A 57,671-nucleotide genomic window follows, 5' to 3' on the forward strand; every position below is an offset into this window, starting at 1 on the left:
GTGGCAATTTATTAAGAGTGTTAAAACAAGCTGAAAAGTACGCTAAGAAACACTAGCGTGTCAGTTGTCAAAGAGTTTAATGAATAGCACGGCTTGAAGTCGTGCTTTTTTATGCCTTAATTATATTTAAATTACTTAAACTTAAACACAAACGTAGCCCTTTAAATTTAACTCCGAGCTACTGAAAGCTGATAGTTGATAGCTGAAAACTAAACGCTTTTCTTCAGACATTAAAAAACCCGAGGCTAAGCTCGGGTTTTTTAGTATTAATTAACTTAAAAGTTAACTATTACTCTACGATAGTTGCTACAACACCAGCACCTACAGTACGGCCACCTTCACGGATAGCGAAACGAAGACCTTCATCCATCGCGATTGGCGCGATTAGAGTTACTGTCATCTTAACGTTATCACCAGGCATTACCATTTCTACGCCATCTGGTAACTGTACGTCACCTGTTACGTCAGTTGTACGGAAGTAGAACTGTGGACGGTAACCTTTGAAGAATGGAGTATGACGACCACCTTCATCTTTAGAAAGTACGTATACTTCTGAAGTGAATGTAGTGTGTGGCTTGATTGAACCAGGCTTAGCTAGTACTTGACCACGTTCAACGTCTTCACGCTTAGTACCACGTAATAGTGCACCAATGTTCTCACCAGCACGACCTTCGTCAAGTAGTTTACGGAACATTTCAACACCAGTACAAGTAGACTTAGTAGTCTCTTTGATACCAACGATTTCAACTTCGTCATTCACGTTGATGATACCCGCTTCAACACGGCCAGTTACAACTGTACCACGACCTTGAATTGAGAAAACATCTTCGATAGGCATGATGAATGGCTTATCGATGTCACGCTCTGGCTCTGGAATGTAAGAATCTAGTGCTTCTGCAAGCTCTACGATTTTAGCTTCCCATTGCTCTTCGCCTTCAAGTGCTTTAAGTGCAGAACCTTGAATTAGTGGTAAATCATCACCTGGGAAGTCGTACTCAGAAAGAAGTTCACGAACTTCCATTTCTACTAGCTCAAGTAGCTCTTCGTCATCAACCATGTCACATTTGTTCATGAATACGATGATGTAAGGTACGCCAACTTGGCGAGAAAGTAGGATGTGCTCACGCGTTTGTGGCATAGGGCCGTCAGTCGCCGCTACTACTAAGATAGCGCCGTCCATTTGAGCAGCACCAGTGATCATGTTTTTAACATAATCGGCGTGACCAGGACAATCTACGTGTGCGTAGTGACGTGTAGGCGTATCGTACTCAACGTGAGAAGTTGAGATTGTGATACCACGCTCGCGCTCTTCTGGAGCGTTATCGATTGATGCGAAATCTTTAGCAACACCGCCGTATACTTTTGCAAGTACGTTAGTGATTGCTGCAGTTAGTGTAGTTTTACCGTGGTCAACGTGGCCGATTGTACCAACGTTTACGTGCGGTTTTACGCGTTCAAACTTTTCTTTTGCCATGACGGAACCTATCAGTTTTGTGTATCTAAATTACATATGAAAATAATCCACCAAAGGTAGATTAAGTAAATTTTTTCAAATAGTATTTTCTGACAGATAAAGGAAGTAATCAAGGAGATTCTTAGGACTGGTGCTGATAGGCAGAGTCGAACTGCCGACCTCACCCTTACCAAGGGTGCGCTCTACCAACTGAGCTATATCAGCAACACAAGAACTGGAGCGGGCAGCGGGAATCGAACCCGCATCATCAGCTTGGAAGGCTGAGGTAATAGCCATTATACGATGCCCGCATAAAAATCTGTTCTTAAACTACCTCTAACCGTCAAGAATAAAGTGGTGGAGGGAGCTGGATTCGAACCAGCGAAGGCTGAGCCGTCAGATTTACAGTCTGATCCCTTTGGCCGCTCGGGAACCCCTCCACGATAATTCTCTACTAATTCACTTCCGGTAAAAGGAAAGTGGTGCCGACTAACCGAGTCGAACGGTTGACCTACTGATTACAAGTCAGTTGCTCTACCAGCTGAGCTAAGTCGGCACTGCTTTAGTACGGGGCGAGATATTAGAGTAAGGTTTATTGGGATGCAACAATAAAATTAAAAAAAATGTAATTTTTTACCTCAAATGCTCACAATTCATGCAAAACAGTGGTTTTTTATACTTTTTGGACGTGTTTACTCAGGTCGTGCCAATAATTTAAGCCTTTCATTACAAGTAGTGAATCAAAAATACTAGCTATAAATTGCTGCTGTAATAACGCGCCATAACCACCAGCAAAGATTATTTTAGGCAATTGACTACAATTATGCTGCGCTAAGTGACGTTTTGCTTGCTCAATTGCTCCAACTGTTGCTGCTAAAGCACCATTTTTTAATCCGTTAGGAGTGTTTTTCCCTAGCTTATCTTCAAATGGTGTAGTGCCATCATCAAATACGCGTTGAGTATTTTGCGTTAAAGAGGTGGTCATCAAATCAAGGCCCGGTAAAATCCACCCGCCTAAGTGAACACCATTATCAGCAAGCACATCAATAGTGGTGGCGGTACCTGCATCAACAATAATGCACGGCGTATCTGGGTAAAGTGTAAAGCCTGCTATAAGTGCAAGCCATCTATCTATACCTAAATTGCCAACTTGATCGTATGCACAGCTAAGCTTGCCTAATTGTTTTGTTACGTTGGCTTCAAAACTAGGAACGCCATGTGTGCTTGCTTGTGCAAGTAACTCTGCCATTAATTCGCTTTTGCCTACGCAGGCATAAACAACTTCAGTTATGTGCTGCCAAGGTAAATTGTTTATATTTGCAGGCTGTGCTTCCTGGTTTTGCCAAAGCACTGTTTTTAATGACGTATTGCCTACGTCGATGAGTAATCTCATGGTTGTGCCTTTCTTAGCGAAACTTCTCCGCCGTAGTAACTTTTTACTTCGCCGTCTTGGCGAATACGAATACCACCTTGTGGGTCTATGCCTTCACAGATACCACGCCAACTTCTATGACCTGTGTTGAGCTCTACCTGCTCTCCTGCAAAAGCATTTAATGCATTCCATTGTTCGTACATTTCTTGTAAACCACTTTGGCTGTACTGTAATAAACGCTTTTCTAAATAATACGTTAGTGAAGCCACCAGCTCATTTTTATCTAGCTGTTGAGTGTGCTGATTTAAATCTGTCCATGCCTGATCTATATGTTGGCTAAAGCTTTCAGGCATTTGTAGGTTTATGCCTATACCAATAACTAGCTGGCAAGGTCCTTGTGGTTGCCCGTCTAGTTCAACCAATACGCCAGCAAGCTTTTGCTTATTTATATATATATCGTTTGGCCATTTCAGCTCTACGTCAATTTGGTATAACGCTTTAATTGCATCATAAACAGCAAGACCTACCGCAATTGATACACCCATAGCAGCTTGAAGCCCGTCATCTAAACGCCAAAAGTAACTGTAATACAAATTAGCACCGAATGGCGATTGCCAAACACGGCCACGTCGGCCACGCCCTGCTTGCTGCATTTCAGCCACAATGACCTTGCCCGATTCAAGCTCCGCTTTACTTTGTATGCGGCGCATAAGTTCGCTATTGGTCGAATCGATAATAGGGTGCACTTCAACATTGGCCGAGCTCGCACCTAGTGCTTTGTAATGCTGATCAATTTGTTTTTTATTTAAAAGGCCCACTTGGCTATTCAAGCAATAGCCTTTGCCGGTTACTTTAAAAATGTCCAAACCCATTTCTTGTAACGTTTTAATATGTTTACTAACCGCAGCTCGACTAATTCCAAGCTCTTCACCTAGCGCTTGCCCAGATACAAAACCACCTAGGTTGAGTGCATTTAAAATAGCGAGCTTGTTTCCATCTGGCGCTTTCATTGTATGGGCTCCATTTTAATATGGCATTCGCTGTGTGTATCTATTAAACGCACTTCATGCTCTAGCATAATGTTATAACGGGCATTTACCGCTTGCTGAATATGTTTAATCATCGTTATGAGGTCGCTTCCTTCACTATTTCCATGATTAACTAATACCAAGGCCTGCTGCTTATGCACTTCAATACCCGCGACTCTATGTCCTTTTAAACCTACTTGATCAATTAGCCAGCCAGCCGCCACTTTATGGTGGCTTTGTCCATATTCATAATGAGGTAAATCCGCAAATTGCGTTAATAGCTCAGCTAAGTGCTGATTGGTGATAATAGGATTTTTAAAAAAGCTCCCAGCATTAGGCAATGTATATGGGTTAGGTAATTTACTATTACGCGTTTGTATAACTTGCTCAAACACAGCCGTTGGCGTAACACGACTAAGGTGCTGTAATGGTCCATAACTTAATACGGGTTGCCACTTTTTAGGCAATGCCAAATAAACGCGAGTGATCACCGCTTTATTTTTAAGTGAATGCTTAAATATGGAGTCTCTGTAGGCAAATTCACATTGTTCATTATTAAGTGTGTGCATAGCCTTGGTGGTTATATCAAAGTACTCTACCGACTCTACAAACTTTGCAATTTCAACACCATAAGCACCAATATTTTGTACAGGTGATGCGCCAACAGTACCTGGTATAAGTGCTAGGTTTTCAAGCCCTGGGATGTCTCTATCAAGCAAATAACTTACTAATGCGTGCCAATTTTCGCCTGCGGCAACACTTATTAAAAAGTCATCTTTTCGTTCAGTAACTTTAATGCCTTTGGTAGCCATTTTTATTACTGTACCTGTGTAATCATTTAAAAAAACGGTATTGCTGCCCTCACCTAATAAGCAAAATGGGGGGCTAAAGCTTTGTGCTTTAAGTTGCTCAAGCTGAGTAATTTCAACAAAATGCTGGCATTGGCTGTTTAATGCAAATGTATGTAAGGAGTGTAATGAATACGCCACAAAGCTCTCTAAAGTTACCGGTAACTAATCGCAATAGTTTACCTCATCGTCGCAAATGTGGCACTAGATTGTAAAAATCACTCAACCCACTGTGGCAATCGTGATATAAAACCAGCACTTTTTTATTTGTGTTCAGGGTAATTATGAAAATTAAACCTCTTTTTTTAAGCCTCGCTATGGCAGGTATGTGTTCGCAAGCAATGGCTAGCGCGATAGACCAAAACTCGTATGCTAACCTCGATGATGTTGTGACTACTCACTTAAGCCTTGATTTAGATGTCGATTTTGCCGACAAGCAGTTAGAAGGTTTTGTTGAGCACACGCTAAAGTGGAATAATTCTAAAAGTAAAACACTAGTACTTGATACCCGCGATTTAGACATTGATAAAGTAATGTATCAAGACGACGATGGTAGCTGGCATAAAGCAGACTACACACTTGCTAAGCGTGACGATGTAAAAGGCTCTAAATTAACAATTAAGTTTAAAGATCAAGCTGCCAAAGCCCGTATTTACTACAACAGCCGCCCAGAAGCATCAGGTTTACAATGGCTAACACCCGAGCAAACAGCCAGCAAAACACATCCTTTTATGTATAGCCAATCGCAAGCTATTCATGCTCGTAGCTGGATCCCAGTGCAAGATACCCCTGCAATGCGTGTAACGTATTCTGCGCGTATTCATACACCAAAAGATATACGTGCGGTTATGAGCGCCGACAATAAAGACGCACTTTATAAAGATGGCGACTACATCTTTGACATGCCACAAGCTATTTCACCTTACCTAATTGCTATTGGTGCGGGTAACTTAGAATTCAAAGCCATGTCGCGCCAAACAGGTATTTTTGCTGAACCTGAAATTTTAGATGCGTCGGTTGCTGAGTTTAACGACACACAAGCCATGATCGACAAAACCAACGAAATGTATGGTGAGTACGCATGGGGCCGTTACGACTTACTCATGCTACCGCCTAGCTTCCCATTTGGTGGAATGGAAAATCCGCGCCTATCGTTCATTACACCTACTGTAGTGGCAGGCGATAAAAGCTTAGTTAACCTAATCGCACATGAGCTTGCTCATTCTTGGTCTGGAAACTTAGTGACTAACGCAACGTGGGAAGATTTATGGTTAAACGAAGGTTTTACCTCGTACGTTGAAAACCGCATTATGGAAGAAGTGTTTGGCCGTGACCGCGCTGTTATGGAACAAGCATTAGATTCTGCAGGCTTACGTGCTCAGCTGAAAACGATTGATGCGCCAGATACCCGCCTTAACTTAAAACTTAATGGCCGCGACCCAGATGATGCATTTAGCTCAGTGCCATACACTAAAGGTCAGCTATTTTTAATTTACCTAGAAGAAAAATATGGCCGTGATAAGTTTGACCCGTTTGTAAAAGCGTACTTTAAAGAGTTTTCGTTTAAATCGCTGACCACTGCGCAATTTGTGACTTATTTAAAAGCTAACTTAATTGAAAAATACCCAGGCGTTGTAAGCATGGATAAAGTAAATGAGTGGATTTTTGAACCCGGTTTACCTAGTGATGCGCCAAACCCAACATCAGATGCGTTTGATAAAGTAGATACAGTAAGCGCAGCTTGGTTAAAAGGCGAGACTACAGCAGCACAATTACCAACAACCCAATGGACTGTTCACGAATGGCTGCATTTTTTAAATAATCTGCCACGTGATTTAAGCCTAGATAAAATGAGCGAGCTAGATAATCAATTTAACTTAACGCAATCAACTAACGCTGAGCGAGCTTTTGCGTGGTTTATGCTTGCGGTAGGGAATGGTTATCAGCCAATTTACCCTGCGCTTGATAAGCACTTATCAGGTATTGGTCGCCGTAAATTAATTGTTCCGTTATATAAATCACTCATCACTAACGGCAAAAAAGAGTGGGCACAAAGCGTGTACTTAAAAGCACGTCCGGGTTACCACCCGCTTGCACAAGGTACTATTGACGCATTATTTGAATAAATAATAGCGTTAACTAAAAAGGGCCAAATTGAATTTGGCCCTTTTTTGTACTATTTTACTTTGTTACTTTTTCTAAAAATGCTTTTCGCTCTGATGTCGTGGCTTGCTGCCACCAAAAGTCGAGCATCTGGGGTGCACTTGGCATTCCTTTTCCATTTATAGGCGCAATAGGCTTTATTGGCTGACTAGGACGTGAAGGTCCGGCTGGAACTGTGTTTTGCATAGCAGGTTTATTACTTGCAAGCTGAGTATTAGAAATAACACTTAAAGGTTTCGCCACCGCGCTACTTTTTGCTTTTAAACTCACTTGTGGTGCTTCAGCGAACACTTTTGCAGACACTGCATTTTCAGCACGATTAAACACTAAGGTATAATCTTTACCTGCTTCAATGGTTACATTCACCCAAAACGGTTCTGACTCTACCACTTCGTGTGTATCGTAATCATCTTCGTATAAGTCTGTATATTTGAGTTTTAGTTGATAAGTACCCGGTGCAAGCTCTACATCATCAATACGGCTAAACAAAGAGCTTTCTAGCATACGATCACCCACTTGCAGTGGTACAAACTCTTCAGGAAAGTGAATATTTTCAGCATTGGCAGAAAAACTAAGTAGTAATGCAACAGCACTACCTATTAAAATTGGTTTAAGCATATTAAAACTCCTTTATTTGATTTCAGTTTGACACCGCTTTGAAAGTTTGTCATTAGTGAGCTTAAATTTCGTACCACTTAATTAGGGACACAGCATGAGCCAAGAAACCATTTTTACTAAAATAATTAATAAAGAAATCCCAGCAGATATTATTTATGAGGACGAAGACACACTTGCATTTAAAGATATAAACCCGCAAGCCCCTTTTCACGCTCTTATTATCCCAAAAAAGGCAATTTCAACAATTAATGATATCACGCCTGAAAACTCTCATTTAGTGGGTAATCTATATGTTGTTGCCGCTAAACTGGCAAAGCAATATAACTTTAGTGATGATGGCTACCGCGTAGTAATGAACTGTAATGAACATGGTGGGCAAACTGTTTATCACATACATTTACACATGCTTGGCGGCAAAGAAATGGGTTGGCCACCGTATCAGAGCACTAAAAAAGTAAATTAATTAAAAATTTTTGTAAAATTATCCGGCTCAAATATTTAGTTACAAATGTTATGGTTTTTCATGATTATAAAGTGAAAAATAGTTACTTATTTGCAACATTTTATGTTTAAATAATCGTAAAATCGTATTTGTTCTTGAGTACATCGGCGACTTTCTAATACAAAAGGTGTGGAAGTCGTGGTAAACTTAATCAGTCAGCTTTATAAAAGAGTAAAAAAACATGAGCAGTTCAGCCTTTTTGTTATTAGATCAAGAGCCAATTAACACTATTGGTATTAACGTTTTAGAACCTTTGTTAAAAACGCAAGGCCTTGACGTAACCACTGGTACAAACATTTTAGATGTACCTGAAGGGACTCGACTTCTGTTTATTGAAACATCAAGTAAAGATGCATGGGGAAAGCTAAAAGAACAATTAGTAAACCTACGTACTAAATGCGATATCATATTATTTAATCTAGACGAAAACCCAGAGCTCGCTAACCGCGCGCTTTTAAGCGGTATTCGTGGTGTGTTTTACACAACAGATAACGCCGATGTATTAATGAAAGGTATTCGCTTACTACTTGAGGATCAACTTTGGTATCGCCGCGACATAATGTGTAATGCATTAAATCGTATGCTTCAGTTTAATAAAGATGCACTACATAAACTAACCGAAGGTGATATAGAACCAGTTAAACTTACTAAGCGAGAAAAAGCAATAATCTCACTAATGAGTAAAGGTTCTAAAAATAAAGAGATTGCAGAAGATTTAAGTATTAGCCCGCACACAGTTAAAACTCACTTATACAGCGCATTTAGAAAAACTAAATGTCGTAACCGTATTGAGCTACTCTCGTGGGCACAACAAAATATTCCAGATGAAATCCGTTAATCTAAATATTTGTTGATAACTTTAAAAACAGACACTTAAGTGTCTGTTTTTGTATGTGTAGTAAACTTGTTTAATATCATACTTTTTATTATTCTCAATTAAACCCCCTTTGCTGGAATATTAATGCTCGACTCTTTTACTCTGTTTTTTGCCAGCATTGCGATTATGATCGTCATGACTTTTCTTAACTTTTTAACATGGCGAACAAATAAAAACACTCCCGGCACGCTGCTTTATATTTTTTACCCCGTTTTATTGTTGGGCGCTGCAATAGGCTTTACCACAGTAGTAGAAAGCCACAACCTTGTTATTATTAGTATTGCTACTTTAATGATGTTTTCAGCGTCACTTGTACATTGCTTATCGTTGAGCCAATTTTTAAATTTCCGAGGCTTAAGCTTTAAATTGCTGTGTTCATTTACTCTTTTTAGCGCTGTAATGCTCATTTACTACTCATTTATAAACCCTTCCTTAGAAGAGCGAATATTAGCCTCAGATTTACAACACATAGCCGAAGCAATATTTTTACTTTATATTTTTATAAAGTATGCACGTAAGCCCTACCCCAATGGCAGTATTGTTTATATAACCATTTTAACTTTGGTTGCCTTTAGCTTTATTGGTCGCTCGTTTTTTATGGGCACTATTAACCAAGCAACGTTATCAGAAAGCGGTTGGTTTAGTTTATTACTCTTTTTGAATGGTGTTATTGCTCCTATGTTTTATGCCGCGGGCATGGCACTTTTATGTAATGAACGCAGAGAGCAAAACCTAAATCAATTAGCCGACAAAGCACAAAAAGATTTAGAAATTCGCGGCTTATTTTTATCAACTATTAGCCACGAAATACGCACTCCACTTAATGGCATACTAGGCAGTGCGCAACTGGTCATGAACCAAACAAGTGACACACGTAATAAAGCCTACTGCGAAGCAATTATAAACTCCACCGAGTCACTCAATTTGTTAGTCGATAAAGTACTCGATTATGCAAGCCTTGATCAAAGCGATGAAGCCCTTTACGAAGAGGATATAGAATTTAAGACATGGCTTAATAACTTATGCTTGTTATTGAGCCCGCTTGCAGAGCAAAAACAGCTTAAATTTGAGCTTATTTGTAATATTCCTGAGCAAGCATGTTATTACTGCGACCAGCAAAAACTTAGGCAAATAATTATTAACTTAGTGGGTAACGCCATTAAGTTTACTGATTACGGAAGTGTTAAAATTCAGGTCGACTTAGTCCTCGAAAAGCAGCTTGAGCACACCATAAAAATTAGTGTAAAAGACTCTGGTCCCGGCATCGAAAACGACGAAATTGCCTATCTCACAGAGCCTTATGTGCAAAGTAGTGCCGGCAAAGAAAAAGGCGGTACAGGCCTTGGCCTCGCTATTACTAGTCGACTTTTAGAAAAGCTAGGCAGCCGCTTAGAAATAGCCAGCCAATTAGGCACAGGCAGTGTATTTAGCTTTTCTGTAACCTTTGCCATAGGCGAATTAAGCCTTGTAGAGCAGCGCCACCAAACAAAGGATTATCTGACAGGTTTGGATGTTTTACTTGTTGAAGATTTAGATTTAAACCAAAAAATTGCCATTGAATTTATGGCCGATGATGAGCATAAAATTAAGCTTGCCACCGATGGTAAAAGCGCTATTGAGCTGATGCAAGCTCATCATTTTGATGTTGTATTACTTGATATGAACTTACCTGACTTCACAGGGCAAGAAGTACTAAAGCAGCTAAAACGCATAGATCATAAAAACCAGCGAACCCCTGTACTTGCTTTTACAGCAAGCCTTAGCCCTGATGAAGTAAAGGAATATTTATCTTTAGGGATAAAAGACATTGTAGGTAAGCCAATAAAACACGAAAAACTAAGACAAGCACTTAGTGATTCTCAATCAAATCAGACAGCAAATATTGCTGTAGAACTTGTTGATACCTTATATGATGAAACGGCCGCAGAAACGCTAACCAGTTCGTTTAGTGAAGACGAAGTGTCGTCTATTTATAATGAGTTTGTCCTCTCTGCGCGTAACAAGCTAATACGTTGCCAAGGTTTAATAGACCATCAACCCGAGCAATGCATTAAATTATTGCACCGCCAAGCAAGCACCGCTTTGCAACTCGGGTTTAACCGCTACGGTATTGAACTGAAAAAGATAGAGCGACGATTGCTTGATAATAAATCTCACAACAACCTGCTTGATGAAGCGTTAGATCTTTGGCAGCGCAGCTTAGAGCAATACTTAAAGTTTGTACGTGGGCAGTTAGAGTGAATTCTAGTCAAAAAACCAGCTACGACCTTTGCTTTTCTTTGATTACTGAGAGCAATGGGGCTGATACGCGGAAATCTAACCTTGAAAGCAAGCCATACATCAAATCATTCGTACCTTCATGATCGAAATAATATTGTTCGAATAAATATAAGTTAGTAAAGCTATTTATTAACTCCTTAGCCGCGCTCATATTATTAAATATATTTTTTGTATACATATACTCTCTTAATACTTTAGGCTCTGACTTTACTGAATCATCAAAACGAGCATTAAAGAATGAATAGCTATCATGCTTTTTATCTAAGTTTAAGTTATCGAAAAGTAGGTCTATAGTAAGACTACAAAGTGCCCTTGATAAATGATTATAATGCATATCCTGCCAACGCATTCGTACCATTGCCTTATGTAAATCGTCAGTTAGTTCATCATATAATGTTTTGAAGTCACAACCGAAGTTGGACATTATACTTATAAATTCATTCACCTCTCGATCGGTAAATTTTGTATTTGAAGCCAACTTATCCGACTCATGAGACATTCTATCTATCAGTAGTTTTGCCTCATTAGCAATAATGATTTGTCTCTCCTTTTCACCATTTTTTCGATATTGATAAACAGCAAAGAAAAATGCAAAAGCAGTCGCAATTTGAGCTATTGTATTAAACACTTCGGTTATTTTAATTTTTTCGACTGTTAAACTTTGAATTGCTAATAATCCACAAGTTGTATAAGTAAGTGATAACAGCACTATGCATAAAACTATAACAAACTGTAAAAAGTAAGATATTTTCTTCTTGTACTTTTTTTCATATAGCATTTTTATTACTCTCCATTTTTAAACATAGAAATATCGGGCATAACCAATGCCATTAGAGAAAAATCACTTAGTTTTAATTGGTAATTTAAAACTACTTTCCACGTCCATATTTATCATCAAATCGCTCTATGTCGCTTTCATCTAATACAGCACCTGTTTGCACTTCAATGACTATTAACGACTCTTTTTGATTGTTAGCTAAACTGTGTATTTGCTTGGCGGCAATGTAGCAAGATTGGTCGTGGTTTAGTGTAAGCAACTGCTCATCAATACGAACATCGGCAATACCCGATACCACTACCCAATGCTCTGCACGATGCTGATGGCGCTGCGTCGAAAGTTTAGCACCGCTATTAACGGTTATTTTTTTAACTTTAAAACCACTACCTTCAACCAAAGTGCGGTAGTTACCCCATGGACGATACACAACCTGATGGTGATTAAGTTTATCGCTTTGCCCCATTGCTAATTGTTTAAGTAATAAAGGTAAGCCATCGAGCTTATTTTTATCGGCAACCAGTGTGGCGTCGTGGGTGTGAATAATGGCTAAGTCACTTACCCCAAGCGTTGCGATACTATGGTCGTGTTCGCTAATAACAAAATTATTAGTACTGTTTTGCGCTGTATGGTTATGGTTTTCATTATTACCGTGCGCATCTTGCTTAGTAAGGCTTGCAAGAGCACTAAAGCTACCTACATCACTCCATTTAAGCGCTACAGGTATAACAGCTACATTATTGCTGCGCTCTAAAATAGCGTAATCAATAGAGTCACTTGGGCAGTTTTTAAGTGGCTCTATGTTTGGCCTTGTAAAGCCTAAGTCGTGTGAAAACTGAGATGCCGCTTTTACACTGTGCGCTATTTTTGGCGCAAAACGTTCTAGCTCATTTAAATAAGCACGTGGCGTAAATAAAAACATGCCGCTATTCCAACTATAACCGCCTTCAGCTAAGTATTTTTGCGCCGTAGCTAGATTTGGCTTTTCTTTAAATTCAGCGACTTCAAAGCAGTTTGAGCCTGATATTTTACTGCCTTGTTTTATATAGCCAAACCCGGTGTGCGCCTTGGTAGGTGTGATTGAAAATGTAACTAGCATGCCTTGCTCAGCTAACTTAACAGCATCATTTAACTGAAGTGTTAGCTCAGCAAAATTTTCAATATGATGATCGGCTGGCATCACTAACATTGGCCCTTCAATACCCTGTTGTAGTGCGTAATGCGCAGCTAACGCAATGGCAGGCGCCGTATTTTTACCCTGCGGCTCTAGTAAAAGCCCTTGCGGGTTAGCAGTTGTGCTTTGCTCGGCGGCAATAAAACGGTGTTGTTCGTTACAAACAAGTATTGGCTTTGCAAATTGACTATCTGATACACGCGCTAAAGTGCTTTGTAATAACGAGTGTGTGTTATCAAGCAAGGGTAAAAATTGCTTAGGCATAGCTTGGCGAGAAAGCGGCCATAACCGAGTGCCAATGCCGCCTGCTAAAATTACCGGTGTAATAAGGGTTGTATTCATAAAGCCGCCAATAAAAATATCAGCGGCTATTTTAGCACTTAATATTTTTAGTGCTACGTGAAGATAATTTAAGTTAGCGTAAACGGATCGGCATCTAAATAAGCGGGAAACGCGGTTTTAAAATCTTCCAGCGGTGCTTTTTCAAGCGTTACAGTGAGTAACTCTTGCGTATTATCTTTTGCTTTAGCGAGCGTATCGCCCTTAAAGTCGTATACGGCCGTACCGCCATTGTGCGCTACGCAGTTACCGTCATCGCCAACACGGTTTACAGCCACTACGTAACATAAGTTTTCCATTGCGCGCGCCATTAATAACGTATCCCAAATGTGGCGACGAACTGCAGGCCAATTGGCTACGTTTATCATTACATCGTAGTCGTTGTTATTACGTTGAAAAACCGGAAAGCGAAGGTCGTAACACACCTGTGGAAGTAGCTTAAAGCCATTAATTTCAAATGTTTTACGCGCTTGCCCTGCTACAACATAGTCGCCCTCACTTCCTAAACGAAATAAATGACGTTTATCGTAATAATCCACTTCACCTTTAGGGGTTACCCAATAAAACCTATTGGCTTTTTTATCGCCTTGTGCAACTAATACTGACCCTGCGATAACTGCGTTATGTTTATGTGCTTGCGTTTTTAGCCAACTAAGTACTTTGCCGTTTTCAGGCTCTGCACAATCAAGGTTAATTGCAAAACCAGTGGCAAAGGTTTCGGGTAATAAAATTAAATCGGGGTTAGCGGTTATCTCTGCTAATTTTTTATCGAACATGGCTAAATTGGCGTCTTTATCGAGCCAGTGCAGCTCACTTTGCACTAAGGTAAGCGTTAAAGTTGACATAATATTTGCGCAGCCTTTATTAAGGTTTCATCGTTTTTAGCAAAACATAGCCGAATCACTTTATCATTTGAGGGCTGCTTATAAAACACACTAAGCGGAATTGCCGCAACACCTGCCTGCTCTACAAGCCAGTGACAAAAATCAACATCGTTTAAGTCAGACACATCACTATAATCGAGTAATAAAAAGTAAGTGCCTTGGCTTGGTAAAATGTTAAAGCGGCTATCACTCAAGTGCTTTATTAATAAATCGCGTTTTTGCTGATAAAAATCACTTAACTCATCTACATGCTCACCTTGTTGCTCTAGCATATCGGCGAGTGCATGCTGCGCTGGAGTAAAGCTTGAAAATGTAACGTATTGATGGATTTTTCTAAATTCAGTAGCTAGGTGTGTAGGTGCAATACAGTAACCCATTTTCCAACCTGTACTATGAAATGTTTTACCAAAGCTTGATATAACAAAGCTTTTTTCTCTGAGCTGCTCATCACGCAGCATACTTAAATGTTGCTGGCCGTCAAAAGTGATGTGCTCATAAACCTCATCGCTAATTACAAAGATGTTGTGAGCACTTACCAACTCTTTAAGCTCTTTTATGTCTTGCGGCTGTAGTATTTTACCACTTGGGTTATGTGGCGTATTAACAATAATAGCGCGGGTATTTTTAGTAATTGCTTGGCTCACTATTTGCCAATCAATTGTATAATTTGGCACATTTAACGCAACATGTACTGCCTTACCGCCTGCTAACTCAATAGCGGGTTGGTAAGAGTCATAAGCGGGGTCGAATACGATGACTTCATCATCAGGGCGTACTATAGTTTGAATAGCAACAAATAGCGCCTCAGTAGCACCCGATGTAACCGTAACTTGCTCTGCCGCATTAATTTTTGCAGCGTATTTTCGCTCAACTAAATTGGCTATTTGCTGCTGTAATCGTGGTACACCGCTTGAGGGCGAATACTGATTTACACCTTGCTGAACATAGTAATTTAGCTGTGTTTTTAAAAGCGCGGGAGCGTCGAATTCAGGAAAGCCCTGCGATAAGTTAATTGCTGAAAACTGATTAGCTAAGCCACTCATTTGGCTAAATATACTAACACCTAAATTTGGTAATTTACTTTCAAACACGTGATGCCCTTAATGATGGTTTTGCGCTCAAAGCGATGCTATCATTGCTTAAAACAGAAGTATAGCCGTCTAAAATAACAAGCTTAATGCTCATTAGTGAGGAACGTATGCAAAACAATACCGCTATTTCACAACTTATTGAAGCTGGAAAGTGGGTAAGCCAAAAAGGCTGGGTACCTGCAACTGGTGGCAATTTTTCATCGCGCACTGCATCAGGGTTTGTAGTTACCGCTAGCGGCTTTGATAAAGGCCAACTGGGTACACACACCTTCATTGAGCTTGACCATGAAGGAAACCGCATTAAAGGTGCTGGCAACCCATCGGCCGAAACGCAACTGCATTTAGGTATGTACAAACTTATACCGCACGCTAACGTAGTGCTGCATACGCACTCGGTTGCAGCAACCGTATTATCGCGAGTTATAAAAAGCCATACGTTAAATTTATCAGGTTACGAAATGCAAAAGTCGCTCAGTGGTGTTACCTCACACTTAGATACCCTAAGCATTCCTATTTTTGAAAACGACCAAGATATAGAGCGCTTAGGTTTGCTGTTAAGCGATCATCACCTACATACCCCTATTGAGCATGCTGTATTAATACGTGGGCATGGCGTGTACGTAGTTGGGCGCAATTACAAAGAAGCACTTCGCCACTTAGAAGGCCTAGAGTTTTTATTTAGCTGTGAACTAGAGCGCATAAAAATAGAAGGCATTGAGGCAAACCTATAATGATAAAAGCAATTTTAACCGACATTGAAGGCACCATTACACGCATCTCTTTTGTAAAAGACGTGCTATTTCCGTATGCAGCAAAGCAATTGGCCACCTTTTTACGATTAAACGCTAAAAAAGCCCATGTTGCAGAGCAAATAGCGGCTGTAAAAACGATTATTGATGAGCCCAACGCCGATTTAGAGCGAGTCATTAGCGTTTTACTCACTTGGATTGAAGAAGATAAAAAAATAACGCCTTTAAAGCAATTACAGGGGCTTATTTGGCAAACTGGTTACGAACATGGTGATTTTAAAGGTCACTTATACCCAGATGCATTCGACTTTTTACAAGCTCAACATGCAAAAAATATTGCGCTTTATGTGTACTCGTCAGGATCAGTTAGAGCGCAGCAGTTACTATTTAAATACAGCGACTACGGTGATATTCGCGCTCTTTTTAACGACTTTTTTGATACAAAAGTAGGCGCAAAGCAAGAGCAAGCAGCATATAACACCATTATTGAACAGCTGCCATTTGATGCAAGCGAAGTATTATTTTTAAGTGATGTAGCCGCAGAACTAGATGCCGCAAAAGCTGCAGGCCTTAAAACACTTCATTTAATACGTGATGGACAAGCGCAAAGCGAGCATCCTTATGTGCATGATTTTACTAATGTTAAATTAGAGCAATTTATATGAGCCAATTAACAATTTATGCTGACAACAACCCTAAAAATGTACTTACCAGTACAGAAAATGCAGATGAAATTGCAGCGCAATTAGCTTTAGTAAATGTGCGCTTTGAGCAGTGGCAAGCAAATGCTCAAATTAACGAAAGCACTACAAATGAGCAGATCATTGATGCGTATAAAAATGATATAGCACGCTTAAAAGAACAAAACGGTTACCAAACTGTAGATGTTATTTCGCTTGCTAAAGGGAACTCAGCAGCGCCACAAATGCGTGAAAAGTTTTTATTTGAGCACACTCACAGTGAAGACGAAGTACGCTTTTTTGTAAAAGGCCAAGGATTATTTTGTCTACATATTGGCACTAAAATTTACCACGTGTTATGCCAAAAAGGCGATTTGATCTCAGTACCAACCCTTACCCCGCATTGGTTTGATATGGGTAGCGACCCAGAATTTACCGCTATTAGACTATTTAATAACACCGAGGGCTGGGTTGCAAAAAGCACTGAATCTGAGATTGCGAAGCAATTTCCGTTGCTTCCATAGGTAAGGTAATACGCTCCACAAAGGGGAAAGTGGAGCGGTATTTAAAACTATTTAAGCGCCGCTAATGCCCCACTTTCTACATCACTGTTATCGTAAACACCGGTATCTAATACCCAACCTGTTACCAATTCTGCAGGTGTTACATCAAACGCGGGGTTGTAAACATTGGCATTAGTTGGCGCCCATAACGCTTCACCAAAACTGCCACTTACACCACGTACTTCTGCGCTATTTCGCTGCTCTATTTCTATATCACTTCCGCAAATGGTGTGTGTATCAAGTGTGGTCACGGGGGCTACAACATAAAAAGGAATATTATGAAAATGCGCTAACACAGCTAAATTATACGTTCCCACTTTATTAGCAAAGTCGCCATTAGCGGCAATACGATCAGCCCCAACTACTATTTTATCTACCTTGCCTGCAGCCATTAAACTTGCCGCCATATTATCGCAAATGAGTGTGTAAGGTACTTTCCAGCGCTCAAGCTCAAACGCAGTTAAACGCCCGCCTTGTAATAATGGACGGGTTTCATCAACCCATACATGTACGTTGCCATGTTTTTGCTGCGCTTTATAAATAACACCCAGTGCCGTACCAATACCCGCGGTTGCAAGCGCCCCAGTATTACAATGGGTTAATATGTTGTCGCCGCTATTTATTAGTTCAGCGCCACGGTTTGCCATTCGCTCGCACAGCGCTATATCTTCTAAAAACAACTGCTCAGCAGTGGTAACAATACCGGTAACATAATCGCTTTGTGTTAAAGCTTTACGTAGTGCCGCCATACAATGCATTAAATTAACCGCCGTTGGCCGTGTGGCTTCCAGTTCATTAATTGCATCACCAAGTGCCGCTTTTGTAGTGCCTTGCTCTGCTAAATGAGCAACGAGTAAACTAGCACCTAAACCAATTAAGGGCGCACCACGAATTTTTAGGCTGATAATCAGCTCTTTCATGGCTTCAACACTGTTGCACTCGTACCACACTTGCTGATGCGGGAGTAAATATTGGTTTAGCACACTCAATGTACCGTTTTCATATTTTAAACTGCTTGCTACTAAGTTTTGCATGGTGACTTTGCTTAATTTAAATGCGTAAAGGTATTTTACATCAGTTTGAATAACTCTCAAGTTAGACTTGTAGACATCTAAACATTTAAAGGTATAGAATGCCTGAAAATGTAATGTGAGATTTGACCATGGCTAACTATGTCGCTTTTAATGCGCAGCGCGCAATCGAATACGTAAATTCGTTAATTGATTCTAAGCAATGTGATTTTTTTATCGCAGGGCAAAACTTATCTGCGTATGAGTTTGGTGACGGCAACCTTAATTTAGTTTTTAGAGTTAGTGATGAGCAAAACAACAGCATTATTTTAAAGCAGGCACTACCTTATGCCCGCTGCGTGGGTGAGTCGTGGCCATTAACGCTTGATAGAGCCCGCATTGAAGCGCAAGTATTACTTAATCATGGTGCTATTTGCCCCAAATACACGGCAAAAGTGCTGCATTACAATCATGACTATGCACTCACTATTTTAGAAGATTTAGGCAGCTTACAAATATTGCGCTCTGCACAAAATAACGCGCAGCAATTCCCTAAATTAGCCCAGCATGTGGCTACTTACTTAAGCCACACAGGTTTTTACAACTCAGATTTTTACTTAGCCGCTCAACACAAAAAAGCATTAGTTAAGCAATTCACTAACCCTGAGCTTTGCCAAATAACCGAAGATTTATTTTTTTGCGATCCGTACATAGATCACGAGCGCAATAACTTTCCTGCGCAGCTAGCCCCGCAAGTGAAAGCTCTTCGCGATAACCCAGTACTTAAGTTAGAAATAGCCAAATTAAAAGCTAATTTTTTATCTAACCCACAAACATTACTACACGGCGACATGCACAGCGGCAGTATTTTTGTTGATACAAACACAACTAAGATGATTGACCCTGAGTTTGGCTTTTTTGGCCCTATAGGATTTGATATTGGCTCTTTTATTGGCAACTTACTACTAAACTACTGCGCACAAGCAGGGCATATAGAAGAGTTTGTTACTCGTCGTAACTATCAAACACATTTACTTAGCTGTATTGTCGAAACCTACACTTTGTTTGAACAGCACTGGCTTAATTTAATCAATACCAAAACAGTAGATGAGACACTTAATAGCGACGCTTATGGGCAATACTTTATAAAAAACGCATTGCAAGATGCCATTGGTTACTGTGGCGCTGAGCTTATTAGACGCACCATAGGGTTAGCACATGTAGTTGATATTGATAGCATTAGCGATGAGAACACACGCCTTGACGTACAAAAGCAAACTCTTGCTCTGGGTGAGCAACTTATTATTAACGCCTGCAGTTGCGATACTAAAGATGCTTTTTTTAGCTTGTTAATAAGCCAACTGAATTAAAAGGCACTTTTGCGCCTTTTAATTCAAGCTTTTGTTGATAGTGCTTAATGATGTTTTTTATTGATAGTTCTCATAAATTTTATCTAACGGCTCAGAAAGCCCGCTCTCTTGCACTATTCGCACATGTTTACGCCCTAATTCGCGTGCACTTGTTACACCACATGAGTGAGCAATTAATCCAGCGCCATAATGAATATACCTATTATAGTTAGCAACCCGCTGCGCTTTATCTGCAACATTTAAGCCCTTTTGCAATCGTTCATTATGAGTGGTAATTCCCGTTGGGCAGGTATCTTTATTACATTGCATTGCCTGAATGCACCCTAGTGCAAACATATGTCCGCGAGCAGACACAACAAAATCGGCGCCAAGCGCAAGTGCCCACGCCACTTTTGAAGGAACAATAAGTTTACCCGATGCAATAACTTTAATACGCTCTCTAAGACCATGCTTTTCAAGCATATTAACTACAAGCGGTAAGCTTTCGCGCAGTGGCAAACCAACCGAATCTAATAGCGGCTGTGGCGCAGCGCCCGTGCCACCATCGGCACTATCAATAGTAATAAAATCAGGAGCTGACTCCATACCACGATGATTTATTTCAGCAAAGAGTGTTTCAAGCCAAGTGTAATCACCAATTACGGCTTTAAAGCCAGTCGGCTTACCTGTCACGTTTCGTACCGTGGCAATCATATCTAAAATATCGCTAGGCTTTTTAATTTCAGGGTGACCATTTGGACTAATTGAATCTTGCCCCTCGGGTATTCCTCTAATTTTTGCTATTTCAGCATTTACTTTGCGCCCAGGTAGCATGCCCCCTTTACCTGGCTTTGCACCTTGGCTCATTTTAAGCTCAAACATTTTAACTTGATCATGAGCTGCAATTTCTTTTAGCTTATCGGTACTTAAGTTTCCATGCTCATCACGCACGCCATATTTTGCTGTCCCAATTTGAAATACCAAATCGGCCCCACCTTCTAAATGGTAAGGGCTCAAGCCCCCTTCACCCGTGTTCATCCAACATCCAGCAAGCTTTGCCCCTTTTGATAAAGCACGTACCGCCGGTTTTGAAAGTGCACCAAAGCTCATACCTGACACATTAAATAATGAATTTGTGGTGTAAGGTGTTTTGCAATGCGGCCCAAGGGTAACATTACTTGGGTCGAGTGCTTCTTCATCTAAAGTAGGAAAAGCACAGTTCATAAACATGACCGTACCAGTTACTTCCAGACTTTGCGTTGAACCAAATGCCGCTGTGCGATCTACATCTTTTGCCGCACGATAAACCCAACTTCGCTCTGCGCGGTTAAATGGCATTTCTTCTCTGTCTTGGGCAAAAAAGTATTGCCTAAAAAATTCACCTTGGCGTTCAAAAAAATACCTAAAGCGGCCAATAACCGGGTAGTTACGCCTAATTGCATGTTTTGTTTGTGTAATATCACGAAAATAAAAAATAATAACAGTAAGAACAATTAACCCAAGTGCGACAATAAAAATACTCGCAAATACATCAATGCTAAAAATTATAAAATTGCTCATCCAAGGCCCCTTGATGGCTGTTTTAAAAAATAAAAAAGGTGTTGCGCCAAAATGACACAACACCTTTATTTGTTCAAGGTTTATACGCCTTGAGCGTTAATTTTGCGATTTTTCTAGCTCATTTTTAATGTATAAACGAACCTGTGTTTCTAGCACCGATAATGGCACAGAGCCATGTCGCAATACTTGATGATGGAACTCACGTATATCAAAGTTTTGCCCTAGTGCTTGCTCGGCTTCAGTGCGTAAACGTTTAATTGTTAGCTCACCAATTTTGTATGAAAGTGCCTGCGCAGGCCACGATATATAACGGTCGGTTTCGGTTTTTACATTATGAAGTGAAAGCGCCGTGTTCTCGCTCATAAAGTTCATAGCACGCTCACGAGTCCAGCCATACATATGCATGCCAGTATCAACCACTAAGCGAGCAGCTCGCCACATTTCATACGTTAAACGTCCAAAGCGGCTATATGGGTCTTGATAAAAGCCAGCTTCTATTCCTAAGTATTCAGAATAAAGCCCCCACCCTTCACCAAAGGCAGAAAGGTACGCATTTCGACGATAGCTCGGTAAATCTTCAAGCTCAGCATTTAGTGATATTTGTAAATGATGCCCAGGTACAGCCTCATGTAACGTAAGCGCTTCTAAAACATAAAGCGGCCTTTTATCAAGCGCGTACGTGTTTACCCAATAAAAGCCAGCCTGATCGTCACGGCTTGAGCCTGAATAGCGCCCCGTTGTGTATTTTGGCGCTATAGCTGCAGGCACCGGCGCTACACCATAAGGCATACGCGGTAATGTATGAAATAACTTAGGTAGCTGCGCATCCATTTTTTTTGCTATATAAGCCGCTTCCTTTAAAAGCTGCTCTGGTGTTGTTGCATAAAATTGTGGATCGGTTCGTAAAAAATGAACAAATTCAGCAAACGTGCCCTCAAACCCCACCTCTGCTATGACCGTTTCCATTTCACTACGAATACGAGCCACCTCCTTTAAGCCTAACTCGTGGATCTCTTTAGGTGTCATATCCGTGGTGGTGTAGTATTTAGCTCTATTTTTATAAAATGCCTCGCCATTAGGCGTATCTGAAATACCAATACTTGTACGAGCCCCAGGTTGGTATTGCTGGGTGAAGAACGTTAAATAATCTTTATAAGCAGGGATAACTTTATTTTTTAAAACTGCCTTAGCTTGTTGCTGAACAGCATAAAAGTCGCTATCACTCAAACCTGCAGTATTAGTTAAAAATGGTTTATAGAATTCTGACTTAGTTACATCGTCAACAATATAAGTTGTTATAGAATCTTCGTAACCTTTAAGTACCGCCTTTGGCTGAGTGAGCCCTGTTTCAAGGCCTTTTTTCATCCAATAAATATTTTGCTCAAAAAATCGTGGAACTTGTGACAAACGTGCTAGATATACCTCTAAATCTTGCTCTTTTTTATATTGAGAGCTATTTACCATGTAAGATAATCCAGAATGAAAGCCATATTCAGAAGTAAGCGGCATGTAGTGCGCATGAAATACATATTCATCAACACTGTTTTGTACCTGTGCACGAATAATACTAAAGTTAATCTGATTTTCATCACTCAATTTAGCGATATCAACTGCATCTAAATCAGCTAAGAGTTGTATTTTATTTTTATATTCTTGCTCTAAATATTCAGGCGACAAGTTAGCTAACAAATAACCATCAACACCTTGAGGGCTACCATAAGGGCTTGTACTTTCTCTATATTGAACAATAGATTGTGCAACTTTAGAAAATTGCTCATTTGCATTTGGCGTTGTTATTTGACATGCACTTAATGAACATAAAACAGCCATACTAAAAAGAGACTGACGAAATGTTTTGGGGAATAAATAATTCATTATAATTTAGCTTCGTAATACAACAGATTGCTTTAAGCTATCGTAGGGTAAATAAATAGCAAGTAAATGAGATAAGCTTAGGGCGTGTTGATCTTTGATGGTTGAATTTACAGCAGTATGTTTGGTTTTTAGGCAAGGCAGAGCCTATGAAGTGTGGTTATTCCACATAAATAGGCGATAACGCAGCATAAATGCTAAACATGCGCTGCCCTTCGGGTTCTTCCTAGGGGCGATCAACACGCCCTAATCGCATTAACCTTACTAATAACAAGGTTTAATACGTTAAAATATGTAAAAACAAGCTTAATTGATGAGAAAAACAGCTATTGAGCCGTTAAAGTTAAATTTATGTTCCCTAACCCTCATTTTTGCTTTTAAATAGCCGATATAACGATTACTGTAGTAAAAAACAATAAAAAGCTGGGACGCATAACCGCCTCATGGAATGAGATATTTCAAATTTGCACTTATGCGTACTTAGTTGGTATTAAATAATGATGTTCCATGATTCCATGGCTATTGCTCAAGAAAAAATGACTAAAGTGTGTATTTTTTTAGAGCGCTTTTCGCTTCCTCCTACACCGCTGAACTATCAAGTTATTTACACTTATACTAGCCAAGTAAATAACAAGCTTAATACCGCTTTAGACCGTGCAATTTCTGCAAATGATAATATTGATAGTGTTTTAATAGAACAGCTCTATAGCGAGTTTTTAAATACAGGCCATACAACGCAAGTGAGCATGATTCAAAATGTGGATGGTGTTATAAACTCGCTTTCAAATAATGCGCAAAATACAGAAAAACAAATAATCCGTTTTGCGGGTCAAGTAAGTGAATGCGTGCATACACTTGACGAAAAGAATATAGAGCAAAGCCGCCAAGCGCTTAAAGTGCTCAACAACCAAACAGCAGAACTGTTAAATCAGCATAAGCTATTTAAACAAGAATTAAGTAAAGCTAAACAGCTGCATCAAAGAACACAAAAACAACTAACCCAACTTAGAAAGCAACATATAGTCGATACCCAAACAGGGCTCTATAAGCGCCATTATTTAACGCAGCAAGCCCAAATTTGGAGCAATCAACAAAAGTCTATTTGTGCCATAGCAATTCAAATAGATAACCTTGATCACTTTACACATAATTATGGAGACATTATTGGTGAGGTAATATTGAACAAGGTCGCAAAGCAAGTGCAAAAATATGTTTTTCAAAGTGGATTACCTGGGCGCACAGCTAAAGATCAATTTACTGTTTTACTTGCTAATATTGACCCTGAAACAGCGAATGTCATTGCTGAAAAGGTACGTAATGGTGTGGAAAAACTTCGCTTTGTCAGCTCAAAAACTGGAGTTAAATTGCCTAGTATTGACCTATCATTAGGAATTGCTCAGCATCAACACGAAGATGATTTTAATAAGTTAGCAAAAAAAGCCTCTCATGCGGCATTTAAAGCTCGCTCTTTAGGGTTAAGCAGCTACACCGCTGGACAATAAATTACCTGATAAATCATATTCAAATTGCACCTACCGCGTACAATCAAGTACACTAACCTCTATTGTCACGATAGAGATTAATCATGAACGAAACCGAACAAAAGACCACGCATTTTGGATATAAAACCGTAGCCGAGAACGACAAAGCTTCGATGGTTGCTGATGTATTTCACTCAGTTGCTGCAAAATACGATGTAATGAATGATTTAATGTCTTTTGGTGTGCATCGTTTATGGAAGCGTCAAACCATTGCAAGTTCAGGTGTTCGAAAAGGTCACCACGTTCTTGATTTAGCCGGTGGTACTGGCGATTTAACGGCAAAATTTAGTCAATTGGTTGGCGAAACTGGTCAAGTGGTATTGGGCGACATTAACTCATCTATGCTTAAAGTTGGCCGCGAAAAACTGCATAACCTTGGCTTAGTAGGCAATATTGATTACGTTCAAATGAACGCCGAGATGCTACCATTCCCAGATAATAGCTTTGATGTGATCACCATTGCCTTTGGGTTACGTAATGTAACCGATAAAGACAAAGCACTACGCTCTATGTACCGTATTTTAAAGCCAGGTGGTCGCTTACTTGTTTTAGAGTTTTCAAAACCTGAGCATGAGCTACTTAGCAAAGCTTACGACTTTTACTCGTTTAATTTATTACCAACCATGGGCAAAGTAGTTGCTAACGATAGCGAATCGTACAAATACTTAGCAGAATCCATTCGTATGCATCCAGATCAAGATACTTTAAAAGCGATGATGGAAGATGCCGGCTTTGAGCAAACAACATATCAAAATCTTACTGGCGGAATTGTTGCTCTACACCGTGGTTTTAAATATTAAGGCAGGCATTTATGGCGCTTGATAATACAGCTAACAATAATAGTGGCGTAACACCCGCTGAATTTTTTATGTTACCTAATTTTGTATTATCGCTTATTGAGCGAGTACTAAATCAAGCACTTGAACTTGATCCGCAATTGTCACAAAAGCTAAGCGCAGTTAAGCATCAGCGCTTAGTAGTTGAAGTAAGAGACTGGCAGCAAAGTATTCAGCTAATTTACAGTGATGAGCAATTGCATTTATACAGCGCACTAAATAACGAAAATGCAGATTGCATGATAAGCGCCGATATAAATACACTGCTAGCACTTAAAAACCCGGCAATGCTAACCCAATTAATTCGTCAAGATAAGCTCGACTTACAAGGCGACTTAAACATTGCACAGACATATAGTAATGCATTTTCAAGCCTAGATATTGATTGGCCTGAGCAACTCTCAGGCTATATTGGTGATGCTCCTGCTCAACTGTTATTTCAAAATCTAACGATGCTAAAACATCAAGGCGCTAAAGCTCACTTAAAAATAAGTAGTATGTTTAGCAGCTTGTTCCAAGATGAGCTCGCGATAACCATTCATCCGTTAGAGCTTGAGCAATTTAAACAAAAAAATAGAGAACTTAAAGGTCAAGTTGCTGCTGTTGAGCAACGTATAAATGCTTTATTAAACTCTTTTTCATCTTCGAAACCTCGCTAAGGATTTTTTGTGTCGACTGCACGTTTGTATAACATCACCAAAACATTACTTAGCTATGGGCTAGACGAACTAATTCCAAAACATAAGATACCTTGGTTTGGTAAAGTAGCGCGTGGTAGTTTGTTTTGGCTGCGTAATCAGCACAAAGAAAAACCTACAGGACTGCGGTTACGTTTAGCATTGCAAGAGCTCGGCCCTGTGTGGATCAAGTTTGGCCAAATGCTCTCAACCCGCCGAGATTTACTCCCACACGACATCGCATTAGAGCTTGCCTTTTTACAAGACCAAGTTGAGCCATTTGAAGGTGAACTTGCACAACAAATAATAGAAAAATCACTCGAAATTAACGATATAAACGAGCTATTTAGTGAGTTTTCGCAAACGCCATTGGCATCAGCTTCTATTGCGCAAGTGCATACAGCAAAATTGATTGATGCTCAAAACATTGAGCAAGACGTAGTAATAAAAGTAATTAGGCCAAACATTCACGAACAAATTAATGCTGATTTAGCGCTAATGGAAAAGCTCGCTAAAGTGCTGGCCAAGGTGCTTAACGAAGCTAAGCGTCTTCGCCCCGTAGAAGTAGTAAAAGAATACAAAAAAACACTACTAGATGAACTCGATTTAATGCGTGAAGGGGCCAATGGTATTCAATTAAAGCGAAACTTTGAAGGCTCAGAATCATTATATATTCCCGCTGTTTACAGTGACTATAGCCGTAGTAATGTGCTTGTAATGGAACGTATTTACGGTATTCCAGTATCAGATACCGGCTCACTCATGGCGCAGAATACCAACATGAAATTATTGGCGGAGCGTGGTGTTGAAGTGTTTTTTACACAAGTATTCAGAGACAGCTTTTTTCATGCCGATATGCACCCGGGCAATATTTTTGTCTCCCGCGAGCATCCAGAAAACCCGATGTATATTGGCATAGATTGCGGTATTGTTGGCACACTTAATAAAGAAGATAAACGCTACTTAGCAGAAAACTTTATTGCCTTTTTTAATCGCGATTACCGTCAAGTTGCACAGCTTCATGTTGACTCTGGCTGGGTACCACCCGATACCAGCATCGAAGAGTTTGAATTTGCAATACGTACCGTATGCGAACCTATATTTAATAAGCCACTGGCTGAAATTTCATTTGGCCATGTACTGGTTAATTTATTCAATACAGCAAGACGTTTTAATATGCAGGTACAGCCGCAACTGGTATTACTGCAAAAAACATTACTTTATGTTGAAGGACTAGGCCGTCAGTTATATCCACAGCTCGACTTATGGAAAACAGCTAAACCATTTTTAGAAGAATGGGTAAAACAGCAAGTTGGCCCGTTATCAGTAATGAAACAAATGTATGCTAACCTGCCATTTTGGGCTGAAAAAATGCCAGAACTACCTGATTTAATTTATCAAAATTTAAAGCGTAGTCCGCAAGCACAGTATTCACAGCCTAATAAAGTGTCACATAAAGCATTAGTGCTTAGCCTTTTTGGTAGCGCTACACTTATTGTTTCAGCGCTATGTTATCTGCAGCACGACTACATCGCGTCGGGTGTGGTAATAGCAGCTTCGGCAATTAGTTTTATAGCGGCGTGGCGCAACACATAAACTAAGTGCTATTTATGCCACAGGGCGTATAATTAGTACTTAAAATAAACATTTAAGCATTTATAAGTTGGAGATAACCATGGGTCTTGGTGGCATTAGCATTTGGCAATTATTAATTGTTTTAGCAATTATCGTACTTCTTTTTGGCACTAAAAAACTACGCGGTATGGGCGGAGACTTAGGCGGCGCAGTAAAAGGCTTTAAAAAAGCAATGTCTGATGATCAAAATAAAGATTCGGACAGCGAAAAAACAGAGCAGATCCAAGAATCTCAAAAAGCCACCCCAACAGATACGCAAAGTACTGAAAAAACCAAAGACGATACTAAGGTTTAACGAGTATGGGAATGTGGGAGCTTGTTATAGTTTTTATCGTAGGCTTAGTTGTTCTTGGCCCTGAGCGTTTACCGGTAGCTATTCGTACGGTAATGCGCTGGGTAAAAACGGTAAAGTCGATGGCTAATTCGGTCAAGGCAGAAGTAAGTGAAGAGCTACGTATTCATGAGCTGCACGAAAACCTTAAAAAAGCAGAGCAACAAGAACTCAAAGATTTAAGCCCAGAGCTACAGCAGTCGGTTGACGAGCTGCAAAAGGCAGCTCAGTCGGTTACCCATAGCTATAAAACCCCCTCAAGCACACCAGCTAACGAACAACCTGATGAAAAAAAGTGAAATTAATTCCTCTATTTGTGGTCAACTTATTACATGGTATAAAAAATAATGACTGAGCAAGCTAAATCAGGGTTTGTGGCTCACTTAATTGAGCTTCGCGATCGGCTTATTAAAGCGCTTTTAAGCATTTTCGTAATATTTATTGGCTTAGTGTATTTTGCTAATGATATATATGAGTTTGTAGCAGCACCTTTAGTGGCACACTTACCAAGTACAGCGACTATGATTGCCACAGATGTCACAGCCCCCTTTTTTGCACCCTTTAAATTAACGCTGTTTATTGCTTTATTTGGCGCTATTCCGTGGATATTGCACCAAATTTGGGGGTTTATAGCGCCTGGTTTATACCAACATGAAAAACGCATGCTAATGCCAATTTTGGCTTCAAGCATTTTATTGTTTTATGGTGGGATTGCCTTTTGTTACTTTGTAGTGCTGCCTATTATATTGGGTTTTTTTACCAGTGTAGGGCCACAAATGATGACCCTAGCGCCGGATATTAGTAGCTACTTAGGGTTTGTACTTAAGCTGTTTTTTGCTTTTGGTGTGGCGTTTGAAATTCCCGTAGCCATAATGCTGCTATGTTGGAGTGGTGCAACAACTACACAAAGTTTAAAAGAAAAGCGCCCATATATTGTGGTTGGCGTATTTGTAGTGGCTATGTTTTTAACGCCACCGGATGTGCTATCACAAACATTATTAGCATTTCCTATGCTGCTTTTATTTGAGCTAGGTTTAATTTTAGCGAGATTTTATAGCGCTAAAGAACAACAGGAATCTGAGGAATAAAATGAAAAAACAACTACTCTCACTACTGGTTTTACTAAGCGCTCCTACCGTTACAGCGCAAGAAATTAACGTTCAAGCATTACAAGCATGCAGCTTTATTGAAAATGATTTTAATCGCTTACTTTGCTACGACAACACAGTTGCAGGCAAACCGCTAACAAAACCAAGCGAGAAAAAAACACTGACGCCGCCAAAGCCAGTCGCTAATATAACGCCTAACGTAAGCGCTCCCGTTGCTGCGGTAACAGCCTCTGCTCCAGCAGCTAAAGGCGATGACTTTGGATTAGAGCATAAAGAAATTACCAAAGATAAAGATGAAAATATTACAGCTCTCGTATCATCAGTAAAAAAAGCACCATATGGCGAACTTATTATTAGCCTTGATAATAGCCAAGAGTGGCGTCAAATTGGTTCAGATAGCCTTAAACTAAAAAAGTCTGACACTGTTGTTATTAGTCGTGGAGTATTTAATTCATTCCTATTGCGCAAAGATGGGCAAAACCGCTCTATTCGTGTGAAGCGCACTCAGTAATGATCGATAATTTAATTGATGCAGGCGTTAATTTAACTAATCATCAATTTGCTCAAGTTCATGATGACGTAATTGCCCGCGCTAATGCTGCGGGCGTTAAAAAAATGCTTGTTATAGGTTGTGATCTAGTAAGCAGTAAGCAATCACTTGAGCTTGCTATAAAGCACCATCAATACGCAACGGCAGGCATTCATCCACACGACGCTAAATTAGCTACAAATGAATTAGAAGAGCAATTAACTATGCTTGCAAACAACAAGCAAGTTATAGCGATTGGTGAATGTGGCCTAGATTATAATCGTGATTTTTCACCTCGAGATGTACAGCGTAATGTTTTTAAGCGCCAACTCGCCTTGGCTGAAAAGCTAGATTTACCAGTATATTTGCATGAACGCGATGCAAGTGATGATATGCTGAGTATTCTGCGAGAATATAACGTGCGGGGTGTACTTCATTGCTTTACGGGTAATGCGCAAGCACTAAAAAGCTATTTAGAGTTAGGTTTGTATATTGGCATAACTGGCTGGGTATGTGATGAAAGACGTGGTCAAGAGTTGCAACAGCTAGTACCAAGTATCCCTTTGGAACGATTACTAATAGAAACAGATTCACCTTTTTTGATTCCACGAACCGTCAAACCAAAACCGAAATCACGCAAAAATGAACCTGCGTTACTGCCTTATATTTGCCAAACAATTGCTCAGCTTTATCAAATTGATGAAAGCATAGTTGCAAATCAAACGACAAAAAACTTTTACCGCATTTTTGGTTTAGAGAATCGTTAATGACGTGCGCAAAGGCATTTTTAAGCCTATTAATGCTCCTTTGTGCCTTTTGCTCTTTCGCCAACCCCGTCATAACAAAAAACTTTAAATCAATAAAAGTGGATACATTAAGTTATTCGTTTTCACCTACCTCACCACAAAATGCCTATAAAAAGAATAGTGGTGATTGGCAGAAAATAGCTCATAAGCCTTTAAACTTAGGTTTTGAGCAGCGCCCTGTATGGCTATCCTTTACGGTTAAAAATACTTTGTCAGTAAAGACCAGCCCTTTGTTATCTCTTGATAACCCACTTTTAAACGAAGTTCAGGTTTATCATTTTTATGACTCAAAATTGCTATCCCATACCCAACTTGGCGATTCGTTTGCGTTTGCTAAGCGAACATTAAAAAGTGAATCTCTGCTGGCAAAGCTAACGTTACCTGCAAATAGTGTGAGTACTGTAGTTATTAAAGTAAATAATGCTGCGGGGCTACGCGTGCCTATTACGCTTTGGCAGCAAGACGCATATCTAATCCATAAAACAAAACTTAATTTAGTTTTTGGGTTACTTATTGGCTTTTTATTTTCGCTTGCTATGAGCTGCTTAGTTTTATACGGCTTTTCACGCAAATTATACTTTGCTTACGCTGGTGTAATAACCCTCACTCTAGGCGTACTACTTGCGTATTTATGTGGCTTTGGGGTTCGCTACTTTCATCCTAATTTACCTGCTGCACAGCAGTTTATGATCCCAGTATTATTAATGCTCACAACGCTAATTTTTTTACCACTACAAAAACAATTATGCCAAACAAAAACATCTAAATTAATTACAGGGCAAAGCATAGTAACCAGCATATTTGCTGTTACTTTACTCTTTATTTGGGCTTTGCCTAACGCTTTACTAACTATTTATTGCTTAATCGCCACACCTATTGTTGTTTGCTATTACCTAATTACAACAATAATATGCATGCGCAATACACCATCAAAACCTATACAAGCGCTGATAGTTGCACTGGCACTCTTTTTACTTGTTCTGATTTATCTCATTATTGCTGTTTTTGGATTGTACCCGCTTAGTAGAAGTAGCTTAGGATTTGTATTTGTTTGCTTTTTTAGTAGTACTTTTTGTTTGTGTTACTCAGTAATGAAGTTATTTATTTTAGAGCGAGATGAGCAAGTAATTACACAACAAACCTTGATTGCTGAAAATGCAGCCCAAGATACACTTTTAAAAGAGCGTTTAATGTTGCAAGAACAAACTCAAAAGGAACTAGAGTCACAAGTTGATGAGCGTACTTTTGAGCTGCAAGTAACACTTCGTGAACTCGAAGATAAAAACCACGAGCTTGAGCAGCTTAATATGGAAGATGCACTTACGTCGGTTAAAAACCGACGCTTTTTTGATAAAAAACTCATTATGGAACTTCGTCGCTCTCGACGTGAGCAGACACCATTGAGTATTATTATGCTCGACATAGACCGATTTAAAAGTGTAAACGATAACTACGGGCACTTAACCGGCGATCAAGTTATTCGTGCAGTTGCTGATACCATTAAGCAACATTTAAAGCGTCCACTTGATGAAGTTGCACGCTATGGTGGGGAAGAGTTTGTAATTTTATTACCAAATACGCCTCACGATGGCACACTAGAAATTGCAGATAGGATCCGTAAAGCAATTGAAACTAATCAAATAAATGTAGCAGGCACATTTATTAATGTCACCGTGAGCGCGGGAACATACACCGCCGTTACAGATGATATAAACAACCCTGAGCTTTTTACTCATAATGCCGATAAAGCACTTTATTACGCCAAGCAAAACGGTCGTAACCAAGTAATTAGTTTTCCAATACCACAGTAGGAGCATAGATTATGGCCCAATCAGGACTCGACCTTTTTCCATATACCCGCATGCGCAGAATGCGCCGTAGTGATTTCTCTCGCCGCTTAATGGCTGAAAACCAATTAACAGTTAACGATTTAATATTTCCGGTGTTTGTACTTGAAGGTAAAAACCGACGCGAAACGATTGAGTCTATGCCTGGTATTGAGCGCTTATCAATTGATTTGCTTTTAGATGAAGCAAAAGAACTTGTTAAATTAGGTGTACCGGCAATAGCTATTTTTCCGGTTACACCTTCTGATAAAAAATCTCTTTTTGCTGAAGAGGCATATAACGATGATGGGCTTGCACAGCGTACCGTGCGTGCACTAAAAGAAGCTTTCCCTGAGCTAGGTGTAATAACTGATGTAGCACTTGACCCATTTACCACTCACGGGCAAGACGGCATTATTGATGACGAAGGTTATGTAATTAACGATGTAACAACCGAAATTTTGGTTAAGCAGGCGCTTTCACATGCGCAAGCTGGCGCAGATGTAGTTGCTCCTTCGGATATGATGGATGGTCGTATTGGCGCTATTCGTGAGGCTCTTGAAGCGGATGGTCACATTCATACTCGCATAATGGCTTACTCAGCTAAGTATGCATCTAGCTATTACGGACCATTTAGAGATGCTGTAGGTTCAGCCGGTAATTTAAAAGGTGCCGATAAAAAAACCTATCAAATGGATCCTGCTAACTCAGACGAAGCTATACGTGAAGTGGCTCTTGACTTACAAGAAGGCGCAGACATGGTGATGGTGAAGCCAGGAATGCCATACCTTGATGTAGTACGCCGTGTAAAAGATGAGTTTGGTGTACCTACTTTCGCATATCAGGTAAGCGGTGAATATGCAATGCATAAAGCTGCAATCGATAACGGTTGGTTAGCAGAAGAGGCCACCATAATGGAATCTTTACTCGCATTTAAACGTGCTGGTGCTGACGGTATTTTAACCTATTTTGCAAAGCAAGCCGCACTGTACCTATATAATAAGTAAATCATTTTTCGAGAAGGCACTTTCGCCTTCTCATTTACATTCGTTAACATTTCTGTATTATTTTTGTCATTTATATTCTCTACACTGGTTGTCCCATTTTGGGATTAATACACGGGAATAATAAAAAATGTTTAAAACAAAAATAACACCACTAGCACTTGTTATAGCAAGTCTCAGTGCACCAGCCTCCGCCGATCTAATCATTTCTGAATACATTGAAGGAAGCAGCAACAATAAAGCAATTGAGCTTTATAATAATGCAGACACTGAACTTTCTCTTGAAGGTTATACTTTAGGGCTCTATTCAAATGGTAGCAGCTCAGTTGGCAACTCAATTGACTTAACAGGTACATTGGCTGCCAATACAACCTATATCATTTCAAATCCTAGTGCCGCCACTGCCATTCTTAACATTGCAGATACAACCAGCACAGTAACTTATTATAACGGTGACGATGCCCTTGTTTTAACTAAAGACGGTGTGGTAGTTGATAGCTTTGGCCAAGTGGGTGTTGATCCAGGCTCAGAGTGGTCTGAAGGCGGTGTGGCTACAGCCAACAAAACGCTGCGCAGAAGAAATAGCATCACAACGGGACGAACTAATTCAACTGCAACTTTTAATCCTAGTGATGAATGGGAACAGTTTGATATTGACACCTTTGACGGCTTAGGCTCGCATGCTGGCGATGGTGGTACGGCTCCTGCGCCAGACCCTGAGCCAGAGCCACTAGAACCGCTTGTATGTGACGCAGATAAAACGCTTATTAGCGCTGTACAAGGCGCAGGCGATGCAAGCCCATTAGTGGATACTGTTGTTGAAATTGAAGGCATTGTAACCGCTGATTTTCAAGGTGAAGATGGCTTAGATGGCTTCTTTGTTACCTCATTAGCAGCAGATGTAGATAGCGACCCAATGACCTCAGAAGGTCTATTTGTATACTTTACCGATACCGATGTAAATGTAGGTGACCACGTACGCGTACAAGGTACAGTTGATGAATACTACGACTCAACACAACTAGCAGATGTAACACAAATTGCAGTATGTGGTACTGGCGAAGTCGCCTCTGCAACTACAATAAGCCTACCATTAGACAGCCAAGCTGATCTAGAAGCCTACGAAGGTATGCTCGTAAGCCTAGATCAAACATTGGTTGTTACTAATAATTACGGCTTAGGTCGTTATGGTGAAGTAGAACTTGCCACTGAGCGTTTGTACCAAGGTACTCAAATTGCATTGCCAGGTGATGCAGCAAATGCTGTTGAAGCGGCTAACCTAACTAAAAAAATCTTATTAGACGATGGCTCTACAGCGCAAAACTCAGATCCAACGGCTTACCCAGCTGCAGGTTTATCTGCAGAAAACACACTACGTACTGGCGATACTGTAAATGCAGTAACAGGGGTAGTTACATACAGCTTTAGCACGTACCGTATTCATCCAACGGTTACACCGCAGTTTATAGCAACCAATGCGCGTGAAGATGCGCCGGAGCAAAGTGAAGAGGCCGATTTACGAATCGCTAGCTTTAACGTGCTTAACTACTTTAATGGTGATGGCCAAGGCGGTGGTTTCCCAACTAGCCGCGGTGCTGATTCAGAAGAAGAGCTTGTTCGCCAAGAAGCTAAGCTTGTTAGCGCTATTAGCGCCATGCAGGCAGATGTTGTTGGCCTAATGGAAATTGAAAACGATGGCTTTGGTGAATTTAGCGCTATTGCAAGTTTAGTAAATGCACTAAACGATGCTGATACAGCTAACAATTACGCTTATGTTGACTTTAATGTAAGCCAAATTGGTACCGATGCAATTACTACTGCCCTTATTTACCGCGCAGATAAAGTAGAAGAGGTAGGCACTGCGGCAATCACTACTGATTACCCATTTGATTACAGCAACCGCGCCCCTATTGCGCAAAGCTTTAAATCACTTTCAACAGATGAAGTATTTACTGTGTCTGTGGCGCACCTTAAATCTAAAGGTAGCTGTGGCGATGACAATAACGACGACCTAGGTGATGGCCAAGGCTGTTGGAATGAAATTCGTACCGAAGCTGCGACCGCATTTAGCAACTGGCTTGATGGAAAACCAACCGGTGTAGAAGACGAAGATATCATTCTTGTTGGTGATATGAACGCTTACGCAATGGAAGATCCAATCCGTAAGTTTGACGAAAAAGGTTATAAAAACGTAGTGGCTGAGTTGGATGGCGATACACTTAGCTACTCTTACAGCTTCTCTGGCCGTGCAGGTAGCCTTGACCACGCTTTAGCAACCGAGTCGTTACTTAGTAAAGTTGTTGCAGCAAATGATTGGCATATTAACGCTGATGAGCCAATTGTGCTTGATTACAACCTTGAATATAAAAGTGAAGGTCACCAATCAACGCTTTACTCAGAAAGTGCATACCGCGCGTCAGATCACGATCCTGTAATCATCGATATTAAGTCTGAAGTTGTACTAACTCCAGAAGAACAAACTCCTGTAATAGCGCCTGATCAGGTTTTTGCAATTGATGAAAATAGCCCTATAGGTACAGTTATTGGCACGCTAGATTTTAGCGACCCAAATGCAGACGAGTCTCCTGTAGTTAAGTTTATTGTTTCAGGTAACGATAGCGTTTCAATTAATAATCAAGGCCAGCTAATCGTTGCCAAAGATATTGATTATGAATTTGAAAACCGCATTACTTTAACAGTCCAAGCGCAAGACAGTGCTGGCAATGTATCAAGTGCTGAAACAGTTGCTGTAAAAGTAAATAACCTACGCTCAGATGATGACAATGATGCCGGTTCACTACTTTGGTTAACGCTTCTTTTAGCACCACTTTCTGTACTTCGCAGATTTAAAAAGAAATAACTTAAAATAGTTAGCTAAAAAGCCGCTTTGTTTAGCGGCTTTTTTATTTTTATACAAATGTAATTCAGACAAGCTTCATTAAAGCCCCCGTAATATGGTCATACTATCTGTAAATACTCTAGTAATTAATCAGTAACAACTACACAACCTTGAGTGATTTTTACACAACTTAACTAATTTTTATTTTTTAGGTTTAATTACTCATTGAAAAAGCTGAACTTTTTAAACGGGCTCAGATTTTGCTGTAAGTGGTAAGCCGATATTTACAAACTAAAACAAAAATCAATATTTACCCTAATACGTAAAAATAAGTGTGTTTTTATTAAGGAATGAGAATGAAACAATTAACCCAAAAACTGCCACAGTGGCCAAAGAAGTCAGCGCCATTACTGGGTCTACTTATTATTTTTTCAACTTGGGGCAATAGCAACCAAGCAATAGCCGCAACAGGTGACGTAGCAATCCCGCAAAGTAGCTTATTTGATGTAATTAGCGCTCGCGCTAAAAAGCTCGCAAGCGAAGAATATGTACCACCTAAAAATATTGAACTTGAAGCGCTAAATAATATTGATTACCAAGACTACCGTTCAATTCGATTTAAAAAAGATAAGTCAGTTTGGAAAGACGAAGGCCTTTACGAATTGCAACTCTTCCATCCAGGATTTTTATATAAAACACCAGTTACAATAAATACTGTTGATGGCGACTCTAACCGTAGCCGCTTACCTTTTAGCACTGACTTTTACCAATACGATGGAACAGCAGCCCCTCTACAAGAAGAAATAGCAAAGAGTGTTGCCGGCACTCAGTTAGGCCATGCGGGCTTTCGTGTGCATTACCCATTAAATACCAACGAGTATAAAGACGAAGTGATGGTATTTCAGGGAGCATCGTATTTTAGAGTTGTTGGACCAAACCAAGTGTATGGTTTATCTGCTCGCGGCTTAGCAATAGATACCGCTGAAAACTCAGGTGAAGAGTTTCCGATGTTTAAAGAGTTTTGGTTGGCTAAACCAAAACCAGATCAAACTAATATTACTATTTTTGCTCTACTAGATAGCCCTTCAGTGTCTGGCGCATATAAGTTTAATGTAGACCCTACAACAAACATGCTTGTTGATGTTGATATGCAAATTTTTGCGCGTAAAGATATTCAAAAGCTGGGTGTAGCACCGCTAACAAGTATGTTTTATCACGGCGAAAACAGCACTAAGTTTTTTGATGATTACCGCCCTGAGGTTCATGACTCAGACGGCTTACTAACTCAATCAGCCGATGATAAATGGGTATGGCGCCCACTTAACAATCCTTCTCAGTTAAGTGTTACATCGTTCTCATACAATAATCCAAAAGGTTTTGGTTTAGCGCAGCGTGACCGTGAGTTTAATAATTACCTTGATACAGAAGCGCATTATCATAACCGCCCTAGCCTATGGATTGAACCGAAAGGCGAATGGGGAAATGGCCGTGTAGAGCTAGTAGAAATACCAACTGATACAGAAACTAACGACAATATTGTAAGTTACTGGGTACCTGAAAAGCCAATGAAAGCTGGGGATTCATTAAAACTAAGCTACAAAATGACTACCTTTAATGCCTTTTTAACTCAGCACAAAAAAGCACGCGTGCTAAGAACCAGAATTGGCAGTGCAGCATTGCCAGGTGAAGATAATCCGCCGCCACCAAGTCATCGTCAGTTTACCGTGGACTTTACAGGTTCAGATATAAATCACCTTTCTGAGCAACTAAAACTAGACGCAGACATTCAACTTACAACGGGTGAAGTAACCGATGTAAATGTGCAAAAACTTCCAAATTCACAAGGATGGCGTGTAGCCTTTAAAATTGCACCACAGGACGATCAACCCGTTGATATGCGTTTATCGTTAAAGTTACGTGACAAAGAAATTAGCGAGGTATGGAGTTATGTTTGGTACCCAAATGACATCAAGTAATAAAGGAAAAGGCACACCCATGCCATTCAAAACACTCAGAGTATGGTTATTTGCCATTGCTGCCTTAGGCACATCGGGGTACGGCATATCTATTATGTTTGAGATTTTAAGCTCAAACGGTATGACCTTGCTTGAATATGCCCTTTTGGTTTTATTCTCTATTACCTTTGCATGGATAGTAACGGCTTTTTGCAGTGGTACAATTGGTTTTGTGCTGCAATTATTTCGTATCGACCCATTAACATTAAAACGTATTAAACCTATTAAGTTTGATAATACAGCCCTTGCTCAGCAAAAAACGGCTGTAGTTATGCCTATTTATAACGAAGATACTCACCGAGTTATTGCTGGCTTTGAAGTTAGCCTGCAATCTTTAAAAGAAACTGGTCAGCTTGATAATTTTGATTTTTATTTATTAAGTGACACACAAGACTCAGAAATAGCTAAAAATGAGTTAAGTGCTTGGCATGCATTATGTGAACGTCTTGGTGATACTGCCAAACACGTATTTTATCGTCGCCGCGAAGACAACAAACACCGTAAAGTAGGTAACCTTACCGACTTCTGCGAACGTTGGGGTAGCCAGTACGATCACATGATTGTACTTGATGCCGATAGCGTAATGACGGGTAAATGTATGTTAGAACTAACAACTAGCATGATTAATAACCCACAAGCTGGCTTAATTCAAACAATCCCTATTCCTGTGCGCCAAGACACCTTTTTTGGCCGTTTTTTACAGTTTGCCTCGGTGCTTTATAGCCCAATGCTCGCTACTGGCTCTGCTTTTTGGCAAACAGATAAAGCTAACTACTGGGGCCACAATGCAATTATTCGTGTTGAAGCATTCATTAATTATTGTGGTTTACCAACACTTGAAGGTAACGCACCTTTTGGCGGCGAAATTTTAAGTCATGACTTTGTTGAAGCATCGTTACTTCATAGTGCTGGTTGGGATGTACTACTACTATCTGAAATTGAAGGTAGTTATGAAGAAGTACCAAGTAATATTCTAGATTACGCTGTACGTGACAGACGTTGGGTACAAGGTAATATTCAGCACTTAGGGCTATTATCTTCATCAAAATTAAAACTAATGAGTAAACTGCACTTTTTATTAGGTGCAACAGCATATATCTCATCATTAATTTGGCTCTCTATGCTTGCACTTAGCACTATAGATGCAGTTACTCGTGCGCTAAACAGTGACGTTTACTTTAACCGTGTTTATCAGTTATTCCCTACTTGGCAAATAGCTAAAACAGATCTAATTGATTCGTTACTTTACTTAACGATCGTTATTTTATTAATGCCTAAATTGATGGGCGTAATTGTTACTCTTATCCACAGAAACAAACGCTTTGGTGGCTCAATTAGACTTATACTGGGCTCAATTATCGAGACCGTATTTGCAATTATTGTTGCGCCATTAATGATGGTCTTTCATGCTTATTTTGTACTATGTGTATTTTTAGGTAAAAAAGTAAAATGGGATGCTCAACCTCGCGAAGGGCGAATGGTCCCATGGAAAGAAGCATTTGGTTATACATTATTTTCAACTTTAGTGGCCATAGCTTGGGGTAGTGTTGCGTATTACTTTACGCCTGTATTCTTTTGGTGGTTATCTCCTATTTTACTCGGTTTGATTTTGGGAGCTCCAATTATTCGCTACACAAGTAGTATCAAGCTTGGTGTACAACTAAGAAAAATGGGAATATTTATTTGCCCTAGTGAAGTTGATAACGACACAACATTAGAAGCGCTTAAAACGCACCTGAAAGAGATTTCAGTACCAAAGGAAGGTGCTTATCCACAAACTACCCCATCTCTTCCTCAAGAACATATGGTTACAATGCCTATCCAAAGCTTTAGTAAGTCACGCAAGCTAAAGATGAAAGCGCTAAAAACTAAAGCGATAAAAAAGTTTAATTAGCGCTAAATAAAAGGCCATAAAAATCAAAAAAGGAGCAATAAGTTGCTCCTTTTTTATTACCATAAATAATGCAGTTAAGCATTACATTGCGAATTATTTGAAAAATTGGCTTTATCACATATTTTACTTTTATAAAGCTTAGCTATATCAGCTTGCGTTTGTTCAGTGAGTCGCCAATTATAGAAATTAACAGACTTACCATTTTCTAGCTCAACCCTAAAAACAGTACAAATAAACAATGGTTTAAATGAAACACATTTTATTTCTTCGCTATTGATATAGCACTCGTTCAAAAAGCGTGTGTAGTTTATTCCTGCTTTATAACAATTGAGAAAGCGAAGGTGAAGGATATTTAAAAGGGTTATTACCAAAAACATAGGTAATAAAAACAAAAAAGCAGTTTTAATAGAAATTGAAAATATGCTTTGAGTTAAGAACAGTAAGCAAAGTACTAAAATACATTTAGTAAATTGTAATGACCAATTTGGAGCTAGTTTAATAGAATTCATGTAATTACGTCTTATATAAAATAAATATAGCAAACGTCTCTTCTGCGGAGACTTCCTTATCTACTTCTAGGGTACTCATCTAAAAGTGCTGGTATTTTACATTAGGCAATCACTACCATCAATAAATCTTTATTAAATTCATAAGCTTACAATTAATTTACAAAAATAGTGTTATAAACCAACGCATTGAATACTTTGGTAAATAAAATGTCTTTCTAATACATTATTATTAACTAATCATATATTCTTACTGATAATTAAAAAGCAACACTAAATAACTAATATAAATTTTTGGCAATAAAAAACCCGCAACATGTGCGGGTTTTTTTTAAAGAGTTAAAGTGCTAATTACTTAGCAGCTTTTTTCTCTTTTTCTGCAGCGATTACAGTATCAGCTACGTTTTGTGGACATGCTGCGTAGTGTGAGAACTCCATAGAGAACTGACCACGACCTGATGTCATTGTACGTAGTGAACCGATGTAACCGAACATTTCTGATAACGGAACATCAGCTTTAATACGAACGCCAGTTAAACCAGCTTCTTGGTCGCTTAGCATACCACGACGACGGTTAAGGTCACCGATTACGTCACCAACGTGATCTTCTGGAGTGAACACGTCAACTTTCATGATTGGCTCAAGAAGTTGTGCGCCCGCTTTAGGGATCGATTGACGGAAAGCACCTTTAGCAGCGATTTCGAACGCGATTGCTGATGAATCCACTGCGTGGAAGCCACCGTCAAAAAGTTCTACTTCAACGTCTAGTACTGGGAAGCCAGCTAGAACACCTTCGCCCATCATTGACTTAAAGCCTTTCTCAACTGCAGGCCAGAATTCTTTAGGTACGTTACCACCAACAACTGATGATTTAAACGTGAAGCCTGAAGCAACTTCGCCTGGCTTGATGCGGTAGTCGATTTTACCAAACTGACCAGAACCACCAGATTGTTTCTTATGCGTGTAGCTATCTTCGATTTCACGAGTGATAGTTTCACGGTAAGCAACCTGTGGTTGACCAACGATAAGGTCTACACCGTAAGTACGCTTAAGGATATCAACTTTGATATCTAAGTGAAGCTCACCCATACCTTTAAGGATAGTTTCGCCTGAATCTTCATCAGTCTCAACTTGGAAAGATGGATCTTCTGCAACCATTTTACCGATAGCAACACCCATTTTCTCATTACCGCCTTTATCTTTAGGCTGTACAGCAATCGAGATTACTGGAGTTGGGAATACCATTGGCTCAAGTGTTACTGGGTGCTTAGGATCACATAAAGTGTGACCAGTTTGCACGTTTTTCATACCTACGATAGCGATGATGTCACCAGCTTGTGCGCTAGTTAATTCTTTACGCTCATCAGCTTGCATCTCAACCATACGGCCAACACGCTCAGTTTTACCTGTAAACGCGTTAAGGATAGTGTCACCCTTATTAAGCTTACCAGAGTAGATACGTACGAATGTTAATGCACCGAAACGGTCATCCATGATTTTGAATGCAAGCGCTTTGAAAGGTTCATCAGCAGATACAATTGCATGCTCGCCGTTTTCGTTACCATCTTCATCCATAAGTGGTTGAGGATCAACTTCTGTAGGTGCTGGTAAGTAATCAACAACAGCATCAAGTACTAGTTGCATACCTTTGTTTTTGAATGCAGAACCACAGAATGTAGGGAAGAAAGCAAGGTCACGAGTACCTTTACGGATACAACGCTTGATATCTTCTAAAGAAGGTACTTCACCTTCCATGTACGCTTCCATTAGGTCATCGTCTTGCTCTACAGCAGTTTCGATAAGCATCTCATGGTATTCTTCAGTTTTTTCTACCATGTCTGCAGGAACGTCTGTGATTTCGTAGTTTTCTGGAAGACCAGTTTCGTCCCAGATGTATGCTTTTTTAGTTAGCACGTCTACAACACCAACGAAATCATCTTCAATACCAATTGGTAAAGTCATGATTAGTGGAGTAGCACCAAGTACTTTACGTACTTGCTCAGTTACACGGTAAAAATCAGCACCCATACGGTCTAATTTGTTTACGAAGATAATACGTGCAACTTCTGATTCGTTAGCGTAACGCCAGTTAGTTTCTGATTGTGGCTCAACACCACCAGAACCACAGAATACACCAACACCGCCATCTAATACTTTAAGTGAACGGTAAACTTCAACTGTGAAGTCAACGTGTCCAGGAGTATCGATAACGTTGAAACGGTGATCTTTCCAGAAACAGCTTACTGCCGCAGACTGGATAGTAATACCGCGCTCAGCTTCTTGATCCATGAAATCTGTAGTAGATTCACCATCATGAACCTCACCAGTTTTGTGGATAGTACCTGTAAGCTTCAGGATACGCTCAGTAGTAGTGGTTTTACCCGCATCAACGTGCGCGAAAATACCAATGTTTCTGTACTTCGATAAATCTGCCATTATTTTACTCTTAATAAAGTCGATAAATTATTCGGCGGGAGTATAGCATTACTTCAAGCGAACATCACCATACAAGTCGCTTAAAATGCAATCAATTCAATAAAATTTTTTTAGATTTGAATGAAGTACCAATTAAATGACACTAATTATTATATAAACCATTAAAACTATTATGTTTTATTTAATAATCAAGGTGTTTAGTACAGTACTTATTAATTTTGTATTGATTACCTTGAGATGGTTATGAATATCAATAATGTTGATAATTTGGCTAATTTTTGTCATCGCCTATCCCCATAAAAATCAAAGTTCATTAACAAACGTCCAGATAAATACACTGAAAAAATCGCTAAAATTATTAAAAAATACGTTTCATTGAGCACGTAAAAATAACGGGGCAGTAGAGCTCTGTACAATTCATTTAGTGTGATAAGCTTAATTAAAATACGTCACTTTATTAATAAAATAACGTGGTAGAACCTTTGATAATAAATAATAAGAATTAATAATGAAAAGGACTTCTCTGCACTTTGCCAGTTGGCTACTTACCTTCAGCGTTTTGTTTTACAACACATCAGCATTTGCTAAGCAATATGAAATAGATAAGCCTAACGAGTGGGTTATTCATCATAATGTCAAGCACCCTCAAAAAAGTGACTTGGAAAAAGTGCGAGATGGTACTTTATACCTATTACTTGATAACCAAATATATGTTCCAAATAGACAAAAGCAACAACGTTATACCCGCCTAGCTATGAAAGCTATAAATCAAAGTGGTGTTGATTATATTAGTCAGCTTAGCCTTGATTTTGATCCGAGCTACGAATCGCTAATATTAAATAGCTTAACAATTATTAGAAATAATGAACGTATAGATAAGCTTAGTAGTGCGAAAATGTCGGTTATACAAGGTGAACCTGAATTAGCAAATCGTATTTATAACGGTAGCCTTTCACTAAATATCATTATTGATGATATGCGCAGTGGTGATACACTCGATTACAGCTACACAATTACGGGGAGCAACCCTGTATATGCTAATAAATTTAGTACAAGGAAAACCCTTAACTGGTCTGTACCGGTAGTACAACAAAAAATGCGCGTGCTTTGGGGTAAGAAAACGCCTTTACATATAAATACAATAAACGGCGCAACCGATATTAGAGAAGCGTCTAATAAATATGGTACAGATTATTCTATAACTCTATTTGAAGCCCCCCTACTAGAGCAAAACTCTCAAACTCCTACGTGGTACGACCCATATACACAAGTATATTTTTCTGAATTTGACGATTGGGGACAGGTAGTTAACTGGGCACATCCACTTTATCAATCAGCCATAGAAACTCCCAACAGTATTGTAGACATAGCTGAAGGCATAAAATCAAATTACACAAAAACTTCAGATAAAATTGCAGCAGCGCTGCGCTTTAGTCAAGACGAAATTCGTTACTTAGGGCTTGAGATGGGCACTAATTCACATCAACCAACACCAGCCTCAGAAACGCTATCGCTACGATACGGTGATTGCAAAGATAAAACTGTACTGCTTATTTCGTTATTAAAAGCGATGGGTATAGAGGCTTTCCCTGCGCTGGTCGATACTGAAGAAACCAAACGTTTAATAGAACTACCGGCTACTGCAAGTGTGTTTAATCACGTAATTGTTACGCTTAAGCAGGACGGAAAGCGCTACTGGCTCGATCCTACGGTGAACTACCAACGAGGTACACTTGAATATTTAGCACAACCTGATTATGGCTATGCCCTAATTATTGATAAAGGTGAAACTGCTTTAACCTCTATGGCACAAAAGCCTGTACATACAAATGTATCTGTAGAAGATAACTTTTTTATTGCAGAAAAAGTATCTGAGCCATCACGTTTTGAAACCCAATACACTTATGCCGGATTTGAAGCAATTAACCGAAGAAGTAATATAGCCAGCAGTGGTCTAAATAGCGTTGCTAAGTCTTACTTTGAGTATTACCAAGGATTTTTAAATGGTTTATCAATAAATGAAACAATGGCAATTAGTGAGCAAGAGCAAACGGGTAAACTAATAACCAAAGAATCGTATTTAATTGATGAATTTTGGGAAAAAACGGACGAAGGCTACGAAGCTAGTTTTTACGCGAATGAAATACAAAACAGTGTTTACGAACCAAAACAAGTAAACAGAACTGACCCGCTTTACTTCAGCTACCCCAATATAATTAACACCACAATAAAACTACATTTTGCAGAAAAAGATTGGGGATTTGATAGCGAAAAAGAAGAAATTGATAACGACTACTTTAATTTAAAAACAGCCACTGAATTTAATAATAACGTTTTAACACTGACCTATAGCTATTACGCAAAACAAGATCATATAAAAGCCACTCAAATAGATGATTATTTAGCACAGCGTAAAAAGTTAATATCAGCAACTCATTACCCTATTCTAAAATATGCAAAGGCGAGCGAAACGCCTCAAACAACAGCTGATGTGTTAGATAGCTTTGGTTATAGCTGGCTTAAATATGTGTTGGCTGGCTATATTTTAGTACTCATATTCTTTTTCGCCGATTGGCGATTAGAGTCAGCAAAAAAAGTAAAATTTGAAGATAGTCCATTTTATGCCGTATCTGTAGGTAAGTTTATTATTTACAGTATTTTGAGTTTAGGCATATTTGTTAACTATTGGAGTTATCGTAACTTTAAAGCCATTAAAGAACGCGATAACTCAAGTATTATGCCTATTGCTCGAGGTATATTTGCATTTTTATGGTATTACCCTTTGTACCTCGCACTTGCAGAGCACAGCCAGCAACAGCTAAACAAAAATAAAGTAATGCCTAACTGGACTGCCTTAACACTCTGGCTAATGGTACTTGCCAGCGCCTTTGCTTATCGAATGGACGAATACGCAACCATAGTGATTTGTATAATGCCATTTTTATGGTTGCCTCTAGTTAGTTACATTGAGCAAACCGATACAAGTAAAGAAGCCTTACATTACAACTCGTACTGGCGAATTAGACAGTATTTAATCTCGCTTGCGTTTGCACCTCTATTATTTTTGGGCGTACTTCAAGAAGTAAATATTTTACCCAATGCTGCAATTATCAAAGGCGATAGTTTATGGCCTTACCAAGTACACTTTTTAAAACGTAATCGCCTAACACCTGAAAACGAAGAAATACTTTATTTTTATAGCGATGCAGTATTTGATTACCGAGAAGACGGTAACGGAATAACCGAAAACTATATTTTTAGTTACTACAAAAACGATGACGGTAAGCTTGAATCGGATCTTAGTCACTTTAAAGATATAGAAAAAATAGAAGCCTCGTACGGTAAAACCAAGCTTGATAACACAAGTATAAAAGTAATAAAAACTGACGGTAGTGACTTCTTACTCATTGTAGGGCGTCTAAACAAGCAGGATAAAGTACTAGTGGAGCAGATTAATTTACGTATAACAGCAAATAAAGTGCGTTAGTGGCTTAAAATATCCAATTAGTACGAATATTTTTAGCCACTAATTAAAGGCTGTCGATCTTTGGAGGCTAAGACTTTACAAGAGACTATTTGATTTTATATCAAAGCAGTCGCTGTCTTGGAAGGCGATAAAATCATTCCTAGCTTGAATTTATTTTAACTCTGAAAGATCAATGCTTTTATACTAAAAATCCATATCAAATTATTTAATAAGTATTAAAAACCTATTCTTAATTGTTTAACCAAGATAAGCATTTTTATGAAATGGCAGTGCTAACTAGCCGATCTATATATGAATAAAAAACAAACCAACTAAAATAAGAATTATTTGCATTTAAGTGTTGACAGATAATTAAATCTAACTGATAATCAATATCAACAAGACGGAATGCATACCCCTTGTTAAGGAATGAACTAATTTGTTTCTCGACCCTGAAACAACGTGTGGCGCACGTAAACAGCTATGGTTACTTGTTATGAACCGCAACGCCCCTTGATGTTGATGATGAGTAACCGCCCTACTATTTTACTTGCTACATTGCTCATATCGGTGACGGTAGATATGAAACTAAAAAAGCCCTTTCGGGCTTTTTTTATGTCTGTAATTTAGTGAGTCGCTTACTCACATAAATTTCCCATTAACGGCGGTTTTTTCGGGCACGTGCACGGCGCTGTTTTTTCTCTTCTTCTTTAGCCGCTTTTTTAGCTTCTGCGGCGGCGCGCAATCCTGCTACCATAATTTCTTCTTCTTCACGCATGGCAGGAGTTTCCATGGTGATGCGGCCAATAATGCCATCACGAAGTTCGTTTATTAGTATTTCAGACATTTTATACGTGTCTATTTGATTACCACCTCGGATACAGCCGCGCTTTTTACCGGCCATTTCTACAAATTCCCAGTCACTTTCTGGCAGTTCGGCAATTTTATAGCGAGCTTTTAAAAGCTCTGGGTATGCACGTAGTAAGTACTCAGCGGTGTAACTTGCTACTTCTTCGTATTCCAGTGCTGTGTCACGTATTGCACCAGTTGCACCTAAACGATAACCTGAGTTTTCGTTCTCTACTTTAGGCCAAAGCATTCCTGGTGTGTCGTAAAGCATAATGCCATCTTCAAGCTTAATGCGTTGCTGCGCCTTAGTAACTGCAGGCTCATTACCTGTTTTTGCCACTATACGCCCAGCCAATACATTTATTAATGTAGATTTACCAACGTTCGGAATACCCATTATCATGGCTTTAATTTGCTTATCGGCACCTACTTTATGCGGCACTAATTTTTTACAAAGCTCGTTAATACGGTGTACTTCAGCTGCTTTATCATGCCCAAAAGCAATGGCTTTGACGCCACTTTCTTGCTCAAAGTAATCTTTCCACGCTTGGGTCATTTTAGGATCGGCTAAATCAGCCTTATTTAGAATTTTGATGACCGGTTTACCTTCGCGCAAAGTTGTCACCATTGGGTTTTCGCTACTATAAGGAATGCGTGCATCTAGCACTTCAATGATCACATCCATTTGTGGCATTATTTCTTTAATTTCATTTCGGGCTTTATTCATGTGCCCAGGGAACCACTGGATAGCCATTTTTAACTCCTAACGTATAATTTGACGCTATTTTAACTGGCAATTCATTTAATTGCGCTATACTGGCGCAAATTTTTTCAGATTAGACATTATGGCTCTTAAATCTACCATTATTAAAGCGCAGTTATCGCTTAGCGATATGGATCGTTACGTGTACCAAGATTTTAATTTAACCTTAGCCCAGCACCCATCAGAAACTGATCAACGCTTGATGATTCGCTTACTCGCTTTTGCGCTAAATAGTTGCGATGGTTTAGAATTTACTAAGGGGTTAAGTGCTGATGATGAACCAGAGCTTTGGCATGTAAACTACAGTGAAGAAATAGAGCTATGGATTGAGTTGGGGCTACCTGATGAAAAACGCCTTAAAAAGGCCTGCAATAAATCTAAAAAAGTGGTGCTTTATACTTACGGCGAAAATAATCAAACAATTTGGTGGCAAAAGCATCAGCCTAAGTTATATGAATTTAAAAACTTAAGTATTTTTAGCCTCGATTATGCAGCTACTCAAGCATTAGCCGATTTAGTTGATCGAAATATAAAACTCACTATTACCGTACAAGATGGTGAAATATGGGTAAGCACCGATACAACTAATATTGAAATTAAGCCGCAGCAATTAATGTAACTAAGATAGGTTATACCAATTGCATTAAATTAGTTATCTATTATAGCGACAAGGAAATAAGTCGGTAACAAGGCGAAATTATTTATATAGTTGTTCTATATAAATAATTTTTAATGCAGGTAGCGGGTTATTTAATACGCTAGAATGATCATGTTTTAATAAAATTAGTATTAGGGGCATATGAAAGTTAAGCACGTTATTGTTTTACATGGTTTGTATATGTCTGGCTTTGTTATGCGCCCACTTTGCTCACGCCTTGAAGAGTCGGGGATGACCGTATTAAATATTACCTATAATACGCTTGACCCAAATCGCGATACTATTTTTGCTCAAATTGATGAATGTATAGCTAACGAACCTTCAGCGCTTGTATGCCACTCTATGGGTGGACTTATTGCGCGTGCATATTTAGAAGCAAACTCCCCTGCTAGTCAGCATGTTACTAAGGTTATTACCCTAGGTACGCCACATAAAGGTAGCCATATTGCGCAAAAAATGAAGCAAAAAGGGTTTGAATCATTTTTAAAAAATAGCGTGGAATTTTTATTAACTAAAAATGGTAATTGGCCTTTTAAAGCCAAGCTTTATAGTATTGCCGGCGACTTACCTATAGGGCTAATGCCATTAATAGTTAAAGGCAGCCAATCAGATGGCACTGTATTACTAGATGAAACTAAACTCAAAGGTATGGCTGAACATAAAGTGTTTCACTTAAGCCATACCAGTATGATTTATTCGCGCCAAGTGCTCGATTACATTTTAAAATGCTTGAGTGAGGACGATTAGTCCTCTGCATTGGCTGCTATTTTATAGCTAATTAAAAATATGATACCTAAAATAAGCGGTATTGGCGCGGCTATGTAGCCAAACGTATCTGAGTTAGCCAAACTTGCTCCAGCTAAATGCGCTATCACTCCCAGTAAAAATGCAACCACTGCGATACCGACCACAATTAACTCTGCTTTATTTTGTTTTGCTGTTTTTGCATGCATGTTATCTCTCCCGATTATTTCGATAACATAATTATGCGCTAATAAAACGTGTGATTTTTGACCTAAATCAATAAATAAAAAGCTCGTAGTTCTGCCTTGAATAAAGTTTGTTTTAGATCATAATTTACACAGCTTTAGGATTTATTTACGTCCAAGGGGTGGTATTTTAATTAATCAAACCCATGTCTAATAATAGAGTAAAGTGAGTAAGTATTTGTAAACATTGATAGGTTAAAGCTATCACTTTAATAATTCTAAACGATTTTACTAAATAATTAAAATCCGTAATACTTATCACAAGTTAACAAACAAACCGTTATTCAAGGAGCAAGTTATGTCACATGTAAATGCCATTGGTTTAAACAGCGAAAAAAGTGAAGACATCGTAAAATCTCTCAATACTTTATTGAGCAGCTACCAAATTCAGTACATGAATGCGCGTGGCTTTCACTGGAATATTAAAGGTCGTAACTTTTTTGAATTACATATCAAATTTGAAGAAATTTATAATTTACTACTTGAAAAAGTAGATGAAATTGCAGAGCGTATTTTGACGCTAGATGGCGCGCCACTGCATGCGTTTTCAGATTACTTAGAAGTAAGTGAAATTAAAGAAGCCAAAAACATTAGCGATGGTACAGCTGCAGTAGAAAACCTACTAGCGGGTTACAGCACACTAATTAAAATGCAACGCGAAGTATTAAGCCAAGCAGGTGAGGCAGACGATGAAGGTACTGCATCATTAATGGGTGATTACATCTCAGAGCAAGAAAAACTTGTGTGGATGCTTAAAGCTTACTTAGATTAAATTTAAGCAAAAAAAAGCCCTCAATAATGAGGGCACAAATAGGGATAAATCGTTAAATAACTAAGCGATTCGGTTACTATATTAGTCACCTCTCAATACTAAACAACGCCCCTGTTACCAGTGGCGTTGTTTTTGGTTTAAGCGGAAATTAAATCATTTAAATAGTCACCGTTATACCAATCTGCTTATATATGAGGCCTATTTAACGTTAAGAAAATTATGCTAGAACTAGGCAGAAACTTTTGTATCTAGTTGTTCTAAATAAAAAATTTTTAACGACGTTATAGTGCAATTTAATTCGTTAAATTGATCAAAGATTCATGCGGGTTGGTATTATTCCGCTCAAATAAAAAAGCCCCAGTAGTTGTTGGGGCTTTGCGAACGTAATTAATTAAACAATGCTATTTAAATCGCTCTATTGGTTAGAATTTGCTTCTAAAGCCTATGTAAAATGACTGGCCAATTGGGTCATACGTGCCTGCATCGGTTTCAGTACCGGTGCTTGAGCCACTTACGCCAGATAAAATGCGTGGTGGCTCTTTATCAAATAAATTATTAGCACCTGCATATAACTCCATTGAATCATTAATATGGTAGCTTGCTTGTACATCGTGATACGTTACTGAGCCTATTCCAATACCACCTGGAGCTATACCAAAGCCACTTAAAAATTGATCATCAAAGTCAGCAGCACCAATGTAAGTTAGGCTCCAGTTAAAATCAAAATCATTAAGTTTATAACCAAAGTTCCAGTTAGCTTTGTGCTCTGATGCGCCAATTTCACCAGCGAATTCATCTTTGTCAGCCCCCGGAAGTGGAATGCTATAACCATCCATTAAGTAGGTGTAGGCAAGGCGAGTTCTAAACGCGCCAGGGCCAATGTCTGTAGCGTATGTTAATGTTAAATCAACACCTTCTGTTCCTAAACCACCGCTATTTGATACACCGCTGTCGATAAACTCAAGCGAACCAGCGCTATTATTACCTGACGGACCACTGCGTCGAGTTACAAAATCACAAAAGCTTGTATCGCCACCACCGTAACATTGATCAAGTATAAATTGACGAGGTGTTGATACAATTGCATCAGTGATCTCAATATCAAAGTAATCAAGTGTTATATCAAGGCCTGAAATTAACTCTTCTGGTGTAAATACCAAACCTACTGTTACTGAGTCACCGACTTCTTCTTTGAGATCTTGATTACCGCGGTTAAAGCCACTAATACCTTGAAGGTCTGATTGGTTAAGCGTAAATTCGCCATTTGATGCAATATTATTAGCGACACCCACATCCGCACGACACGCATCACCTGCAGCTCCGCCACCGCTATTTGTAATACCTAAACAAGGATCATTCAACCCGCTTGGGAATGTTTGTGAAGGTGGTGAAAATAATTCGTCTATATTTGGCGCACGAGTAGAGCGAGCACGTGTAGCGCGTAGGCGTAAGCTATCTATTACTTCCCAATCTACGCCTACGTTCCAGCTTTCTGTGTTGCCTACCGTTGAGTAGTCAGATAATCGAACGGCTGCATTCATAGTTACAGAATCAAGTACTGGAATATTTGCCTCAACATAGTACTCAGTCACATCAAATGAGCCTTCGGTTGCAGGAATAGCATTGCCCGCATTAAGACCGGCTTGCTGAAGCGCATCAAACTCACTACGTGAGAACTCTTCACGGTATTCAAAACCGGCCGCTATACCCACCATACCTGCTGGCAGTTCAAATAAATCACCAGAGATATTTCCGCCTATGATCTCTTGCTCAACAGAGGTCGAAAGCGTGCTGGGTGCACTTACAAAATCAATAGCACCTTGCGAAAGGGAGTTAAATCCATAAATATCTACAGGCGAACAATTAAAACCACGCGCAGTTGCATCAATACAGATAGCTTCATTAGTAATGCCGTCGCCATCTAAATCTTGGCTATCAATTACAGCCTCTAATCCTTGACGGAAGCTTTGTACGTTAACTAAACCGCCAGAAACCTGCGACTCTTTTGTTTTACCATATACATAGTAAGTATCGTAAAACCAGTTATCGGTAATTTCACCTTGAAAGCCTAGTGCTAAACGAAAAGTATCACGTTCAGCGCGTGCACCGCGGTTACCTACATCACTTAAGCGCTTAGCAAAAAATATGTCTCGTGCGCCATCACCATCGGTATCGGTTGCGGCATTATAAATATCGTCGGGAACAAACGCGTTACGTAAAAGTTCACCATTTACGTCAAATTCAATGGGGACACGCCCATTAGCGTATATATCGTCTGATGCAAACGGAAATGGCTCTAGCTCTGAGTTAGTTGTGCTAGATGCATACGTACCTTCAAAAAAGAAGCTGTGCTTATCATTTAGCTCGTAGCTACCATTTGAAGCAAACAAATAGCGCTCAGTAGGTATTGCGATTGTTCTTACGCCACTACGGTTGAAGCCGTTCGCATCTACTCCGTCACCGCCATTGGTGCTAAAGCTGTCTTGTAGGTTATTATTTGCATCGTAAGTGAATGTATCATCACCAGCGCTAAAACGCCCCTGAGGAGGGAATGAAGATAAAAACGGGCTTTGTGCATCAAATATAGACCCTGGGTTTGCAACCGGATCATCCTCAAAATAAATACCTGAAAATTGATCTACAGCAGAGCGCTCACGGTCACGCGAGAACACAGCTCCTTGGTCAGAATAACCTAAATGAAACATTGCATGGCCTTTGCCATCATCACTCGTTAAACCTGAAGTGAAAGAGAATTGACGAGATTCGTCGTCGCCTTCGCTCGATTCGCCATATTGGCCTTCAAACTCTAAACCCTCAAAATCATCTTTAAGTACAAAGTTAACTACACCTGCCACCGCATCAGAACCATAAACCGATGAGGCACCGCCGGTCATAATTTCTACGCGTTCAATAAACTGGCTCGGAATAGAGTTTAAATCTACCGCAGAGCTTCCTGGTACACCTGATACATAACGACGGCCATTAACTAAAACAAGCGTACGGTTAGAACCTAAGTTACGTAGATCAACCGTTGCAACACCTGCGCTGGCAGTATTAAAGTTAGAGTTGGTACGGCTTATAGCAGGCGAGCCAAATGCTGGATTTTCTAATAATAAGTCTTGAATATTTAAAGAACCAGAGGCATCAATAGCCTCACCACTTACAACCTGAATAGGTGCAGACGACATAGCCTCAGCTGAGCGAATACGCGAGCCAGTTACTTGCACTCGTTCTATTTTTTCTATCTCGTCGTTTTCAGCCGCTAAACCCTGAAACGAAAAGCCTGCGAGTATTGCACCACTTAACGCTACTGTTAGCGACGACTTTTTAAATACTCGTGCACCTGTATTGTTTATTTTTTTCATATTAATTCCCCTGAATTGTTATTTTTGTAACTAGTTGGTTACAAGGAATGCAACATTAAGGGGAATAAATTTAAGACTCTATAAGGTTTATTCAGTCGGCTTTTTATTTGGTGTAAAGGGCATGTTTGATGGGGTAAAAGACTTCGACTTCTATTTTATATTAATAAAAAACCATATTTGGTCACATATTTTCTTAAATGCACGGTCTTTATTATTATATACAGCAGGAGATATACAATAATGATTGCTTCGTTTCACGCATTAACTCACATTAGCACATCAAAATTTGCAACATTTTTAACTCAGCATGTGCAAGCGCATAGGCATTTTAATTCTCAACTTCACATACCTGATAAGCGTTTAGATCAAATAGATACTTTACAACATAATGTGCTATTTTATGAGCTAACTAACCTCTCTGATCCGACTCAAATAGTTCATTTAACTGAGCTTGCTAAAAAATTAAAGTTAGTGATTATTGCTCAGTCAGGACATTTTGCAAATTTTGCTTTTGAAGTGGGAGCCGTGGACTTTTTAACCACCGATGTAACCACCTCAAGAATAGAAAAGTGCTTCGAAAAACTTATTCACCTTTGCCCAATCGCCAGTGCTGCTGAGCAAAAATACCAACAAAATATTAATGAAGAACATACTAAATTGCCATCGTCACATATTGTAGTAAAAGATGTAGGTAAAGTACGCTTAATAGATATTAAAGACATTGTTTGGGTTAATGGTGCCGGAAATTACGTAGAGCTTCATTTTGTTGAAGGGAGCGCGCCAGTTTTACATCGCGAAACTATGAAAAACATTGAACAACAATTAGAGCCAGAAGGGTTTATACGTATACACCGCTCTACGCTTGTCAGAAAACAAGCCATAACTGAGCTAATGCCAACTGATAGCGGCGATTACAAAGTAAAACTTAAAAATGATACTTTCTTAAATTTATCAAGAAGGTATAAAGGTTGCTTAGAAAGTATAATAAGCCCCATAACTTAGAGGCTTAGTAATAGTGAAACTACAGCCAATATGTTTTTATATACTCATCATCTGGATGTTGATGTAGGTAACTTTCTGAATTTTTATAAAAGTTTACTTCTACATCGCTGTTATGCCAGACTTTTTCAAACATATTTTTAGCAATAATGTTGGCATATAAATAATCAACTCGCTGGTAGCCGCGCTCTTTTACGCTAGAAAAATAAGTTTCTAATGAATCCATGCTATCCACTGTTAGTAGCTCAAACTCTTCTAAGTTGACTACAACAAACTTTATAGACCCTTTAGGATGCGTACTTAACTCCTGAACAACCCCATTAGTTAATGAGGTTACTCCTTCATTATTAAAGCTCCCCACCAGCTTTAAATACATGGTGGGCAGCTGAGAACAAATATTAAACTCGCCATGCGCTCCAAACATAAATAACCTTTTATATATCAGTGCTTCATTAAAGCTTAATACAAATTTTTAATTTTGCAGCTAATTTATAAGCGCAATAAAAAAGGCCATCTCAAGCGCTTTTTCTTCAAGGCTTTTAAATCGCCCTGAAGCACCACCATGGCCTGCATCCATGTCAGTTTTAAACACCAATATATTACTATCAGTTTTTAGCTCGCGCATTTTTGCTACCCATTTCATTGGCTCCCAATACTGTACTTGTGAGTCATGAAGGCCTGTCGTTATTAACATATGCGGATAGTTTTGCTCGCTAATATTATCGTACGGTGAGTAATCTTCAATTACATTATAAAATGCAGGATCGTTAGGGTTACCCCACTCGTCATACTCGTTGGTGGTAAGTGGAATACTCTCATCAAGCATTGTGGTAAGCACATCTAAAAATGGAACATGACAACCAATACCGCAGTATAGCTCTGGAGCTTGGTTTACAACGGCACCCATTAATAAGCCACCAGCACTACCGCCCGATGCAAATATTTTATTTTTATCGCCATAGCCTTGCGCTACTAATGCCTTAGTTACATCAATAAAGTCGTTAAAGCTATTTTGCTTGTGCTCTTTTTTACCTTGCTCATACCATTGGCGCCCCAGCATTTCAGAGCCTCTAACATGGGCAATTACGTATACAAACCCACGATCGAGCAAGCTTAGTGATGTACTCGAAAAACTTGGATCAATTGTATAACCATACGCGCCATAGCCGTATTGAAACAAAGGATTTGTCCCATCCTTTTTAAAGCTGTCTTTTTTATACACTATTGATACAGGTACTTTAATACCATCGCGCGCGGTTACCATTAAGCGTTCAGATTCATAGTCATCGGCATTAAAGCTACCTAGCACTTTTTGCTGTTTGAGTAATGTTTTAGCACCAGTTATTAAATCAACATCATATAAAGAACCTGGCGTTGTTAGGCTCGAATAATAGATACGCGCGCTTTTAGACTCAGGCTCTGGGTTCATCGCTACTGCGGCATAATAACAAGGGTCATCAAACTCTAATGTCATACGCTCATTGTGCTTATTCACAACTACGAAACGCGCCTGCCCCTGCTCTCGCTCGCTCAGTACTAAAAAGTCGTTAAATAATTCAACGCCCTCTAACAATACATTTTCGCGATGCGCAGTATGTTCTTGCCAAAGCGCTCTATCTTCAATAGTTTGGCTAGTCGCCGTCATTAATCTAAAGTTTTGAGCTTGCCAGTTAGTCACTATGTAAAAAGTATCGCCAAGTTTGTCTACATCAAACTCGTGACCCTCTTCGCGGGGCATTAATGCTTTAAACTCACCTTTTGGGTTATTAGCATCTAGTACCCATGTATCGTTTGTTTCTGTACTCGCTAAATCAATAATAATTAAGCTTTCATCGCGGCTTTTGCCAAGACCCATAAAAAAGCTACTGTCGTGCTCTTCGTAAACCATCACATCTTGACTTTGTTTGGTACCCAGTTCGTGTCTAAACACCTGAAAACCTAATAGCGTTTGCAGGTCTTTTTTTACATAAAAAACAGTTTTATTATCATTTGCCCAAACAATTTGCCCTTCGGTATTTTCAAGTACGTCATCAAGCATTTCATCTGTTAAAAGACTCTTAAAACGTACGGTATAAATTCTACGCCCTTCAGTATCTTCAGAATACGCCATCAGCTGCTCGCATGGGCTAAGGGCAACTTCACCTAATTCAAAAAACTCATAACCCGTAGCAAGCTCATTTACATCTAATAGCAGACTTTTATTGTCTGTGCTCATGCTAGTACTTCGGTAATGGCGAGAGTATTCATCATCGCCACGTACTTCTGAGTGATACCAGTAAGTACCATCTTTTACAGGCACCGTATTGTCATCTTTTACAATACGCCCTTTTAGCTCTTCAAAAATAGCCTTCTGCAGTGGCTTCATTGGCGCCAGTTGTGCACCGCAATAGGTGTTTTCTGCTTTTAGATGCGCTAATACATCTTCGTTTTGACGCTCATCATCACGCATCCAATAATAATTATCGACTCGCGCTTTATTGTGAGTAGTTAATGTATAAGCTTGCTTTTTAGCAACAGGGAAATCAGGCAATAAACTTAAAGAATAATCAGGACGAGGCACAAAATAACCAATATAAAAAATAACAATGTGGTCAGTTTATCATAAAAATAAAAAAGCCCACCCAATACTTAGGTGGGCT

At 39.4% G+C, this 57,671-nt stretch carries 46 protein-coding genes and 4 tRNA genes; 27 read left to right on the top strand and 23 right to left on the bottom strand.

The window, feature by feature from the left end:
• Positions 1-289: 289 nt before the first annotated feature.
• From tuf to murB, 8 genes are all read right to left on the bottom strand, one after another.
• Positions 290-1,474, bottom strand: a complete 1,185-nt coding sequence (tuf, locus tag ATS74_RS09935; RefSeq protein WP_058548756.1) for an elongation factor Tu — start codon at positions 1,472-1,474, stop codon at positions 290-292.
• A gap of 128 nt (positions 1,475-1,602) precedes the next feature.
• Positions 1,603-1,678 (bottom strand) — tRNA-Thr (locus ATS74_RS09940).
• A gap of 11 nt (positions 1,679-1,689) precedes the next feature.
• Positions 1,690-1,764: transfer RNA gene (locus ATS74_RS09945), tRNA-Gly, on the bottom strand.
• A gap of 44 nt (positions 1,765-1,808) precedes the next feature.
• A tRNA-Tyr gene (locus tag ATS74_RS09950) sits at positions 1,809-1,893 on the bottom strand.
• 40 nt (positions 1,894-1,933) lie between these two features.
• A tRNA-Thr gene (locus ATS74_RS09955) sits at positions 1,934-2,009 on the bottom strand.
• A gap of 117 nt (positions 2,010-2,126) precedes the next feature.
• Entirely contained in the window at positions 2,127-2,846 is a 720-nt protein-coding gene (locus ATS74_RS09960; RefSeq protein ID WP_058548757.1) for a type III pantothenate kinase, read from the bottom strand.
• On the bottom strand, positions 2,843-3,835 hold the full coding sequence (birA, locus tag ATS74_RS09965; RefSeq protein ID WP_058548758.1) for a bifunctional biotin--[acetyl-CoA-carboxylase] ligase/biotin operon repressor BirA: 993 nt from the start codon (positions 3,833-3,835) through the stop codon (positions 2,843-2,845). Before birA ends, ATS74_RS09960 begins: the two co-directional genes overlap by 4 nt.
• On the bottom strand, positions 3,832-4,842 hold the full coding sequence (murB, locus tag ATS74_RS09970) for a UDP-N-acetylmuramate dehydrogenase (RefSeq protein WP_058548759.1): 1,011 nt from the start codon (positions 4,840-4,842) through the stop codon (positions 3,832-3,834). Before murB ends, birA begins: the two co-directional genes overlap by 4 nt.
• A 143-nt stretch (positions 4,843-4,985) precedes the next feature.
• On the opposite strand from murB, the gene ATS74_RS09975 reads away from it, so the two are divergent.
• Complete coding sequence (locus tag ATS74_RS09975; protein WP_058548760.1) at positions 4,986-6,827, top strand: M1 family metallopeptidase; 1,842 nt, start codon at positions 4,986-4,988, stop codon at positions 6,825-6,827.
• Positions 6,828-6,882: 55 nt separating this feature from the next.
• Here the strand turns inward: ATS74_RS09975 and ATS74_RS09980 are convergent, their stop codons facing one another.
• Entirely contained in the window at positions 6,883-7,482 is a 600-nt protein-coding gene (locus ATS74_RS09980) for a DUF2057 domain-containing protein (protein WP_058548761.1), read from the bottom strand.
• Between the two features lie 94 nt (positions 7,483-7,576).
• Between ATS74_RS09980 and ATS74_RS09985 the strand changes: the two genes are divergently transcribed.
• The 3 genes from ATS74_RS09985 (at position 7,577) to ATS74_RS09995 (ending at position 11,102) form a co-directional block, all read left to right on the top strand.
• On the top strand, positions 7,577-7,945 hold the full coding sequence (locus tag ATS74_RS09985) for a histidine triad nucleotide-binding protein (protein ID WP_058548762.1): 369 nt from the start codon (positions 7,577-7,579) through the stop codon (positions 7,943-7,945).
• 220 nt (positions 7,946-8,165) lie between these two features.
• A complete protein-coding gene (locus ATS74_RS09990; RefSeq protein WP_058548763.1) occupies positions 8,166-8,822 on the top strand; it encodes a helix-turn-helix transcriptional regulator in 657 nt (218 codons plus the stop codon).
• 123 nt (positions 8,823-8,945) lie between these two features.
• Positions 8,946-11,102 (top strand): ATP-binding protein, encoded by a 2,157-nt coding sequence (locus tag ATS74_RS09995; protein WP_058548764.1) that lies wholly within the window; start codon positions 8,946-8,948, stop codon positions 11,100-11,102.
• A 19-nt stretch (positions 11,103-11,121) separates the two neighbouring features.
• On the opposite strand, the gene ATS74_RS10000 is transcribed toward ATS74_RS09995, so the two are convergent.
• From ATS74_RS10000 to ATS74_RS10015, 4 genes are all read right to left on the bottom strand, one after another.
• Positions 11,122-11,919, bottom strand: coding sequence for a hypothetical protein (locus ATS74_RS10000; RefSeq protein ID WP_058548765.1), 798 nt, complete (start codon positions 11,917-11,919; stop codon positions 11,122-11,124).
• 91 nt (positions 11,920-12,010) lie between these two features.
• On the bottom strand, positions 12,011-13,432 hold the full coding sequence (locus tag ATS74_RS10005) for a mannose-1-phosphate guanylyltransferase/mannose-6-phosphate isomerase (RefSeq protein ID WP_058548766.1): 1,422 nt from the start codon (positions 13,430-13,432) through the stop codon (positions 12,011-12,013).
• Positions 13,433-13,500: 68 nt separating this feature from the next.
• Positions 13,501-14,274, bottom strand: coding sequence for an amidohydrolase (locus tag ATS74_RS10010; protein WP_058548767.1), 774 nt, complete (start codon positions 14,272-14,274; stop codon positions 13,501-13,503).
• Positions 14,262-15,404: a methionine aminotransferase gene (locus ATS74_RS10015; protein WP_058548768.1), complete on the bottom strand. Its 1,143-nt coding sequence runs from the start codon at positions 15,402-15,404 to the stop codon at positions 14,262-14,264. The genes ATS74_RS10010 and ATS74_RS10015 overlap by 13 nt, the downstream gene beginning before the upstream one ends.
• 107 nt (positions 15,405-15,511) lie before the next feature.
• On the opposite strand from ATS74_RS10015, the gene ATS74_RS10020 reads away from it, so the two are divergent.
• Genes ATS74_RS10020 through ATS74_RS10030 form a run of 3 tightly spaced genes read left to right on the top strand, consistent with a single transcriptional unit; the run spans position 15,512 to position 17,357 of the window.
• Positions 15,512-16,135, top strand: coding sequence for a methylthioribulose 1-phosphate dehydratase (locus tag ATS74_RS10020; RefSeq protein WP_058548769.1), 624 nt, complete (start codon positions 15,512-15,514; stop codon positions 16,133-16,135).
• Positions 16,135-16,818: an acireductone synthase gene (gene mtnC / locus ATS74_RS10025; protein WP_058548770.1), complete on the top strand. Its 684-nt coding sequence runs from the start codon at positions 16,135-16,137 to the stop codon at positions 16,816-16,818. The genes ATS74_RS10020 and mtnC overlap by 1 nt, the downstream gene beginning before the upstream one ends.
• Positions 16,815-17,357, top strand: coding sequence for a 1,2-dihydroxy-3-keto-5-methylthiopentene dioxygenase (locus ATS74_RS10030; protein ID WP_058548771.1), 543 nt, complete (start codon positions 16,815-16,817; stop codon positions 17,355-17,357). The genes mtnC and ATS74_RS10030 overlap by 4 nt, the downstream gene beginning before the upstream one ends.
• A 47-nt stretch (positions 17,358-17,404) precedes the next feature.
• Here ATS74_RS10030 and mtnA read toward each other — a convergent pair whose 3' ends face one another.
• On the bottom strand, positions 17,405-18,430 hold the full coding sequence (gene mtnA / locus ATS74_RS10035) for an S-methyl-5-thioribose-1-phosphate isomerase (RefSeq protein WP_058548772.1): 1,026 nt from the start codon (positions 18,428-18,430) through the stop codon (positions 17,405-17,407).
• Positions 18,431-18,558: 128 nt separating this feature from the next.
• Between mtnA and mtnK the strand changes: the two genes are divergently transcribed.
• Positions 18,559-19,776: an S-methyl-5-thioribose kinase gene (mtnK, locus tag ATS74_RS10040; protein WP_058548773.1), complete on the top strand. Its 1,218-nt coding sequence runs from the start codon at positions 18,559-18,561 to the stop codon at positions 19,774-19,776.
• Between the two features lie 57 nt (positions 19,777-19,833).
• Here mtnK and ATS74_RS10045 read toward each other — a convergent pair whose 3' ends face one another.
• Positions 19,834-21,315 (bottom strand): FMN-binding glutamate synthase family protein, encoded by a 1,482-nt coding sequence (locus ATS74_RS10045; protein ID WP_058548774.1) that lies wholly within the window; start codon positions 21,313-21,315, stop codon positions 19,834-19,836.
• A gap of 96 nt (positions 21,316-21,411) precedes the next feature.
• Positions 21,412-23,190 (bottom strand): DUF885 domain-containing protein, encoded by a 1,779-nt coding sequence (locus ATS74_RS10050; RefSeq protein ID WP_058548775.1) that lies wholly within the window; start codon positions 23,188-23,190, stop codon positions 21,412-21,414.
• Positions 23,191-23,702: 512 nt separating this feature from the next.
• Here ATS74_RS10050 and ATS74_RS10055 point away from each other — a divergent pair.
• The 14 genes from ATS74_RS10055 to mdoH all read left to right on the top strand — a co-directional run bounded on the left by ATS74_RS10055 (position 23,703) and on the right by mdoH (position 40,229).
• Positions 23,703-24,689, top strand: a complete 987-nt coding sequence (locus ATS74_RS10055; RefSeq protein WP_058548776.1) for a GGDEF domain-containing protein — start codon at positions 23,703-23,705, stop codon at positions 24,687-24,689.
• An 83-nt stretch (positions 24,690-24,772) separates the two neighbouring features.
• Entirely contained in the window at positions 24,773-25,528 is a 756-nt protein-coding gene (ubiE, locus tag ATS74_RS10060) for a bifunctional demethylmenaquinone methyltransferase/2-methoxy-6-polyprenyl-1,4-benzoquinol methylase UbiE (protein WP_058548777.1), read from the top strand.
• A gap of 11 nt (positions 25,529-25,539) precedes the next feature.
• The gene (locus ATS74_RS10065; protein WP_058548778.1) at positions 25,540-26,223 is read left to right on the top strand and encodes a ubiquinone biosynthesis accessory factor UbiJ; all 684 of its coding nucleotides are present in this window, start codon (positions 25,540-25,542) and stop codon (positions 26,221-26,223) included.
• A 9-nt stretch (positions 26,224-26,232) separates the two neighbouring features.
• Positions 26,233-27,837, top strand: coding sequence for a ubiquinone biosynthesis regulatory protein kinase UbiB (gene ubiB, locus ATS74_RS10070; RefSeq protein ID WP_058548779.1), 1,605 nt, complete (start codon positions 26,233-26,235; stop codon positions 27,835-27,837).
• Between the two features lie 79 nt (positions 27,838-27,916).
• A complete protein-coding gene (gene tatA, locus ATS74_RS10075) occupies positions 27,917-28,171 on the top strand; it encodes a Sec-independent protein translocase subunit TatA (protein WP_058548780.1) in 255 nt (84 codons plus the stop codon).
• Positions 28,172-28,182: 11 nt separating this feature from the next.
• Positions 28,183-28,506 (top strand): Sec-independent protein translocase protein TatB, encoded by a 324-nt coding sequence (tatB, locus tag ATS74_RS10080; protein ID WP_227006904.1) that lies wholly within the window; start codon positions 28,183-28,185, stop codon positions 28,504-28,506.
• 48 nt (positions 28,507-28,554) lie between these two features.
• Positions 28,555-29,295 carry a twin-arginine translocase subunit TatC gene (gene tatC / locus ATS74_RS10085; RefSeq protein WP_058548782.1) on the top strand — a complete coding sequence of 247 codons (741 nt, stop codon included), beginning with the start codon at positions 28,555-28,557 and terminating at the stop codon, positions 29,293-29,295.
• A gap of 1 nt (position 29,296) precedes the next feature.
• A complete protein-coding gene (locus ATS74_RS10090; protein WP_058548783.1) occupies positions 29,297-29,827 on the top strand; it encodes a hypothetical protein in 531 nt (176 codons plus the stop codon).
• Positions 29,827-30,612 carry a TatD family hydrolase gene (locus tag ATS74_RS10095; protein ID WP_058548784.1) on the top strand — a complete coding sequence of 262 codons (786 nt, stop codon included), beginning with the start codon at positions 29,827-29,829 and terminating at the stop codon, positions 30,610-30,612. Before ATS74_RS10090 ends, ATS74_RS10095 begins: the two co-directional genes overlap by 1 nt.
• Entirely contained in the window at positions 30,612-32,462 is a 1,851-nt protein-coding gene (locus tag ATS74_RS10100) for a sensor domain-containing diguanylate cyclase (RefSeq protein ID WP_058548785.1), read from the top strand. The genes ATS74_RS10095 and ATS74_RS10100 overlap by 1 nt, the downstream gene beginning before the upstream one ends.
• Positions 32,463-32,473: 11 nt before the next feature.
• Positions 32,474-33,484, top strand: a complete 1,011-nt coding sequence (gene hemB, locus ATS74_RS10105) for a porphobilinogen synthase (protein ID WP_058548786.1) — start codon at positions 32,474-32,476, stop codon at positions 33,482-33,484.
• A gap of 127 nt (positions 33,485-33,611) precedes the next feature.
• Positions 33,612-36,341 carry an ExeM/NucH family extracellular endonuclease gene (locus ATS74_RS10110; protein ID WP_058548787.1) on the top strand — a complete coding sequence of 910 codons (2,730 nt, stop codon included), beginning with the start codon at positions 33,612-33,614 and terminating at the stop codon, positions 36,339-36,341.
• A 335-nt stretch (positions 36,342-36,676) separates the two neighbouring features.
• A complete protein-coding gene (locus ATS74_RS10115; RefSeq protein WP_058548788.1) occupies positions 36,677-38,296 on the top strand; it encodes a glucan biosynthesis protein in 1,620 nt (539 codons plus the stop codon).
• Positions 38,268-40,229 (top strand): glucans biosynthesis glucosyltransferase MdoH, encoded by a 1,962-nt coding sequence (gene mdoH / locus ATS74_RS10120; RefSeq protein WP_058548789.1) that lies wholly within the window; start codon positions 38,268-38,270, stop codon positions 40,227-40,229. Before ATS74_RS10115 ends, mdoH begins: the two co-directional genes overlap by 29 nt.
• Before the next feature lie 74 nt (positions 40,230-40,303).
• On the opposite strand, the gene ATS74_RS10125 is transcribed toward mdoH, so the two are convergent.
• Positions 40,304-40,738, bottom strand: a complete 435-nt coding sequence (locus ATS74_RS10125; RefSeq protein ID WP_058548790.1) for a hypothetical protein — start codon at positions 40,736-40,738, stop codon at positions 40,304-40,306.
• A 348-nt stretch (positions 40,739-41,086) separates the two neighbouring features.
• A complete protein-coding gene (gene fusA / locus ATS74_RS10130) occupies positions 41,087-43,171 on the bottom strand; it encodes an elongation factor G (RefSeq protein WP_058548791.1) in 2,085 nt (694 codons plus the stop codon).
• A 508-nt stretch (positions 43,172-43,679) separates the two neighbouring features.
• Here fusA and ATS74_RS10135 point away from each other — a divergent pair.
• Positions 43,680-46,658, top strand: a complete 2,979-nt coding sequence (locus tag ATS74_RS10135; protein WP_058548792.1) for a DUF3857 domain-containing transglutaminase family protein — start codon at positions 43,680-43,682, stop codon at positions 46,656-46,658.
• A 637-nt stretch (positions 46,659-47,295) separates the two neighbouring features.
• Here ATS74_RS10135 and ylqF read toward each other — a convergent pair.
• Positions 47,296-48,240, bottom strand: a complete 945-nt coding sequence (gene ylqF, locus ATS74_RS10140; RefSeq protein ID WP_058548793.1) for a ribosome biogenesis GTPase YlqF — start codon at positions 48,238-48,240, stop codon at positions 47,296-47,298.
• A 91-nt stretch (positions 48,241-48,331) separates the two neighbouring features.
• Here ylqF and ATS74_RS10145 point away from each other — a divergent pair, with 91 nt between their 5' ends.
• Both ATS74_RS10145 and ATS74_RS10150 read left to right on the top strand, forming a co-directional pair.
• A complete protein-coding gene (locus ATS74_RS10145) occupies positions 48,332-48,868 on the top strand; it encodes a YaeQ family protein (RefSeq protein WP_058548794.1) in 537 nt (178 codons plus the stop codon).
• A 180-nt stretch (positions 48,869-49,048) separates the two neighbouring features.
• The gene (locus tag ATS74_RS10150; protein WP_058548795.1) at positions 49,049-49,654 is read left to right on the top strand and encodes a PGAP1-like alpha/beta domain-containing protein; all 606 of its coding nucleotides are present in this window, start codon (positions 49,049-49,051) and stop codon (positions 49,652-49,654) included.
• Here the strand turns inward: ATS74_RS10150 and ATS74_RS10155 are convergent.
• Complete coding sequence (locus ATS74_RS10155) at positions 49,651-49,860, bottom strand: hypothetical protein (protein WP_058548796.1); 210 nt, start codon at positions 49,858-49,860, stop codon at positions 49,651-49,653. The genes ATS74_RS10150 and ATS74_RS10155 overlap by 4 nt on opposite strands.
• A gap of 334 nt (positions 49,861-50,194) precedes the next feature.
• On the opposite strand from ATS74_RS10155, the gene ATS74_RS10160 reads away from it, so the two are divergent.
• Positions 50,195-50,668, top strand: a complete 474-nt coding sequence (locus ATS74_RS10160; protein ID WP_058548797.1) for a Dps family protein — start codon at positions 50,195-50,197, stop codon at positions 50,666-50,668.
• Positions 50,669-51,090: 422 nt separating this feature from the next.
• Here the strand turns inward: ATS74_RS10160 and ATS74_RS10165 are convergent, their stop codons facing one another.
• The gene (locus ATS74_RS10165) at positions 51,091-54,033 is read right to left on the bottom strand and encodes a TonB-dependent receptor domain-containing protein (protein ID WP_058548798.1); all 2,943 of its coding nucleotides are present in this window, start codon (positions 54,031-54,033) and stop codon (positions 51,091-51,093) included.
• Positions 54,034-54,273: 240 nt separating this feature from the next.
• Here ATS74_RS10165 and ATS74_RS10170 point away from each other — a divergent pair, with 240 nt between their 5' ends.
• Positions 54,274-55,035 carry a LytR/AlgR family response regulator transcription factor gene (locus tag ATS74_RS10170; RefSeq protein ID WP_058548799.1) on the top strand — a complete coding sequence of 254 codons (762 nt, stop codon included), beginning with the start codon at positions 54,274-54,276 and terminating at the stop codon, positions 55,033-55,035.
• Positions 55,036-55,054: 19 nt separating this feature from the next.
• Here ATS74_RS10170 and ATS74_RS10175 read toward each other — a convergent pair whose 3' ends face one another.
• The gene (locus ATS74_RS10175) at positions 55,055-55,456 is read right to left on the bottom strand and encodes a hypothetical protein (RefSeq protein WP_058548800.1); all 402 of its coding nucleotides are present in this window, start codon (positions 55,454-55,456) and stop codon (positions 55,055-55,057) included.
• A gap of 60 nt (positions 55,457-55,516) precedes the next feature.
• Positions 55,517-57,592, bottom strand: coding sequence for a S9 family peptidase (locus tag ATS74_RS10180; protein ID WP_058548801.1), 2,076 nt, complete (start codon positions 57,590-57,592; stop codon positions 55,517-55,519).
• Between the last annotated feature and the right edge of the window lie 79 nt (positions 57,593-57,671).

Origin of the sequence: Pseudoalteromonas sp. H103 (genome assembly GCF_001469205.1) — a bacterium.
GTDB lineage: Bacteria > Pseudomonadota > Gammaproteobacteria > Enterobacterales > Alteromonadaceae > Pseudoalteromonas > Pseudoalteromonas carrageenovora.

Excerpts from the sequence above, each read along its gene's own strand:
- mtnC (WP_058548770.1), top strand. The coding sequence starts at position 16,135 with ATGATAAAAGCAATTTTAACCGACATTGAAGGCACCATTACACGCATC.
- fusA (WP_058548791.1), bottom strand. The coding sequence starts at position 43,171 with ATGGCAGATTTATCGAAGTACAGAAACATTGGTATTTTCGCGCACGTT.
- ubiE (WP_058548777.1), top strand. The coding sequence starts at position 24,773 with ATGAACGAAACCGAACAAAAGACCACGCATTTTGGATATAAAACCGTA.
- ATS74_RS10000 (WP_058548765.1), bottom strand. The coding sequence starts at position 11,919 with ATGCTATATGAAAAAAAGTACAAGAAGAAAATATCTTACTTTTTACAG.
- ATS74_RS09975 (WP_058548760.1), top strand. The coding sequence starts at position 4,986 with ATGAAAATTAAACCTCTTTTTTTAAGCCTCGCTATGGCAGGTATGTGT.
- mtnK (WP_058548773.1), top strand. The coding sequence starts at position 18,559 with ATGGCTAACTATGTCGCTTTTAATGCGCAGCGCGCAATCGAATACGTA.
- ATS74_RS09980 (WP_058548761.1), bottom strand. The coding sequence starts at position 7,482 with ATGCTTAAACCAATTTTAATAGGTAGTGCTGTTGCATTACTACTTAGT.
- ATS74_RS09995 (WP_058548764.1), top strand. The coding sequence starts at position 8,946 with ATGCTCGACTCTTTTACTCTGTTTTTTGCCAGCATTGCGATTATGATC.
- ATS74_RS10010 (WP_058548767.1), bottom strand. The coding sequence starts at position 14,274 with ATGTCAACTTTAACGCTTACCTTAGTGCAAAGTGAGCTGCACTGGCTC.
- ATS74_RS10110 (WP_058548787.1), top strand. The coding sequence starts at position 33,612 with ATGTTTAAAACAAAAATAACACCACTAGCACTTGTTATAGCAAGTCTC.
- mdoH (WP_058548789.1), top strand. The coding sequence starts at position 38,268 with ATGTTTGGTACCCAAATGACATCAAGTAATAAAGGAAAAGGCACACCC.
- ATS74_RS10065 (WP_058548778.1), top strand. The coding sequence starts at position 25,540 with ATGGCGCTTGATAATACAGCTAACAATAATAGTGGCGTAACACCCGCT.
- tatC (WP_058548782.1), top strand. The coding sequence starts at position 28,555 with ATGACTGAGCAAGCTAAATCAGGGTTTGTGGCTCACTTAATTGAGCTT.
- ATS74_RS10100 (WP_058548785.1), top strand. The coding sequence starts at position 30,612 with ATGACGTGCGCAAAGGCATTTTTAAGCCTATTAATGCTCCTTTGTGCC.
- ATS74_RS10160 (WP_058548797.1), top strand. The coding sequence starts at position 50,195 with ATGTCACATGTAAATGCCATTGGTTTAAACAGCGAAAAAAGTGAAGAC.
- tuf (WP_058548756.1), bottom strand. The coding sequence starts at position 1,474 with ATGGCAAAAGAAAAGTTTGAACGCGTAAAACCGCACGTAAACGTTGGT.
- ATS74_RS09960 (WP_058548757.1), bottom strand. The coding sequence starts at position 2,846 with ATGAGATTACTCATCGACGTAGGCAATACGTCATTAAAAACAGTGCTT.
- birA (WP_058548758.1), bottom strand. The coding sequence starts at position 3,835 with ATGAAAGCGCCAGATGGAAACAAGCTCGCTATTTTAAATGCACTCAAC.
- ATS74_RS10170 (WP_058548799.1), top strand. The coding sequence starts at position 54,274 with ATGATTGCTTCGTTTCACGCATTAACTCACATTAGCACATCAAAATTT.
- ATS74_RS10005 (WP_058548766.1), bottom strand. The coding sequence starts at position 13,432 with ATGAATACAACCCTTATTACACCGGTAATTTTAGCAGGCGGCATTGGC.
- ATS74_RS10125 (WP_058548790.1), bottom strand. The coding sequence starts at position 40,738 with ATGAATTCTATTAAACTAGCTCCAAATTGGTCATTACAATTTACTAAA.
- ATS74_RS10055 (WP_058548776.1), top strand. The coding sequence starts at position 23,703 with ATGGCTATTGCTCAAGAAAAAATGACTAAAGTGTGTATTTTTTTAGAG.
- ATS74_RS10135 (WP_058548792.1), top strand. The coding sequence starts at position 43,680 with ATGAAAAGGACTTCTCTGCACTTTGCCAGTTGGCTACTTACCTTCAGC.
- ATS74_RS09990 (WP_058548763.1), top strand. The coding sequence starts at position 8,166 with ATGAGCAGTTCAGCCTTTTTGTTATTAGATCAAGAGCCAATTAACACT.
- ATS74_RS10155 (WP_058548796.1), bottom strand. The coding sequence starts at position 49,860 with ATGCATGCAAAAACAGCAAAACAAAATAAAGCAGAGTTAATTGTGGTC.
- ATS74_RS10115 (WP_058548788.1), top strand. The coding sequence starts at position 36,677 with ATGAAACAATTAACCCAAAAACTGCCACAGTGGCCAAAGAAGTCAGCG.
- ATS74_RS10020 (WP_058548769.1), top strand. The coding sequence starts at position 15,512 with ATGCAAAACAATACCGCTATTTCACAACTTATTGAAGCTGGAAAGTGG.
- mtnA (WP_058548772.1), bottom strand. The coding sequence starts at position 18,430 with ATGCAAAACTTAGTAGCAAGCAGTTTAAAATATGAAAACGGTACATTG.
- ATS74_RS10045 (WP_058548774.1), bottom strand. The coding sequence starts at position 21,315 with ATGAGCAATTTTATAATTTTTAGCATTGATGTATTTGCGAGTATTTTT.
- ATS74_RS10050 (WP_058548775.1), bottom strand. The coding sequence starts at position 23,190 with ATGAATTATTTATTCCCCAAAACATTTCGTCAGTCTCTTTTTAGTATG.
- ATS74_RS10150 (WP_058548795.1), top strand. The coding sequence starts at position 49,049 with ATGAAAGTTAAGCACGTTATTGTTTTACATGGTTTGTATATGTCTGGC.
- ATS74_RS10095 (WP_058548784.1), top strand. The coding sequence starts at position 29,827 with ATGATCGATAATTTAATTGATGCAGGCGTTAATTTAACTAATCATCAA.
- ATS74_RS10090 (WP_058548783.1), top strand. The coding sequence starts at position 29,297 with ATGAAAAAACAACTACTCTCACTACTGGTTTTACTAAGCGCTCCTACC.
- ATS74_RS10165 (WP_058548798.1), bottom strand. The coding sequence starts at position 54,033 with ATGAAAAAAATAAACAATACAGGTGCACGAGTATTTAAAAAGTCGTCG.
- tatB (WP_227006904.1), top strand. The coding sequence starts at position 28,183 with ATGTGGGAGCTTGTTATAGTTTTTATCGTAGGCTTAGTTGTTCTTGGC.
- ATS74_RS10175 (WP_058548800.1), bottom strand. The coding sequence starts at position 55,456 with ATGTTTGGAGCGCATGGCGAGTTTAATATTTGTTCTCAGCTGCCCACC.
- ATS74_RS09985 (WP_058548762.1), top strand. The coding sequence starts at position 7,577 with ATGAGCCAAGAAACCATTTTTACTAAAATAATTAATAAAGAAATCCCA.
- ylqF (WP_058548793.1), bottom strand. The coding sequence starts at position 48,240 with ATGGCTATCCAGTGGTTCCCTGGGCACATGAATAAAGCCCGAAATGAA.
- ATS74_RS10145 (WP_058548794.1), top strand. The coding sequence starts at position 48,332 with ATGGCTCTTAAATCTACCATTATTAAAGCGCAGTTATCGCTTAGCGAT.
- hemB (WP_058548786.1), top strand. The coding sequence starts at position 32,474 with ATGGCCCAATCAGGACTCGACCTTTTTCCATATACCCGCATGCGCAGA.
- ATS74_RS10030 (WP_058548771.1), top strand. The coding sequence starts at position 16,815 with ATGAGCCAATTAACAATTTATGCTGACAACAACCCTAAAAATGTACTT.
- tatA (WP_058548780.1), top strand. The coding sequence starts at position 27,917 with ATGGGTCTTGGTGGCATTAGCATTTGGCAATTATTAATTGTTTTAGCA.